General features: G+C 59.9%; 51 protein-coding genes (2 of these 51 cut by a window edge). 33 read left to right on the top strand and 18 right to left on the bottom strand.

What is annotated here, in order from left to right; translation table 11 throughout:
* The 7 genes from KGA85_RS19185 to KGA85_RS19155 all read left to right on the top strand — a co-directional run.
* A protein-coding gene (locus tag KGA85_RS19185) for a protein phosphatase 2C domain-containing protein (protein ID WP_223543311.1) crosses the window boundary here: on the top strand, nucleotides 1-271 show its 3' end. Its footprint begins 431 nt before the window's first position; only the last 271 of its 702 coding nucleotides appear in the window; its start codon lies beyond the left edge, outside the window; the stop codon is at nucleotides 269-271.
* Nucleotides 268-1,815 carry a class I SAM-dependent DNA methyltransferase gene (locus KGA85_RS19180; protein ID WP_223543310.1) on the top strand — a complete coding sequence of 516 codons (1,548 nt, stop codon included), beginning with the start codon at nucleotides 268-270 and terminating at the stop codon, nucleotides 1,813-1,815. Before KGA85_RS19185 ends, KGA85_RS19180 begins: the two co-directional genes overlap by 4 nt.
* Nucleotides 1,808-3,181, top strand: a complete 1,374-nt coding sequence (locus KGA85_RS19175; RefSeq protein ID WP_223543309.1) for a restriction endonuclease subunit S — start codon at nucleotides 1,808-1,810, stop codon at nucleotides 3,179-3,181. The genes KGA85_RS19180 and KGA85_RS19175 overlap by 8 nt, the downstream gene beginning before the upstream one ends.
* 20 nt (nucleotides 3,182-3,201) lie before the next feature.
* Nucleotides 3,202-4,110, top strand: a complete 909-nt coding sequence (locus tag KGA85_RS19170) for a restriction endonuclease (RefSeq protein ID WP_223543308.1) — start codon at nucleotides 3,202-3,204, stop codon at nucleotides 4,108-4,110.
* Between the two features lie 365 nt (nucleotides 4,111-4,475).
* On the top strand, nucleotides 4,476-4,796 hold the full coding sequence (locus tag KGA85_RS19165; RefSeq protein ID WP_223543307.1) for a DUF3077 domain-containing protein: 321 nt from the start codon (nucleotides 4,476-4,478) through the stop codon (nucleotides 4,794-4,796).
* Nucleotides 4,797-4,864: 68 nt separating this feature from the next.
* A complete protein-coding gene (locus KGA85_RS19160) occupies nucleotides 4,865-5,467 on the top strand; it encodes a nucleotidyltransferase domain-containing protein (RefSeq protein WP_223460340.1) in 603 nt (200 codons plus the stop codon).
* On the top strand, nucleotides 5,457-5,885 hold the full coding sequence (locus KGA85_RS19155; RefSeq protein WP_057713048.1) for a hypothetical protein: 429 nt from the start codon (nucleotides 5,457-5,459) through the stop codon (nucleotides 5,883-5,885). Before KGA85_RS19160 ends, KGA85_RS19155 begins: the two co-directional genes overlap by 11 nt.
* 15 nt (nucleotides 5,886-5,900) lie before the next feature.
* Here KGA85_RS19155 and KGA85_RS19150 read toward each other — a convergent pair whose 3' ends face one another.
* Both KGA85_RS19150 and KGA85_RS19145 read right to left on the bottom strand, forming a co-directional pair.
* On the bottom strand, nucleotides 5,901-6,581 hold the full coding sequence (locus KGA85_RS19150) for a peptidase M41 (protein WP_223543306.1): 681 nt from the start codon (nucleotides 6,579-6,581) through the stop codon (nucleotides 5,901-5,903).
* 113 nt (nucleotides 6,582-6,694) lie between these two features.
* A complete protein-coding gene (locus tag KGA85_RS19145) occupies nucleotides 6,695-9,049 on the bottom strand; it encodes a glucose/quinate/shikimate family membrane-bound PQQ-dependent dehydrogenase (RefSeq protein ID WP_223460344.1) in 2,355 nt (784 codons plus the stop codon).
* 185 nt (nucleotides 9,050-9,234) lie between these two features.
* On the opposite strand from KGA85_RS19145, the gene KGA85_RS19140 reads away from it, so the two are divergent.
* The 10 genes from KGA85_RS19140 to KGA85_RS19095 all read left to right on the top strand — a co-directional run bounded on the left by KGA85_RS19140 (nucleotide 9,235) and on the right by KGA85_RS19095 (nucleotide 20,157).
* Nucleotides 9,235-9,696, top strand: coding sequence for an Lrp/AsnC family transcriptional regulator (locus KGA85_RS19140; RefSeq protein WP_046039454.1), 462 nt, complete (start codon nucleotides 9,235-9,237; stop codon nucleotides 9,694-9,696).
* Nucleotides 9,697-9,919: 223 nt separating this feature from the next.
* On the top strand, nucleotides 9,920-11,602 hold the full coding sequence (locus KGA85_RS19135) for a flavin monoamine oxidase family protein (RefSeq protein ID WP_223460346.1): 1,683 nt from the start codon (nucleotides 9,920-9,922) through the stop codon (nucleotides 11,600-11,602).
* Between the two features lie 12 nt (nucleotides 11,603-11,614).
* A complete protein-coding gene (locus tag KGA85_RS19130) occupies nucleotides 11,615-12,409 on the top strand; it encodes a carbon-nitrogen hydrolase family protein (protein ID WP_223543305.1) in 795 nt (264 codons plus the stop codon).
* A 48-nt stretch (nucleotides 12,410-12,457) separates the two neighbouring features.
* Nucleotides 12,458-14,887 carry a pyrroloquinoline quinone biosynthesis protein PqqF gene (pqqF, locus tag KGA85_RS19125; RefSeq protein WP_223460350.1) on the top strand — a complete coding sequence of 810 codons (2,430 nt, stop codon included), beginning with the start codon at nucleotides 12,458-12,460 and terminating at the stop codon, nucleotides 14,885-14,887.
* A gap of 158 nt (nucleotides 14,888-15,045) precedes the next feature.
* A complete protein-coding gene (gene pqqA / locus KGA85_RS19120; RefSeq protein WP_003444522.1) occupies nucleotides 15,046-15,120 on the top strand; it encodes a pyrroloquinoline quinone precursor peptide PqqA in 75 nt (24 codons plus the stop codon).
* Between the two features lie 81 nt (nucleotides 15,121-15,201).
* Entirely contained in the window at nucleotides 15,202-16,113 is a 912-nt protein-coding gene (gene pqqB, locus KGA85_RS19115; RefSeq protein ID WP_223460352.1) for a pyrroloquinoline quinone biosynthesis protein PqqB, read from the top strand.
* A gap of 83 nt (nucleotides 16,114-16,196) precedes the next feature.
* Complete coding sequence (pqqC, locus tag KGA85_RS19110) at nucleotides 16,197-16,949, top strand: pyrroloquinoline-quinone synthase PqqC (protein ID WP_007993179.1); 753 nt, start codon at nucleotides 16,197-16,199, stop codon at nucleotides 16,947-16,949.
* Nucleotides 16,946-17,221 carry a pyrroloquinoline quinone biosynthesis peptide chaperone PqqD gene (gene pqqD, locus KGA85_RS19105; RefSeq protein ID WP_090451769.1) on the top strand — a complete coding sequence of 92 codons (276 nt, stop codon included), beginning with the start codon at nucleotides 16,946-16,948 and terminating at the stop codon, nucleotides 17,219-17,221. The genes pqqC and pqqD overlap by 4 nt, the downstream gene beginning before the upstream one ends.
* 7 nt (nucleotides 17,222-17,228) lie before the next feature.
* Nucleotides 17,229-18,365, top strand: coding sequence for a pyrroloquinoline quinone biosynthesis protein PqqE (pqqE, locus tag KGA85_RS19100; RefSeq protein WP_411741747.1), 1,137 nt, complete (start codon nucleotides 17,229-17,231; stop codon nucleotides 18,363-18,365).
* Complete coding sequence (locus KGA85_RS19095) at nucleotides 18,331-20,157, top strand: alpha/beta hydrolase family protein (protein WP_223543303.1); 1,827 nt, start codon at nucleotides 18,331-18,333, stop codon at nucleotides 20,155-20,157. The genes pqqE and KGA85_RS19095 overlap by 35 nt, the downstream gene beginning before the upstream one ends.
* Nucleotides 20,158-20,302: 145 nt before the next feature.
* Here KGA85_RS19095 and KGA85_RS19090 read toward each other — a convergent pair whose 3' ends face one another.
* Both KGA85_RS19090 and KGA85_RS19085 read right to left on the bottom strand, forming a co-directional pair.
* On the bottom strand, nucleotides 20,303-20,461 hold the full coding sequence (locus tag KGA85_RS19090; RefSeq protein ID WP_003228885.1) for a YqaE/Pmp3 family membrane protein: 159 nt from the start codon (nucleotides 20,459-20,461) through the stop codon (nucleotides 20,303-20,305).
* 205 nt (nucleotides 20,462-20,666) lie between these two features.
* Nucleotides 20,667-21,950 carry an aspartate aminotransferase family protein gene (locus KGA85_RS19085; RefSeq protein WP_223460358.1) on the bottom strand — a complete coding sequence of 428 codons (1,284 nt, stop codon included), beginning with the start codon at nucleotides 21,948-21,950 and terminating at the stop codon, nucleotides 20,667-20,669.
* A gap of 169 nt (nucleotides 21,951-22,119) precedes the next feature.
* Here KGA85_RS19085 and KGA85_RS19080 point away from each other — a divergent pair, with 169 nt between their 5' ends.
* Nucleotides 22,120-23,049, top strand: a complete 930-nt coding sequence (locus KGA85_RS19080) for a LysR family transcriptional regulator (protein WP_223460360.1) — start codon at nucleotides 22,120-22,122, stop codon at nucleotides 23,047-23,049.
* 227 nt (nucleotides 23,050-23,276) lie between these two features.
* On the opposite strand, the gene KGA85_RS19075 is transcribed toward KGA85_RS19080, so the two are convergent.
* From KGA85_RS19075 to bioB, 10 genes are all read right to left on the bottom strand, one after another.
* Nucleotides 23,277-25,055 (bottom strand): acyl-CoA dehydrogenase C-terminal domain-containing protein, encoded by a 1,779-nt coding sequence (locus tag KGA85_RS19075; RefSeq protein WP_223460362.1) that lies wholly within the window; start codon nucleotides 25,053-25,055, stop codon nucleotides 23,277-23,279.
* 175 nt (nucleotides 25,056-25,230) lie between these two features.
* Nucleotides 25,231-27,027, bottom strand: a complete 1,797-nt coding sequence (locus tag KGA85_RS19070) for an acyl-CoA dehydrogenase C-terminal domain-containing protein (protein WP_223460364.1) — start codon at nucleotides 27,025-27,027, stop codon at nucleotides 25,231-25,233.
* Nucleotides 27,028-27,112: 85 nt separating this feature from the next.
* A complete protein-coding gene (locus tag KGA85_RS19065; RefSeq protein WP_223460366.1) occupies nucleotides 27,113-28,405 on the bottom strand; it encodes a GGDEF domain-containing protein in 1,293 nt (430 codons plus the stop codon).
* 196 nt (nucleotides 28,406-28,601) lie between these two features.
* Nucleotides 28,602-30,407: a phenylacyl-CoA dehydrogenase gene (locus KGA85_RS19060; protein WP_223460368.1), complete on the bottom strand. Its 1,806-nt coding sequence runs from the start codon at nucleotides 30,405-30,407 to the stop codon at nucleotides 28,602-28,604.
* A gap of 278 nt (nucleotides 30,408-30,685) precedes the next feature.
* Nucleotides 30,686-30,982, bottom strand: coding sequence for a pyrroloquinoline quinone biosynthesis protein PqqE (locus KGA85_RS19055; protein WP_223460370.1), 297 nt, complete (start codon nucleotides 30,980-30,982; stop codon nucleotides 30,686-30,688).
* 123 nt (nucleotides 30,983-31,105) lie between these two features.
* Nucleotides 31,106-31,786, bottom strand: coding sequence for a dethiobiotin synthase (gene bioD / locus KGA85_RS19050; RefSeq protein WP_223460372.1), 681 nt, complete (start codon nucleotides 31,784-31,786; stop codon nucleotides 31,106-31,108).
* Nucleotides 31,783-32,595 carry a malonyl-ACP O-methyltransferase BioC gene (gene bioC / locus KGA85_RS19045; protein ID WP_223460373.1) on the bottom strand — a complete coding sequence of 271 codons (813 nt, stop codon included), beginning with the start codon at nucleotides 32,593-32,595 and terminating at the stop codon, nucleotides 31,783-31,785. Before bioC ends, bioD begins: the two co-directional genes overlap by 4 nt.
* Nucleotides 32,588-33,319, bottom strand: coding sequence for an alpha/beta fold hydrolase (locus KGA85_RS19040; protein ID WP_223460375.1), 732 nt, complete (start codon nucleotides 33,317-33,319; stop codon nucleotides 32,588-32,590). The genes bioC and KGA85_RS19040 overlap by 8 nt, the downstream gene beginning before the upstream one ends.
* The gene (bioF, locus tag KGA85_RS19035) at nucleotides 33,312-34,490 is read right to left on the bottom strand and encodes an 8-amino-7-oxononanoate synthase (protein WP_223460377.1); all 1,179 of its coding nucleotides are present in this window, start codon (nucleotides 34,488-34,490) and stop codon (nucleotides 33,312-33,314) included. Before bioF ends, KGA85_RS19040 begins: the two co-directional genes overlap by 8 nt.
* Nucleotides 34,491-34,679: 189 nt before the next feature.
* On the bottom strand, nucleotides 34,680-35,735 hold the full coding sequence (bioB, locus tag KGA85_RS19030; protein ID WP_223460379.1) for a biotin synthase BioB: 1,056 nt from the start codon (nucleotides 35,733-35,735) through the stop codon (nucleotides 34,680-34,682).
* A 93-nt stretch (nucleotides 35,736-35,828) separates the two neighbouring features.
* Here bioB and KGA85_RS19025 point away from each other — a divergent pair, with 93 nt between their 5' ends.
* The 5 genes from KGA85_RS19025 (at nucleotide 35,829) to rarD (ending at nucleotide 41,641) form a co-directional block, all read left to right on the top strand.
* Nucleotides 35,829-36,569, top strand: a complete 741-nt coding sequence (locus KGA85_RS19025) for a ComF family protein (RefSeq protein ID WP_223460381.1) — start codon at nucleotides 35,829-35,831, stop codon at nucleotides 36,567-36,569.
* Between the two features lie 63 nt (nucleotides 36,570-36,632).
* Nucleotides 36,633-37,397, top strand: a complete 765-nt coding sequence (locus KGA85_RS19020) for a TOBE domain-containing protein (RefSeq protein ID WP_223460383.1) — start codon at nucleotides 36,633-36,635, stop codon at nucleotides 37,395-37,397.
* Nucleotides 37,398-37,464: 67 nt separating this feature from the next.
* Nucleotides 37,465-39,366 carry a PhoX family protein gene (locus tag KGA85_RS19015; protein ID WP_223460385.1) on the top strand — a complete coding sequence of 634 codons (1,902 nt, stop codon included), beginning with the start codon at nucleotides 37,465-37,467 and terminating at the stop codon, nucleotides 39,364-39,366.
* A gap of 208 nt (nucleotides 39,367-39,574) precedes the next feature.
* On the top strand, nucleotides 39,575-40,549 hold the full coding sequence (locus KGA85_RS19010; protein WP_008048240.1) for a serine/threonine protein kinase: 975 nt from the start codon (nucleotides 39,575-39,577) through the stop codon (nucleotides 40,547-40,549).
* Nucleotides 40,550-40,753: 204 nt separating this feature from the next.
* Nucleotides 40,754-41,641, top strand: a complete 888-nt coding sequence (rarD, locus tag KGA85_RS19005) for an EamA family transporter RarD (protein ID WP_223460387.1) — start codon at nucleotides 40,754-40,756, stop codon at nucleotides 41,639-41,641.
* A gap of 215 nt (nucleotides 41,642-41,856) precedes the next feature.
* On the opposite strand, the gene KGA85_RS19000 is transcribed toward rarD, so the two are convergent.
* Entirely contained in the window at nucleotides 41,857-42,375 is a 519-nt protein-coding gene (locus KGA85_RS19000) for a glycine cleavage system protein R (RefSeq protein WP_223460390.1), read from the bottom strand.
* Between the two features lie 583 nt (nucleotides 42,376-42,958).
* Here KGA85_RS19000 and KGA85_RS18995 point away from each other — a divergent pair.
* The gene (locus tag KGA85_RS18995) at nucleotides 42,959-45,148 is read left to right on the top strand and encodes a malate synthase G (RefSeq protein WP_223460391.1); all 2,190 of its coding nucleotides are present in this window, start codon (nucleotides 42,959-42,961) and stop codon (nucleotides 45,146-45,148) included.
* 74 nt (nucleotides 45,149-45,222) lie between these two features.
* Here the strand turns inward: KGA85_RS18995 and KGA85_RS18990 are convergent, their stop codons facing one another.
* Nucleotides 45,223-46,134 (bottom strand): EamA family transporter, encoded by a 912-nt coding sequence (locus tag KGA85_RS18990; RefSeq protein ID WP_223460393.1) that lies wholly within the window; start codon nucleotides 46,132-46,134, stop codon nucleotides 45,223-45,225.
* 361 nt (nucleotides 46,135-46,495) lie between these two features.
* A complete protein-coding gene (locus tag KGA85_RS18985; protein ID WP_223460395.1) occupies nucleotides 46,496-46,954 on the bottom strand; it encodes a response regulator in 459 nt (152 codons plus the stop codon).
* A 253-nt stretch (nucleotides 46,955-47,207) separates the two neighbouring features.
* On the opposite strand from KGA85_RS18985, the gene KGA85_RS18980 reads away from it, so the two are divergent.
* The 8 genes from KGA85_RS18980 (at nucleotide 47,208) to KGA85_RS18945 (ending at nucleotide 56,429) form a co-directional block, all read left to right on the top strand.
* Nucleotides 47,208-49,148: a putative nucleotidyltransferase substrate binding domain-containing protein gene (locus KGA85_RS18980; protein ID WP_223460396.1), complete on the top strand. Its 1,941-nt coding sequence runs from the start codon at nucleotides 47,208-47,210 to the stop codon at nucleotides 49,146-49,148.
* The gene (locus KGA85_RS18975) at nucleotides 49,145-49,852 is read left to right on the top strand and encodes a PolC-type DNA polymerase III (RefSeq protein WP_223532940.1); all 708 of its coding nucleotides are present in this window, start codon (nucleotides 49,145-49,147) and stop codon (nucleotides 49,850-49,852) included. The genes KGA85_RS18980 and KGA85_RS18975 overlap by 4 nt, the downstream gene beginning before the upstream one ends.
* A 225-nt stretch (nucleotides 49,853-50,077) precedes the next feature.
* A complete protein-coding gene (locus KGA85_RS18970; protein ID WP_223460400.1) occupies nucleotides 50,078-50,596 on the top strand; it encodes an RNA polymerase sigma factor in 519 nt (172 codons plus the stop codon).
* The gene (locus KGA85_RS18965) at nucleotides 50,593-51,567 is read left to right on the top strand and encodes a FecR domain-containing protein (RefSeq protein WP_223460402.1); all 975 of its coding nucleotides are present in this window, start codon (nucleotides 50,593-50,595) and stop codon (nucleotides 51,565-51,567) included. Before KGA85_RS18970 ends, KGA85_RS18965 begins: the two co-directional genes overlap by 4 nt.
* 241 nt (nucleotides 51,568-51,808) lie before the next feature.
* Nucleotides 51,809-54,253: a TonB-dependent siderophore receptor gene (locus KGA85_RS18960; RefSeq protein WP_223532938.1), complete on the top strand. Its 2,445-nt coding sequence runs from the start codon at nucleotides 51,809-51,811 to the stop codon at nucleotides 54,251-54,253.
* A gap of 72 nt (nucleotides 54,254-54,325) precedes the next feature.
* A complete protein-coding gene (locus tag KGA85_RS18955; protein ID WP_223460406.1) occupies nucleotides 54,326-55,456 on the top strand; it encodes a PepSY-associated TM helix domain-containing protein in 1,131 nt (376 codons plus the stop codon).
* Nucleotides 55,453-55,632, top strand: a complete 180-nt coding sequence (locus KGA85_RS18950) for a hypothetical protein (protein ID WP_223460408.1) — start codon at nucleotides 55,453-55,455, stop codon at nucleotides 55,630-55,632. The genes KGA85_RS18955 and KGA85_RS18950 overlap by 4 nt, the downstream gene beginning before the upstream one ends.
* Before the next feature lie 167 nt (nucleotides 55,633-55,799).
* Nucleotides 55,800-56,429, top strand: a complete 630-nt coding sequence (locus KGA85_RS18945; protein WP_223460410.1) for a glutathione S-transferase family protein — start codon at nucleotides 55,800-55,802, stop codon at nucleotides 56,427-56,429.
* 12 nt (nucleotides 56,430-56,441) lie between these two features.
* Here KGA85_RS18945 and KGA85_RS18940 read toward each other — a convergent pair whose 3' ends face one another.
* Complete coding sequence (locus KGA85_RS18940) at nucleotides 56,442-56,948, bottom strand: ATP-dependent zinc protease (RefSeq protein WP_223460412.1); 507 nt, start codon at nucleotides 56,946-56,948, stop codon at nucleotides 56,442-56,444.
* Between the two features lie 164 nt (nucleotides 56,949-57,112).
* Between KGA85_RS18940 and KGA85_RS18935 the strand changes: the two genes are divergently transcribed.
* On the top strand, nucleotides 57,113-57,671 hold the 5' portion of the coding sequence (locus tag KGA85_RS18935) for an acyltransferase (protein WP_223460414.1). 329 nt of this gene lie beyond the right edge of the window; only the first 559 of its 888 coding nucleotides appear in the window; its start codon is at nucleotides 57,113-57,115; the stop codon falls past the right edge of the window.

Below are 57,671 nucleotides of genomic sequence, written 5' to 3'. Positions count from 1 at the left end.
CACCCCTGCACAGATTGCCCAGAACTCATCACGCCACTGCCTGACCCGCTGCTTCAGCGCCCGGCGAACAAGCAACCCTGACATCAATTTTTGGCCTGCCCACCCGAACCAACACTGGTTACTGGCGAGCGATGGCTTCTGGGCCGGCTTATGTGCTCAGACCCAACAGATTTTTTTGCGGGACGGCCAATTGCCCGCCCCGCCCACCGATGACGACATCAGTTGCCTGAGCGTCATCCCCAGCCCCATTTTTTTAGAGCGCGCCCCATGACCAACAGCGACATCGTCCAGAAACTCTGGAACCTTTGCGACGTCCTCCGCGACGACGGCATCAACTACAGCGACTACGTCACCGAACTGGTGCTGCTGCTGTTCATCAAGATGGAATTCGAACAGGTTCAGAACAACGACAAGTTCAACCACAAGCTGCCCGAAGGCGCGCGCTGGCCGGACCTGAATGGCAAGTCCGGCCTGAACCTGCTCAACCACTACCGGCAGATGCTGCTCGACCTGGGCCAAAACGCTGATCCGTTGATCGCCGCCATCTACGCCGATGCCCAGACCCGCCTGAAAGAGCCGCGCCACCTGGAACAACTGATTAAAAGCCTCGACGGCATCGACTGGTTCAGCGCCCGCCGCGATGGCCTCGGTGACCTGTATGAAGGCCTGCTGGAAAAGAACGCCAGCGAAACCAAATCCGGCGCCGGCCAGTACTTCACCCCGCGCCCGTTGATCGACAGCATCATCAACTGCATCAAGCCCCAGCCGAGAGAAGTCATTCAGGATCCGGCTGCTGGCACTGCGGGCTTCCTGATTGCTGCTGATGCCTACATCAAAAGCAAAACCGATGACCATTACGACCTTGATGAAAAGGATCGGAGTTTCCAACGCAACTGCGCCTTTGTCGGCGTAGAACTGGTGCCCGGCACTCGTCGCCTGGCATTGATGAACACCTTGCTGCACGGCATGGAAGGTGACGAAGAAGGCGTGGTGCACTTGGGCAACGCTCTCGGCCAAACCGGCGCCAACCTGCCGAAAGTCGAAGTAATTCTCTCCAACCCTCCGTTCGGCACCGCCAAGGGCGGCGGCGGTCCGACCCGTGACGACCTGACCTACAAGACCAGCAACAAGCAACTGGCCTTCTTGCAGCACATCTATCGCGGCCTCAAACCCGGTGGCCGTGCCGCCGTTGTGCTGCCGGACAACGTGCTGTTCGAAGCCGGCGTCGGCACCGACGTACGCCGCGACCTGATGGACAAATGCAACCTGCACACCATTTTGCGATTGCCTACGGGGATTTTTTACGCTCAAGGCGTGAAGACCAACGTGCTGTTTTTCCAGAAAGGCACGATCGAAAACCCGCGTCAGGATCAAGGTTGTACGCAGCGTGTGTGGGTTTATGACTTGCGTAGCAACATGCCTAGTTTTGGGAAGCGCACGCCGTTTGGCGCGGCGCACCTCAAGCCTTTCGAAGATGCATACGGGCAGGATGCCAATGGCAATAGTCCGCGTGCGGAGAATGTCGAGGGGATTGCTGAGCTGAGCCGCTTCCGGGTGTTTACTCGCGAGCAGATTGAACAACGTGGTGATTCGCTCGATATCACTTGGCTCAAGGATGCTGACAGTTTGGATGCTAATGACTTGGCAGCGCCGGAAGTGTTGGCGGGTGAGGCTATGGCGGAACTGACTGAGGCGTTGCATGAGTTGGAAGAGTTGATGAAAGCGCTGGGGGCTGGGGATGAAGTGGCGGCGCAGAAGCAGTTGATGGCGGAAGTGATGGGGTTGGTGGTGGCTCAGGAGAATGGGGATGAGTGAGCTGCCGAAGGGATGGGCAACTGCTTGTATAAACGATCTTGCTGACATAAACCCCAAGCAGGTCTTCGACGATCACTTGGCAGCAGGTTTTGTGCCCATGTCCCACGCGCCGACCAACTTCCGGGACAAGCTGCGCTTTGAGGATCGCAACTGGGGCGACATCCAAAAGGCCTATACGAATTTTAAAAATGGCGACGTAATTTTTGCCAAGGTCACGCCTTGCTTTGAAAACGGCAAAGCGGCATTTGTTGAGGGACTGCCCAACGGTATAGGTGCGGGAAGTAGCGAATTTTTTGTACTGCGCCCATTTAGTGAAGAGGTATCTGCCAAATATCTGCTGGCGTTAGTTAAAAGCCGTGGATTCATGCGTGAAGGCGCTTCGAATATGACCGGAGCAGTAGGCCTACGCCGGGTTCCAAGACAATTTGTTGAGAGTTACCCTGTGTTGGTTCCACCAGCATCAGAACAGACCCGCATATCTCAAAAACTCGATGAACTACTCGCTCAGGTCGACACCCTCAAAACCCGCATCGACGCCATCCCTGCTCTACTCAAACGCTTTCGCCAATCCGCACTCAAATCGGCAGTTTCTGGGCAATTGACGGCGGAGTGGCGGTCAATGCGTCCAGATAGATCACCTTTGCCCCTTGAGCAACTCGTAGGATGCATCAAAAAATCTGGTTTCAAATCAAAAGCTAAAGGAATTGAACCGGCACAAGTTAGTGACGTACCTGGCTGGCTGAAAACCCCTTTAGGGGCAGTGTTTTCTGTCAAATCAGGAGACGGCTTAACTGCTAAAGAAATGGATGAGAATGGGACCATTCCAGTGTACGGTGGAAACGGAGTCACCGGCCTCCATACGGAGCATAACGTCACAACTCGTACTGTTGTTATCGGGAGAGTTGGCTATTATTGTGGCTCCGTTCATTTCACACCGCCCAAAGCTTGGATAACAGACAATGCTCTTATTGTTAAATATCCAGCTCCCCTCTTCAATCTCAGCTACATCTACTGGCTATTACTGGGTACAGATCTTCGTAAAAATACATCTTCGTCTGCGCAACCAGTAATCTCCGGAGAGAAGATCTACCCTATTGAGCTGAACATTGCACCGTTGGAAGAACAAATCGAAATCGTCCGCCGAGTCGAACAACTCTTCGCCTTCGCCGACCAGCTGGAAGCCAAAGTCGCCTCAGCTAAAACCCGTATCGACCATCTGACCCAAAGCATCCTGGCCAAGGCCTTCCGCGGTGAGCTGGTGCCCCAAGACCCAAACGACGAACCTGCCGGCGTTTTACTGGAACGCATCAAGGCCCAACGCGCCGCAGCGCCCAAGGCAAAACGCACCCGCAAGACATCGACCTGAATTAACGAAAGGAAGCGATCATGGCCATTCCCGATTTCCAGTCTGTCATGCGTCCGGTATTGGCCGTGGTCGCCGATGGCCTGCCCATCAGCCTCAAGGCTTTGCGCGAGCAGGTCATCGAGCAGTTTCAGCTGAGCGAAGTCGAGCGCCATGAAATGCTTCCGTCCGGGCGGCAGACCGTGATCAACAACCGTATCGGTTGGGCGCGCACCTATCTGAACAAGGCCGGTTTGCTGAGCATTCCGAGCAAAGGCCTGGTGCAAATCACAGAGCGTGGCCGCGAAGCGCTGCAATCCGGGCCGCAGCGGATCACCGTCGGTTGGCTCAAACGCTATCCGGAGTTCAGTGCGTTTCATGGTGCGCGGCCGGACAACGATGCGCCTTCCGTGCTAGCCGAACCCGTGGACGACATCACCCCGGACGAGCAACTGGCCCAGGCGCATCAGGCCTTGTTGCAGTCACTGGCCGACGAATTGCTCGCGCAGGTGCGCGGTGCTTCGCCGACATTTTTTGAGCAGTTGGTGGTCGATCTGATGATTGCCATGGGCTATGGCGGCTCCCGCAAGGAGGCCGGTCGCGCTACCCAGCAGACCAACGACGATGGCATCGACGGCATCATCAAGGAAGACAAGCTCGGCCTCGATGTGATTTACCTGCAAGCCAAGCGCTGGAGTAACACGGTGCATCGCCCGGAGATCGACAAGTTCATCGGCGCCCTCACTCGTCAACGTGCGCGCAAGGGTGTGTTCATCACCACGTCGGAGTTCTCCGCCGGTGCACGTGAAGCGGCGCTGGGCCTGGATATCAAAGTGGTGTTGATCGACGGCGTGGAACTGGCGCGCCTGATGGTCGAAAACAATTTGGGTTGTAGCGTGAAGCAGGTTTACGAGATCAAACACATCGATTCGGATTACTTCACCGAAGACTGATGTTTAATTGCGTTTACTTAAGGTGTCGAAATATCGGATGACGCCTTAGGACCTTGTAGGCAAACTCCGAATCTTGCTTTTGGGCACTTTGCCGCCTTGTTGCGCTTTTCTTTGACGGGATAGTCTCCGGACGTCGCTGACCATTCAGCGATCGGGCTTGGAAACCCGTGGGATCAAAGCGCAACAGTACCCCTGCCACAATTCCAGTCGTTTTTTCGACTTCGAAATATGTGTTATGGCAGCTGTGCGTGGGACGCTTTCGGGCGTGCCGGTTTCCTTGATCCCCGGTTTTCCAACCTGCGTACAGCTGCCACCCATTCGCTTGGAAACGAACGTGGCGGCTCCTTGGATTAAGGAGTTACATCATGACCAAACCCATCTCGTCCGATCCTTCAGAACTAAAAACCGTCGGTTTCACCCCATTCCACTATATCTCTAATCAACCGCTATTCCACGTCTGCCGCGACGTCCCCATCGCCGACGCCCTGACCCAAGCCTCCGACCTGCTGTTCCTCGCCAAGTCCCTCACCGTGGACGCCGCCTACGCCCAAGACTCCGACCGCCACGCCTGGGCCGCGCATTACCTGACGACGATGAGCAAAGCGGTGATTGATGATGTGGTGAAGGTGCTGACGCGGCGGTCTGTTCAAACAAGAAAGGAAGCAGCCCCATCGAAAAACACATAATCGCGGCAGAGTTGAAAATTCCCAAAAAGGGACCTATCGTTCCCTTTTTGGGACTTATAGAGTCAACCATGCCTGCCATCCCGCTCAGCGATGCTCTCTTTACTGCCACTCAGCAAAAAGTGCTGGGCATGTTGTATGGCAAACCGGATCAGAGCTTCTATGCCAATGAAATATCCCGCTGGGCGCAGGTCGGCAAGGGCAGCCTGATGCGAGAGCTGGAGCGATTGCATGGCGCAGGCATTCTCACCATGAGTCGACGGGGTAATCAGACGCACTACCAAGCCAACCCTGAATGCCCCATCTATGCAGAACTGCTTGGGATAGTGCGTAAGACTTTTGGCATTGCAGAGCAGCTGCGTGCGGCCTTGATTCCACTGAATGATCAGTTGGTATGGGCGTTCATCTATGGCTCCATTGCCAAGGGTAACGAGCATGCAGGCAGTGACATTGACCTGATGCTGATTGGCGAAAATCTCAGTTACAGCGACTTGATGGAACGGGTACTGCCCGTAGAGGAACAGCTTGGCCGCACCATTAACCCAACGCTCTACACCCTGGCCGACTGGCAAGCCAAGAAGGCCGCCGGCAACAGCTTTGTAGTGCGGGTTGAACAACAGGACAAAATTGATTTGATTGGCCGCAATCCAGCAGAGGTAGCCGATGGGCAGTAACGAAAATCTGGAAAACCTGGTGCGTAGCGGCGGCCTCAAAGCCGAACCGCCAGATCGTAAGGAATGTGAAGGGCTGCTGAGATCGGCCACGGACCGTTTGAAGGATGCTCACAGTTCGGCTCTGTCCTTCGCCAGTCGCTTCGACCTCGCCTACAACGCCGCCCATGCTCTGGCACTGACTGCCATGCGTTTGCAGGGTTTTCGCTCCGACCGCCGCTATCTGGTATTTCAGTGCCTTGTACATACTCTCGGTCTGAACAAAATTCAGGTACGCCTGTTCGCTCTTTGTCACGAGCGCCGCAATCTGGCTGAATACGAAGGTTATATGGATGTGGACGAAACCCTTCTTGCCGAACTGTTGGCGGCGACTGATGCACTGTTGCCACTGGTGCAAGACGCTATGCTCGCGAGCAAATAACGCTTCGACCCTTCGTTATTTCCAGTGCTGAACGACATCACCGCAATTGTCAGTCCAAACACGTAACGAAGGGATGGCCTGCACCGCCCGCAATCGTTCCAGCATCGGCCCCGTCAACACGACCTCATACGTATCCGCCACCCGCCCCCATTGCTCCACAAGAGCCATACCGTCCACCAGCACCACAGCCAATTCGGCAATCGTTTCGGCCTGATCCTCAATGATTTTTTGAGTCTGAATCCACACCCGATCAGTCATCGCTTTAAGCTCCGCCGTTACTCGCTCACCCGACGCTGGATCAGTATCCGGGCAGGCGATGTTGCGCAGCAGGTGCTGAAGCTCCCTGATTTTTGCGTAATCCTGTTCCGCCCCCTGCTCGCCTTTGAGGATGGCGGTGGCTTTGGGCTTATCGACGCGTTTTGCAGCTGAAGGTTTTGAAGGCAGTGTCTGCGCCATCGCGCCAGCCAGGAGCACCATCATTCGGGCTTCCAGATGTTCCTTCATGGCTTCTATCGACGAAATGGGGCGCACCAAGGTAATGGAGGCCCCTCCCTGGTGCCGCAGATCCTTGGTCACTGTCAGGGTCACACCGCCCGTTTCAAATCCCAGGGCGCGGGCCACCACGTAGTGCCCCATTTCGTGATGGGCGATCTGCAATGCACGGTCCCGTACAGCAGCAGGCAGCTTCGTTGTCATGTTCTTCGCCTCGCGCCCTCTACTGCCTCAATCCTAGCCGATTTCCATACACGCCCTTTCGCCCAACAAAAAGCCGCGCAATGGCGCGGCTTTTCTGACTCAAGCTTCAGCCGTTATTTGGGCAAGGCGTAGGCAATCACATAATCCCCACGATCCGTCGACTGACGCGCACCGCCCACCGTCAGCAGGATGTACTGCCTGCCGGTTTTCGGTGAAACGTAGGTCATCGGCCCGGACTGGCTGCCCACCGGCAAGCGCGACTTCCAGATTTCGTTGCCGTTGCCGGTATCGAAGGCGCGCAGGTAGAAGTCCTGGGTGCCGGCGAAGAACAGCAGGCCCGACTGGGTGGCCAGCGAAGCGCCGAGGGTCGGCATGCCGATCGGGATCGGCAGGTGCATGCGGATGCCCAGCGGGCCGGTGTCCTGCACGGTGCCGACCGGAACTTGCCACATCAGCTTGTGGGTTTTGAGGTCGATGGCCGACATGGTGCCGAACGGTGGTTTCTGGCACGGAATGCCGACCGCCGAGAGGAAGCGTTCGCGCATGGCGCCGAACGGTGTGCCTTCCTGCGGTACCACGCCCATTTCGATACCGCTGGCCCCGGCTTTGATCTTGTCGCGCGGGATCATGTAGTTGGCCAGGCCCAGGCGCATGTCGTTGACGAACATGTAGTGGGTGTTCGGATCAACCGAGACGCTGCCCCAGTTCATGCCGCCCAGCGAGCCCGGGAATTGCAGGGCGCGGTCCATGCCCGGCGGGGTGTAGACGCCTTCGTGGCGCATGCCTTTGAACTGGATGCGGCACATCAACTGATCAAACGGCGTGGCGCCCCACATGTCGGCTTCGCTCAGGGTCTTGTTGCCGATTGACGGCATGTCCACCGAGAACGGCTGGGTTGGCGAGTAACGTTCGCCGGGCACCTTGCCTTGCGGCACCGGGCGCTCTTCGACGCGGGCAATCGGCACGCCGGTTTCGCGGTTGAGCAGGAAGATCTCGCCCTGCTTGGTGACTTGCGCCAGGGCTGGCTGGGTGCCGCCCTTGTCGTCCGGCACGTCGTACAGCAGCGGTTGCGCCGGCAGGTCGAAGTCCCACAGGTCGTGGTGAGTGGTCTGGAAGTGCCAGCGCACCTGGCCGGTCTTCACATCGATGGCGACGATGGACGAGTTCCACTTGTCGTCGAACTCGGTGCGTTGACCGCCGAAGAAGTCAGGGGTGGCGTTGCCGGTTGGCAAGTAAACCAGACCGAGCTTGGCGTCGTAGGACATGGCCGACCAGACGTTCGGCGTACCACGGGTGTAAGTTTCACCGGCCGGCGGACGTTTGGTGGTGTTCGGGTTGCCCGGATCCCATGCCCATACCAGTTCACCGCTGCGCACGTCGTAGGCACGCACCACGCCCGGCGGTTCGCCGGTGGAGTAGTTATCGGCCACGCGGCCGCCGACGATCACCACGTCCCCTGCGACCAATGGGGTCGAGGTTTGCTGGTAGTAACCGGGCTTCACTTCTCCCATATCAGTGGTCAGGTCAACGGTGCCCTTGTTGCCGAATTCTTCGCAAGGCTTGCCGGTGTCGGCGTTGATGGCGATCAGACGCGCATCGCCGGTCGGCAGAAACAGGCGTTTCGTACAGGCGGTTGGCTGACTGTCCGAAGACACCGGGGTTTCGGAGTAGCCCAGGCCACGGCAGCGCTGCCAGTTGGGCGCGGTGCCTTGCGGGTCGAACTTCCAGCGCTGGGCGCCGGTGTCAGCATCCAGGGCGAAGACTTTGCCGTAGGCGGTGCAGGTGTAGACCGTGTCACCGATTTGCAGCGGGGTGTTCTGGTCTTCGGCACCGGCGCCGGTGCTTTGCGGGATGTCGCCGGTGCGGAAGGTCCAGGCGACCTGCAACTTGTCGATGTTGCCCTTGGTGATCTGATCCAGCGCAGCAAAGCGGTTGCCGGCCGTGGTGTTGCCCCAGTGGGCCCAGTCTTTCTGTTCGGTGCCTGGAGTGACCGGCGTTACCGCAGGTTCGGTAGTGGCCTTGACCACGTGGGTCGGCACGAACATGTAGGCCATCGTCGCAACGACTCCCACGCTCAGAATGCCAGCCAGACCGTAGGCACCACGCCCTCCGGTCGTGCCCGAAGCGCGGACCAGGGTCGGATAGATCAACGCCACCACCAGACCGATCACGGCGAAGGTCAGTACCCGCGAGACCAGCGGCCAGTATTCGAAACCCGCATCCCAAACGGCCCAGATCGCAGTGAGGACCAACGCCACACCATACAGCCAGGCGCCGCGCGGCTTGCGCCGGGCAATCATCAATCCGGACGCCAGCATCGCCAGGCCCATCAGCAGGAAATACCAGCTGCCACCCAACGCGATCAGATAACCACCGCCACCGGCCAGGCCGAGCCCGATCAGTGCAATCAGCACACCCAGCCCCGCCAGCAACCATTTGCTGCCGGCGGCAGCCCCAGAATTGTTCATGTCGGACATTTTCCCCATTTGTGACAAGGGCGGAATAATGTACTACCTAGTTACTTATGGCAATTTGTCGCAGGCAAAAATGTCATGAACGGTATTGAGGCTAGATCAAATTTCCGTCGCGAGCGTCCTGCAGGAACTGCCTGTAACATGCTTGCGCACTGATCCATGCCGCTGGAGATAACCCTTTGCCTGACACTCGCACGCCCGTTCTCGATGAAATCGACCGCCAATTGATTGCCGCCCTGCAGATCAACGCCCGCGAGAGCGTGGCCATGCTCGCCCGGCAACTGGGCATCGCCCGTACCACCGTCACTTCGCGCCTGGCGCGGCTGGAAAAGGCCAAGGTGATCACCGGTTACGGCGTGCGCCTCGGCCAGCGGGTGGTGGATGGCGGGTTGCAGGCATATGTGGGGATAACCGTGCAACCGCGTTCCGGCAAGGAGGTGCTGCGACGCCTGAGCGCGATGGCGCAGGTGCAGCAGTTGTGTGCGGTGAGTGGCGAATTTGATTATGTGGCGTGGTTGCGCACCGATTCGCCGGAGCAGCTGGATCAGTTGCTGGATCAGATTGGTAGTGTGGATGGGGTGGAGAAGACCACGACCTCGATCATCTTGAGTAGCAAGATTGATCGGGGGCAGCCGGTTTGAGTTTCTGCCTGTAGTTTTTTTGGCGCCTGAGCTGACGCCTTCGCGAGCAAGCTCGCTCCCACAGGGGGACAGTGTGCATCACAAGATCGTCATATTGACCAATAAAATGGCAAAATGACGACACTTTGCGTCTTATTAACGTGCTCTGTGCTCTCTAGAATGGCTGGCATCTTTTCCTATACTCAGATGCGCATTCCGCGTCGGGTCGCCAGCAAGGTCAACCATGAACAAGAACAATCGCCATCCTGCAGACGGTAAAAAGCCAGTCACCATTTTCGGCCCGGACTTTCCTTTCGCCTTCGACGACTGGATCGAACATCCGGCCGGCCTGGGCAGCATTCCCGAGCACAATCACGGTGCCGAAGTGGCGATTGTCGGCGGCGGGATCGCCGGCCTGGTGGCGGCGTATGAGCTGATGAAGCTGGGCCTGAAACCGGTCGTCTACGAAGCCTCGAAAATGGGCGGCCGCCTGCGCTCCCAGGCGTTCAACGGCGCTGAAGGCATCATTGCCGAGCTGGGTGGCATGCGTTTTCCGGTGTCGTCCACCGCGTTCTATCACTACGTCGACAAACTCGGTCTGGAAACCAAACCTTTCCCTAACCCGCTGACGCCCGCATCGGGCAGCACGGTGATCGACCTCGAAGGCCAGACCCATTACGCACAGAAGCTGTCGGATCTTCCTGCACTGTTCCAGGAAGTGGCTGACGCCTGGGCCGATGCCCTGGAAGCCGGTTCGCAGTTCGCCGATATCCAGCAAGCCATCCGCGACCGTGATGTGCCACGTCTGAAAGAGCTGTGGAACACCCTCGTGCCGCTGTGGGATGACCGCACCTTCTACGATTTCGTCGCCACCTCCAAGGCCTTCGCCAAGCTCTCGTTCCATCATCGCGAAGTGTTCGGCCAGGTCGGTTTCGGTACCGGCGGCTGGGACTCGGACTTCCCGAACTCGATGCTGGAAATCTTCCGCGTCGTCATGACCAACTGCGACGATCACCAGCACCTGGTGGTCGGCGGCGTGGAACAGGTGCCACAAGGCATCTGGCGCCATGTGCCGGAGCGTTGCGCGCACTGGCCGGCCGGCACCAGCCTCAGCTCGCTGCACAACGGCGCACCGCGTACCGGCGTGAAAAAAATTGCCCACGCGCCGAACGGCCGTTTCGCCGTCACCGACAACTGGGGCGACACCCGCGAATACGCCGCGGTGCTGACCACCTGCCAGAGCTGGCTGCTGACCACCCAGATCGAATGTGACGAAACCCTGTTCTCGCAAAAAATGTGGATGGCTTTGGACCGCACCCGCTACATGCAGTCGTCGAAAACTTTCGTGATGGTCGACCGCCCGTTCTGGAAGGACAAGGATCCGGAAACCGGCCGCGACCTGATGAGCATGACCCTCACCGACCGCCTGACCCGTGGCACCTATCTGTTCGACAACGGCGACGACAAGCCGGGGGTGATTTGCCTGTCGTACTCGTGGATGAGCGACGCGCTGAAAATGCTGCCGCAACCGGTGGAAAAACGCGTGAAGCTGGCGCTGGATGCGCTGAAGAAGATCTATCCGAAAGTCGATATCGCCGCGCGGATCATCGGCGATCCGATCACCGTTTCGTGGGAGGCCGACCCGCATTTCCTCGGCGCGTTCAAAGGGGCCCTGCCCGGCCACTACCGCTACAACCAGCGCATGTACGCGCACTTCATGCAGGACGACATGCCAGCCGAACAGCGCGGGATCTTCATCGCCGGCGACGACGTTTCGTGGACCCCGGCCTGGGTTGAGGGCGCGGTACAGACCTCGCTCAACGCGGTATGGGGCATCATGAAACACTTCGGCGGTGCAACTCACGCCGAGAATCCGGGTCCAGGAGATGTATTCAACGAGATCGGACCGATCGCCCTGCCCGAGTAAGAGGAATCCGAAATGCGCGTAGCCCTTTACCAATGTCCGCCGCTGCCCCTGGATGTCGCCGGCAACCTGCAACGCTTGCAGCAGCTTGCGCTGGAGGCAAAAGGTGCCGATCTGCTGGTGCTGCCGGAGATGTTCCTGACCGGCTACAACATCGGTGTCGATGCCGTCAGCGTGCTGGCGGAGGTGCATAACGGTGAGTCGGCGCAGCAGATTGCGCGCATTGCCAAGGCTACCGGGATCGCCATTTTGTATGGCTATCCCGAGCGCACCGAGGACGGGCAGATCTACAACGCCGTGCAGTTGATCGACGCTAACGGCGAGCGCATCTGCAACTACCGCAAGACCCATCTGTTCGGCGATCTGGATCACTCGATGTTCAGCACAGGTTCCGACGAGTTTCCCATCGTTGAGCTCAACGGCTGGAAGCTCGGTTTCCTGATCTGCTACGACCTGGAGTTTCCGGAAAACGCCCGACGCCTGGCCCTGGCCGGTGCCGAGCTGATCCTGGTGCCGACCGCGAACATGATTCCGTTCGATTTCGTCGCCGATGTCACCGTGCGCTCCCGCGCCTTCGAAAACCAATGCTATGTGGCTTACGCCAACTACTGCGGCCATGAAGGCGACATCCATTATTGCGGCCAGAGCAGCATCGCCGCACCGGATGGCAGCCGTATCGCCCAGGCCGGGCTGGATGAAGCACTGATCGTCGGCGAGCTGGATCGGCAGTTGATGCTCGACTCCCGCGCCGCCAATCGCTACCTGATCGATCGTCGTCCCGAGCTTTACAGCGACCTGAACAAGCGCTAGTCCACTGTAATCCGCTAGCATTGGCACTTCACTGTTCTGGAAGTGCCCATGCCCGCGCTGAATCACCCTCGCCCCCCTACTGAAACCCTGGCCAATGGTCTGCGGGTGACGCTGCGTCATGCCCCGAATTTGAAGCGCTGCGCAGCAGCGTTGCGGGTGGCTGCCGGCAGCCATGATGTGCCGCTGGCCTGGCCCGGTCTGGCGCATTTTCTTGAGCATTTGTTGTTTCTGGGGACTGAGCGTTTTCCTGCGGACCAAGGGCTGATGGCCTACGTCCAGGGCCATGGCGGGCAAGTGAATGCGCGGACCAGCGAGCGCACCACCGATTACTTTTTCGAATTGCCGATCCAGGCATTTGCCGGTGGGCTGGAGCGTCTGTCAGACATGCTCGCCCATCCGCGTATGAATCCGGACGATCAACAGCGGGAACGGGAAGTGCTGCACGCGGAATTTATCGCGTGGTCGCAGGATCCGGTGGCGCAACAACAGCAGGCATTGTTCGATGGGCTTTCTGAAACTCATCCGCTGCGCGGTTTCCATGCCGGCAATCGCGACAGCCTCCCAGTGTCGCAACCCGAATTTCAACAGGCATTGCAGGATTTTTATCAGCGGTTCTATCAGACAGGACAAATGACCTTGAGCCTGGTCGGGCCGCAGAGCCTCGATGAGTTGGGGATGATGGCCAAGACATTTGGTCGTGTCCTTGGTGGGGGTGAAAAAGTCCCACAACAGTCCCCCGCGCCGCTGATGACGACTTCAGACCTAAGTTATCAACAGGCTGGCGAACGCCGGCTGGATCTGCTGTTTGCCCTCGAAGCGTTACCCGAATCCTCCACCGAAGCACTGCTGTTCCTGTGTCATTGGCTGAACACCGGGAAGCCGGGAGGATTGCTGGCGGATTTGCGTGAGCGTGGATTGGCCGAAAAACTGAAGGCCGAGTCGCTGTATCAATTCGCCGGGCAAGCCTTGCTGCACTTCGAGCTCACATTGCCCGCCAATTCTCCGGTAACCGGGATTCGCGAACGCCTGATGGACTGGCTCGGTTTCTTTGCCGGGCAAGACTGGAACCGATTGCGCGAAGAGTACGCCACCCTGCTCCAGCGCCAGCAGCAAGTCAGCAGTGCCTTGCAACTGTCTCGACTGGACAGCGAACAACGCGAAGTCGGGTTAACCGAGCAGGGCGTTTCAGCCCTCAAGCAAATCCTCCAACAAATCGGCGCTGTGGATAACTTCAGCGGCCCATGGCAATTGCCGACTCCCAACCCTTTTCTGCGCGCCGAAGCACCGGCATCGAACGCCGGACTGATTCGTGGCCAAACCAGCGCCCACCGTGGCCTGCGCACGTTTGCCCAGGATCGCTCGCGCAGCCGTCGTGAACGCTCGCCGATGCAGTTCAGCCAGGCATGGCCGGACAACGGTGCTGAAGGTGCGATTTATCTGCGCTGGCGTCTGGGCTCGGCTCCCGGCAGCCACCTTCAATCACGGCTGGAAAACCACCTGCAACCATTACGCGAAGACGCGCGTCAGGCCGGTGTGGATTTTTCCTTCAGTGCGTCGGGCAACGAATGGCTGCTCAAACTGAACGGGCTACAGGAGTCGATGCCCTGCGTCCTGGAACATGTGCTGAAAGAACTGACAAAACCCGATGCCGCTGTCTCACAAGCCGAATCGACCAGCGTTGCGTTGATACCGATTCGACAACTGCTCAAGGCATTGCCCGATCACTGCCTCGGGCACACCGCGAACTCGGACGACATGCAGCCACTCTGGTCGAGTGCGCGCTGGGATGGGCTGGCCATCGGGTTATCGACTCAGACTCAAGCGGCCATGGGCCTGGCCTTGAGCCGCATACCCGGCACGCCGGACAATCAACTGACGCCGCCCTCTTCGATCCTTGCACAGCATCTGTGGAGCACTGTCGATACCGCCTCCAGCGAGCACGCGTTGCTGCTGTTCTGTCCGACAGCCACCCAGGAAATGGCCGACGAAGCCGCGTGGCGTTTGCTCGCGCATGTCTGCCAGACACCGTTCTACCAACGACTGCGGGTGGAGCTGCAACTCGGCTATGCGGTGTTCAGCGCCCTGCGCCAGATTCACGGGCAAACCGGGTTGCTGTTCGGCGTGCAATCGCCAAGCGTTGCGCCGGTGGAGTTGCTGCAACACATCGAGCAATTCCTGAATCGATTGCCGGAGCTGATCCACTCGCTCGACGACACCACCTTCAACGCTCAACGCCAGGCCCTGGCGGATCAGTTTTCCAGCGCTGCGCTCACCACGGGTCAAGCGGCCGAATTGCTCTGGCAGGGCAAGCTGGCCGGCCGCTCGTCGGATTATCTGACGCAATTGCCCGAGGCCATTGTGCGCATTGACCGGACCGCTTTACTGGCTGCGGCCCGACGCCTGAATCAGGCCGAAGGCGGCTGGCTGTGCCTTGCCAACAGCGCTGCACCAGACGCGCCATGGCAAGCGGCAAAATGATCTTTACCGGGGCTGCAAGGAGCTTTCTCAAAGTTTCACGGGCAATTTCTTTGAAATTTTGAGTAACATCGCAACCTAACTATTTGGAACATCTCTGACTTGAGGTGGACTATACCTATAGATAGCGCTATCCCACCCTACCTGAAGGAGTTCAATTTATGGCCTGGACCAAACCTGCCTACACCGACCTGCGTATTGGCTTTGAAGTCACCATGTACTTCGCAAGCCGCTAATCTCAGCTTTGACAGAGATGCAGCACAACGCCTCGGTTATCCGAGGCGTTTTATTTTCAGCGTTGAAATGATGGAGCGTCCATGTTTGTCCAGATTCTAGGTTCCGCTGCCGGCGGAGGCTTCCCCCAGTGGAACTGCAACTGCGTGAACTGCGCGGGCTTTCGCAGCGGCAGCCTGCGGGCCAAGGCGCGGACGCAATCGTCCATCGCGATTTCCGATGACGGCGTGAACTGGGTGCTGTGCAACACCTCCCCGGACATCCGCGCCCAACTCCAGGGCTTCGCCCCGATGCAGCCGGGCCGCGCCCTGCGCGATACCGGGATCGGCGCGATCATCCTGATGGACAGCCAGATCGACCACACCACCGGCCTGCTCATGCTGCGTGAGGGCTGCCCGCATCAGGTCTGGTGCACCGACATGGTCCATGAAGACCTGAGCACCGGTTTTCCGCTGTTCACCATGCTGAACCATTGGAATGGCGGGCTGACCTGGAATCGCATCGAGCTCGACCAGAGCTTCAGCGTACCGGCCTGCCCGAACCTGCGCTTCACCCCGCTGCCACTGCGCAGTGCTGCGCCGCCCTACTCACCGCATCGCTTCGACCCGCATCCGGGCGACAACATCGGCCTGATCGTCGAAGACCTCAACACCGGTGGCAAACTGTTCTACGCACCGGGCTTGGGCAAGGTTGATGCGCCGTTGCTGGAAATCATGGCCGGCAGCGATTGCCTGTTGGTCGACGGCACGCTGTGGGATGACAATGAAATGCAGCGTCGTGGCGTGGGTACCCGCACCGGTCGGGAGATGGGCCATCTGGCACAAAACGGCCCCGGCGGCATGCTCGAAGTGCTTGAACAACTGCCCAAGCAACGCAAAGTGCTTATCCACATCAACAATACCAACCCGATTCTTGATGAGGATTCGCTGGAGCGCGCAGAGCTGGATCGGCGCCAGGTTGAAGTGGCGTATGACGGCATGAGTATTGTGTTGTAGCTGAGGGCCCCTTCGCGGGCAAGCCCGCGAAAGCGTCCGACCAGACACCCAAGATTTCAACGGTTGCACACCGGAGAACCGCAATGACCGACACCCCAATGTCCCCCGCCGAATTCGAAGCGGCCCTGCGCGCCAAGGGCGCCTATTACCACATCCATCACCCCTATCACGTGGCGATGTACGAAGGCCGGGCCACTCGCGAACAGATCCAGGGCTGGGTCGCCAACCGTTTCTACTATCAAGTGAACATTCCCCTGAAGGACGCGGCGATCCTCGCTAACTGCCCTGACCGCGAGATCCGCCGCGAATGGATTCAGCGCCTGCTCGACCACGACGGTGCGCCCGGTGAAGACGGCGGCATCGAAGCCTGGCTGCGCCTGGGCCAGGCCGTGGGCCTCGACCCGGACCAGCTGCGCTCCCAGGAGCTGGTGCTGCCCGGCGTACGCTTCGCCGTGGACGCCTATGTCAATTTCGCCCGCCGCGCCAGTTGGCAGGAAGCCGCGAGCAGCTCGCTGACCGAGCTGTTCGCCCCGCAGATCCACCAGTCGCGCCTGGACAGTTGGCCCCAGCATTACCCGTGGATCGACCCGGCCGGCTACGAGTATTTCCGCACGCGCCTGGGCCAGGCCCGGCGTGATGTCGAGCATGGTCTGGCGATCACGCTGCAGCACTACACCACCCGTGAAGGCCAGGAGCGCATGCTGGAAATTCTCCAGTTCAAACTGGACATTCTTTGGAGCATGCTCGATGCCATGAGCATGGCCTACGAACTGAAACGCCCGCCGTATCACAGCGTGACCGGGGAACGGGTCTGGCACAAAGGAATCACCTTATGAGTTTCGATCGCAGCAAGACCCCGACCTGGCGCCCCGGCTACCGCTTCCAGTACGAACCGGCGCAAAAAGGCCATGTGCTGCTGTACCCGGAAGGCATGATCAAGCTCAATGAAAGCGCCGCGTTGATTGGCGGTTTGATTGACGGTGAACGGGATGTCGCGGCCATCATCAATGAGCTCGACCGACAGTTCCCCGGCGTGCCCGAGCTCGGTGACGACATCGAGCAATTCATGGAGGTTGCCCGTGCGCAGCACTGGATCGAACTTGCCTGATTCATCGGTGCAAGTACCACCCAAACCCGAGATCGGCCTGCCGCTGTGGCTGCTCGCCGAGCTGACCTATCGCTGCCCGCTGCAATGCCCATACTGCTCCAATCCGCTGGATTTCGCCGAGCAAGGCAAAGAGCTGAGTACCGAACAGTGGCTCAAAGTGTTTCGCGAAGCGCGGGAAATGGGCGCCGCGCAACTGGGCTTTTCCGGTGGCGAACCGCTGGTGCGCCAGGACCTCGCCGAGCTGATTGCCGAAGCCCGCAAACTGGGTTTCTACACCAACCTGATCACCTCCGGCATCGGCCTGACCGAGCAGAAAATCAGCGATTTCAAGAAGGCCGGACTCGATCACATCCAGATCAGTTTCCAGGCCAGCGACGAGCAGGTGAACAATCTGCTGGCCGGCTCGAAAAAGGCCTTCGCGCAGAAACTGGAAATGGCCCGGGCGGTCAAGGCCCACGGTTATCCGATGGTGCTGAACTTCGTCACCCATCGGCACAATATCGACCAGATCGACCGCATCATCGAGCTGTGCATCGCCCTGGAAGCGGACTTTGTCGAACTCGCCACGTGCCAGTTCTACGGCTGGGCGCAACTCAATCGCGTTGGGTTATTGCCGACCAAAGAGCAGCTGGTGCGCGCCGAACGCATCACCAACGAATACCGCGCCAAACTGGAAGCCGAAGGGCATCCGTGCAAGCTGATTTTTGTCACGCCGGACTATTACGAAGAACGCCCGAAAGCCTGCATGAATGGCTGGGGCAGTATTTTTCTGACGGTCACGCCAGACGGAACCGCCCTGCCCTGTCACGGTGCCCGACAGATGCCGGTGCAGTTTCCCAACGTGCGCGATCACAGCATGCAGCACATCTGGTACGACTCGTTCGGCTTCAACCGCTTTCGCGGTTATGACTGGATGCCCGAACCGTGCCGCTCCTGTGACGAGAAAGAAAAAGACTTCGGCGGCTGCCGCTGCCAGGCGTTCATGCTCACCGGTGATGCCAGCAACGCCGACCCGGTGTGCAGCAAGTCGCCACAACACGGCGTGATCCTCAAGGCCCGCGAAGAAGCCGAGAACGCCACTCAGACCATCGACCAACTGGCCTTTCGCAATGAACGAAACTCACGCCTCATCGCCAAAAGCTGAACCATTCAGCGCTGCCAAAGCCGTGGCCGCCGGTATCGACTTTGCCGAACTGCAAGTCGGGCGGCAGGGCCTGTTCTGGAACGAGTACCGCCCCGAAGACGCGGCCTGCCGGATCTGGCGTTGGCGCGACGGTGCAGCGAAATGTCTGACGCCACCGGGGTTCAGCGTGCGCAGTCGGGTGTACGAATATGGCGGTGGCGCGTTTTGTCTGACGGACGACGGCCTCGTTTTCGTCAACGAGGCCGACCAGCAGTTGTATCGGCAATCACCGCAACACGAAGCGCCCGAAAGGCTGACGTCCGGGGCGTGCCGTTATGGCGATTTACAGTTCGCCAACGGCCAGGTGCTGGCGGTCGAGGAGCATCGCGACCAACACCGACTGGTGGCAATCGATCTGTTCGATGGCGCACGTCACCTGCTGGCCGAAGGTGCTGATTTCTACGCGGCGCCGACACTGAGCCCTGATGCCCGGCGTCTGGCCTGGATCGAGTGGAGTCGCCCGGATCAGCCATGGACAGCGACCCGCTTGATGGTTGCCGAACGCCTCGCCACTGGCGGGTTTGCCGAGGCTCGTTGTGTGGCGGGCGACGGCGTTCAAGAGTCTGTGCAACAACCGCGGTTTGATGCCGGCGGTCGCTTGTATTGCCTGACGGATCGCGCAGGTTACTGGCAACCATGGGCGGAATCTGAAAATGGCTTGAGCCCATTGCCAAGTGCCAGCGCCGACCATGGCCCCGCGCCCTGGCAACTTGGCGGCAGCACCTGGTTGCCGCTGAGCGACGACAGTTATCTGGCCAGTTGGACCGAGGGCGGGTTTGGCCGATTGGGCATAGGCGGCGATTCCAGCGCCGACTTCACCGGCGACTACAGCCGCTTCCGCCATCTCGCCGTGGATGAGCAGTTCATCTATTGCATCGCGGCGTCGCCCGTCAGCTCAACCGCCGTCATCGCCATCGACCGCCAGAGCCGGCAAGTGCAAGTACTGGCCGGCGGTATCGCACCGCTTGCTCCCGAACAAATCAGCCACCCGCAAACCTTGTGCTACCCAAGTGGCTCAGGCGAAGCACACGGCTTCTTCTACCCGGCGATGACCGGTGAGGCGAAACCGCCATTGGTGGTGTTCATCCATGGCGGCCCGACCTCGGCGTGCTACCCGATGCTCGATCCGCGTATCCAGTACTGGGCACAGCGGGGCTTCGCCGTGGCCGACCTCAACTATCGCGGCAGCAGCGGTTATGGCCGGGCCTATCGCCAGGCTCTGTACCTGAGTTGGGGCGACGTGGATGTGCAAGACGCCTGCGCCGTGGTCAGTTACCTCAACGACCGCGGCCTGATCGACGGCAACAAGGCGTTCATTCGTGGCGGCAGCGCCGGAGGCTACACCACCCTTTGCGCCCTGGCCTTTCACAACGTGTTCCGTGCCGGCGCCAGCCTGTATGGGGTCAGCGACCCGGTGGCGCTGGGGCGCGCGACCCACAAATTCGAAAGCGACTATCTGGATTGGCTGATCGGCGATCCGCAACTGGATGCCGAACGCTACGCCGCCCGCACGCCGCTGCTGCATGCCGGCAACATCCGCGTGCCGATGATCTTCTTTCAAGGAGAACTGGATGCCGTGGTCGTCCCGCAGCAGACCCGCGACATGGTCACGGCGCTGCAAGACAACGGCATCCTGGTCGAAGCGCATTACTACGCGGACGAACGTCATGGCTTTCGCAAGGCCGGCAATCAGGCCCATGCGCTGGAGCAGGAGTGGTTGTTTTATCGGCGGGTGATGGATTCAGTGGACTGAAGCCTGCGCTTAATGCCGAAACGGTGGTGTCCCTTTCGCGGGCAAGTCGGATCGCCGCACCGCCGCTCCCACAGGTTCTGTAGCGCGCACAAATCCTGTGGGAGCGGGCTTGCTCGCGAAGGCGGTCTACCTGCCGACACTCAGCTCAGCGCTTGGCGATGATGTACACCGCATGCACGATCCCCGGAATGTAACCGCACAACGTCAGCAGAATATTCAGCCAGAACGCCCCGCCGAATCCTACTTGCAGAAACACACCCAGTGGCGGCAACAGGATGGCGATGATGATGCGAATAAAGTCCATGGGACAGCTCCTGATTGGGGTGGACTCGTTCGAGCCCTACAGCTAATCGACCTGTGCCGTTTGTCAGGGTTCAGTCCCTCTATTCCCAAGCTCCGCCCCTTCGTTGAGTTTCGCAGACAAAAAAACGCCCCACGCCAAAAGTGCCAGGCGTGGGGCGTGCGTATTACCGCGAGACGGTTCTGGAATGTGTGCAGGGCGCGTCTGATCAGACGGCAATCCCTTTGCGGCACTGCAATTGCGCGGTGCGTACTCGGGAGAAGGCCCGCGCCAGGCGCAGGAGCATTTCATCGATGTTAGCGTTGCTGACATTAAGCGCAGGGGTAAAGCGCAGGCAGTCGGGTTGCGGGGCATTGAGCAGCAGGCCTTCGTACAGCGCGGCCTTGACCACCGCGTCAGCGGAGTCGTCCGACAGCGTCAGCCCCCAAAGCAGCCCTTGTCCGCGCAACTCGCCGTGATCGTAACGATGGGCCAGACGCTCCAACCCTTCACGCAGGTGCTGACCGGTTTGTGCGACGTGCTTGAGGAAAGCCTTGTCCTGCACCGTATCGAGTACCGAGAGTCCCGCCGCGGTTATCAACGCATTACCGTGATGAGTGCCTGTCACCTCGCCAATGTCGAAACAGCAAGCCTTGCCCCGCGCCAGCAGCGCGGCCAATGGCACACCGCCGCCCAAGCCTTTGCCGAGTACGACGATATCCGCCGTGACGCCGCAGGACTGTTCCGCGAGCAAGGTGCCACAACGGCCGATGCCGGTTTGCACTTCGTCAAGGATCAGCAAAATGCCGAGTTCTCGGCACAGGCATTCGACGCCCTTTAGGTAGTGCGCGGTGGCCGGGATCACGCCGGCTTCGCTCTGGATCGGCTCGAGCATGATCGCTACGGTCCGTTCATCCACGGCCGCATGTAACGCTGGCAGGTCATTGAACGGAACACGACTGAAGCCTGGCAGTTGCGGCTCGAAACGGTTGACCAATGTCGAACTGTCCGACGCTGAAATCGTCGCCAGGCTCCGGCCATGGCATCCGTTGTTGGCCACAATGATTCGCGACGCACCGCCGCGATGCTGTTGACCCCATTTGCGCGCCAGTTTGATCGCCGCCTCGCAGGCTTCGCTGCCGGTATTGAGCAGGTAGGCCTGATCACTGCCGGTGCTGGCACACAGATGTTCGGCGAGGCTGAGCATGCCGCGGTTATGCAGGCCGAAGCCCGGATTGATCAGCGACTGAGCCTGGGCAGTGATTGCGTTGATAAGTACCGAAGGGCTATGACCGAGACTGTTGGCCCCGCCGCCCTGGGAAAAATCCAGGTACGCACGGTCATCGCTGTCCCACAACCATGAACCCTGGCCACGCACAAACACTTGCTTCGGCCGCTCGACACTGGGCATCAAGTACTCGCTGGAAAGATTAACGCCTTGGGATGGCAGGGAGGCGTTCATGACCAGATCATCAAGACTGGGAGGACTACGGCGCAGACTGAACAGGTTCATCTGAAAAAAAACCTTTTGAGGTTTTTTGCCTTACCTATGTAAACACCATCGAAGCAAAGGGTATTCATCGCGCTCTGTGGCCCTGTAAGCCCTGTGAATACGGTTAGACTAGGCTCAGGCGAGGCATTCAGCCATTTCGATTTCCCAGCATTTTCGATAAGTAATACTTATGGATTTCAAGCAACTGCGTTATTTCGTCGCGGTCTATGAAGAAGGCCACGTGGGCCGGGCCGCCGAGCGCCTGTCCATCTCCCAGCCGGCGCTGTCCCAGCAAATCCGCCATCTCGAACAAAACCTCGATGTGAGCCTGTTCGAGCGCAGCAGCAAACGCCTGTTGCCGACCCTCGCGGCCCACACGCTGTACAACCACGCCCTGCCTTTGCTCGATGGCCTGCAACGGGCACGGGAAGCGCTCGGCAACTTCAAGGGTCAGGCGCTGCGCACCCTGGCCATTGGTGTATTGCAGACCGTGCATACCAGCCTCGTTCCGCAAATGCTCGAGCGGGTGCGCAAGGCGCAGCCGCATCTAGTGGTGCAGATCTACGAACTGACCGGCCTGGAAATCGAGCGGCGACTGCTCAACGGTTCTCTGGACATCGGCATCGGCTACCTGCCGCCCCGCCAGCCTGGCTTACATGGCGTGATGCTGTACGAAGATGAACTGACCCTGGTCATCCCGGCGGAGCATCCGCTGCGTGAATTCAAGAAAGTGTCCATGAGTCAGGCCGCCGAACTGCCGATGTTGCTGCTGGGCGAGGAATTTCAGATCAGGCAGATCTGGCAGGCACAGCTGACAAGCCTCGGACGTCGCCCACAGGTGCAAGCCGAACTGAACAACATGGCCGGCATCCTCGACAGCCTGCCGCACACGCGCCTGGCGACGGTGCTGCCCGGACGCTCGCAAAAGACCCATGGCAACCACGAACTGCTGTGGAAACCTCTGAGCGAACCACGAGTGCCGCTGAAAGTCGGTTTGGTGTGTCGGGATGTGCAACGGCAGCAGGCCTCGCTGGCCTTGCTGCGGACATTGCTGGAAGAGGTGATAAACGGCCCGGATGGGCGCTTGAACAGCGCGCAGGCTCTGGATGGGACAAGCTGAAAACTTTTCTTCAGGCAAAAGAAAACCCCGCCGAAGCGGGGCTTTGCAGACTGTTTCCCTGACATCCATTTCACTCCACCGTCCTGGCAGAATCCTACGTGTCCCTGTTGTTGCTTTGCGCTTCCTGCGCTACGTCCATGAGAAGTAGATTAGCCGTGGATCCAATTTGCATCTATGGGAGAACAGCAGCACGTTATGTAAGAGAATGCTTACATAACGTTACTTCATCAGAATTGTCCTGCATCCAGCAGGAACAACGATTCGCTACCGGCCTTCACCGACGCGCTCAACGAGTGGATGCGCGGCAGCAAGCGGGCAAAATAGAACCGCGCCGTGCCCAGTTTGCTGGCATAGAAATCGTCTTGCGCTTCCTTTCCGAAAGCAGCCTTGGCCATCAGGGCCCACATGTAGGCGTACGCCACGTAACCGAACACCTGCAGATACTCGACCGACGCCGCGCCGATTTCGTTCGGATTGCTCTTCGCTCGGTCAAGCAACCACGCAGTCAGTTCATCGAGGGTGGTCACCGCGTCGTTCAGCGGCTTGGTGAACTCGGCGAGGTCCGCGCTGGCGGTCGCCGTGAAGTGACGAATCTCGTCGGCGAACAGGTTGTAGAACGCCCCGCCGCTGCCCACGATCTTGCGCCCGACCAGGTCCAGCGCCTGAATGCCGTTGGTGCCTTCGTAGATCTGCGTGATGCGCACGTCACGCACCAGTTGCTCCTGGCCCCATTCACGGATGTAACCGTGGCCGCCAAAGACTTGCTGGCCGTGTACAGTGGTTTCCAGGCCGAGGTCGGTCAGGAACGCCTTGGCCACCGGGGTCAGCAACGCCACCAGGTCTTCCGCACGCTTGCGGGTGGTTGCATCTTCGCTGAACTTGGCGGTGTCCAGTTGCATCGCCACGTAGGTGGAGAACGCACGGCCACCTTCGTTCGAGGCTTTCATGGTCAGCAGCATGCGACGCACGTCCGGGTGGACGATGATCGGGTCAGCCACTTTGTCCTTGTTCTGCGCGCCGGTCGGCGAACGGCTTTGCAGACGGTCGCGGGCGTATTCCACGGCGTTCTGGTACGAGCGCTCGCCAGTGGCCAGGCCCTGGATACCGACGCCCAGACGCTCGTAGTTCATCATGGTGAACATCGCCGCCAGGCCCTTGTTCGGCTCACCGACCAGGTAACCCACGGCTTCATCGAAGTTCATCACGCAGGTCGCGGACGCCTGGATGCCCATCTTGTGCTCGATCGAACCGCAGTTCGCCGGGTTGCGCGTGCCCAGGCTGCCATCGGCATTGACCATGAACTTGGGCACCAGGAACAGCGAAATGCCTTTCGGCCCCGCCGGTGCATCCGGCAGCTTGGCCAGCACCAGGTGGATAATGTTTTCGGTCAGGTCGTGTTCGCCACCGGTGATGAAGATCTTGGTGCCGCTGACCTTGTAGGAACCGTCGGCCTGAGGCTCGGCCTTGGTACGGATGATCCCCAGGTCTGTACCGGCGTGTGGCTCGGTCAGGCACATGGAACCGGCCCAGATACCGGCGTACATGTTCGGCAGGTACGCGGCTTTCAGCTCTTCGCTGGCGTGGGCATTGATCGACAGGCAAGCGCCGGCGGTCAGCATCGGGTACAAGCCGAACGACAGGCTGGCGGAGTTGACCATTTCTTCGACTTGGGCCGAAACGGCTTTGGGCATGCCCATGCCGCCGTAGGACGGATCGCCACCGACACCGACCCAGCCGCCTTCAGCGTAAGTCTGATAGGCCTGTGGGAAACCTGCCGGCGTGGTGACGGCACCGTCCGCCCAATGGCAACCTTCTTCGTCAGCGGCACGGCTCAGCGGTGCGATGCTTTTGCTGGTGACTTTGCCGGCTTCTTCCAGGATGGCTTCGACCGTTTCTGCATCCACAGTCTCGGCCAGTGCAGGCAATTCGGCCCAGAGTTTGGCGACCTCGAAAACTTCATTGAGGACGAAGCGCATATCGCGCAGGGGCGCTTTGTAGTCAGCCATGGCAAACCTCGCAAGATCTATACAGGTGATTCACAGGAAGAGTGTTTTCGTTGGGTCGGAGTGTAACCCAACAACTTTTGCGACACATAGGGTCAACTCATGACCATTTTGTTATTTTTAGTCACCGACAAAAAAGCCCGCGCAAGGCGAGCTTCTTTGTAACGGATTTATATGACTAAAGCGCAAACAACTCTGCCGGCAGTTGCATCAGGCAATCGCTCCCGGCTTCGATGGCCGCCCGATGAGCAGCTGTACGTGGTAACAGACGCTTGAAGTAAAACTCATTGGTCGCCAGTTTGCCCCGGCAGAAATCGCCATCATCGCTTCCAGCATCGAGTTGCGCCTGAGCCACCAGCGCCATGCGCAACCACAGGTAGCCGAGGATGATGTAACCGCTGTACATCAGGTAATCCACCGACGCGGCACCGACTTCGTCAGGGTTTTTCATCGCCGCCATGCCGACCTTGGTGGTCAACTCACCCCACTGCTGGTTCAGTTGATTGAGCTGCGCCACATACCCGGCCAATTGTGGATGCTCGGCGTTCGCCGCGCAGAACTTGTGAACGATTTTGGTGAAGCCGCGCAGCAGCTTGCCCTGACTGCCGAGTACCTTGCGCCCGAGCAGGTCCAGCGCCTGAATGCCGTTGGTGCCCTCATAGATCGGCGCGATCCGGCAGTCGCGTACCAGTTGCTCCATTCCCCATTCGCGAATGAACCCGTGGCCGCCAAACACCTGCATGCCATGGTTGGTCACTTCCAGCCCGGTGTCAGTCATGAAGGCTTTGCAGATCGGTGTGAGGAACGCCAACAGGTCTTCGGCGTCCTGGCGCGCCGTTTCATCCGGGCTCAGGTGTGCAACGTCGAGCAACTGTGCGGTGAAGTAGGTCAGCGCGCGGTTGCCTTCGTTGAAGGCTTTCATGGTCAGCAACATCCGCCGCACATCAGGGTGCACGATGATCGGGTCGGCAGCTTTTTCCGGCGCTTTCGGGCCCGTCAGCGAGCGCATCTGCAAACGGTCATTGGCGTATTTGATCGCGCCCTGGAAGCTCGCCTCCCCCAGACACAGCCCTTGCATGCCGGTGCCCAGCCGCGCGTGGTTCATCATGGTGAACATGCAGTTGAGGCCCTTGTTCGGCTCGCCGATCAGGAAGCCCTTGGCCCCGTCGAAATTCAGTACGCAGGTGGCCGAGGCCTTGATGCCCATTTTGTGTTCGATCGAGCCGCAGGACACGCCGTTGCGCTCGCCCGCTTCGCCCGTCGCATCGGGCAGGAACTTGGGCACGATGAACAGCGAAATGCCCTTGGTCCCGGCCGGTGCGTCCGGCAATTTGGCCAGCACCAGGTGAATGATGTTGGCGCTCATGTCGTGCTCGCCAGCGGAGATGAAGATCTTGCTGCCGGAGATCGCATAGCTGCCATCGGCCGCAGGGACGGCGCGGGTCTTGATGATGCCCAGGTCGGTGCCGCAATGGGCTTCGGTCAGGCACATGGTGCCGGTCCATTGGCCAGCGGTGAGCTTCTTCAAATAGGTCTGCTTTTGCGCCTCGGTGCCATGGGCGTGGATCGCCGACATCGCACCGTGGGTCAGGCCGGGGTACATGCCCCATGAGGTGTTGCTGGAACCCACCATCTCGCTGATCACCAGGCCCAGAGAGATCGGCAACCCTTGACCGCCGTAAAGCGGATCCGCCGCCAAGCCATGCCAGCCAGCTTCGACATATTGGGCGAAGGCCTGCTTGAAGCCCGCGGGGGTGGTGACCACGCCATTGTCGAAATGGCAGCCCTCTTCATCGCCACTGCGGTTGAGCGGCGACAGTACGTTTTCGCAGAACTTCGCCCCTTCTTCGAGGATTGCATTGACCATGTCCGGGCTAGCATCGGTGGCCCCCAGCGCAGCGTAGTTGCTGTGAAAGTCGAAGACTTGGTCGATCAGAAAGCGCATGTCGCGCAAGGGAGCTTTGTACTCGGGCATGGTCATTCTCCGTCGGCAGATTTCTCCAACCTACTGCTGCCGACCACGCCTCACAATCACTTTGCGCTCGCTGAATGCGCCATCATCACTCAACCGTAGCAGCGTCCATGCGCACGGCGCCACGGCGGTTCTGCCCGAACGCCATCACGCAATTGCGCCCGGCACCCTTGGCGCTGTAGAGCGCCTGGTCAGCAGACTTGAGCACCTCTTCGGTGGTGCGTTGATCGATCCGTTCGGCAACGCCGATACTGACTGTCACCGATACACTCGACGCACCAGAACCGGCACGCCGCTGGCGCCCCTGATTATCGTCCTGCGGGCGATTTTCCTGGTTTCGCAATTGAATGTTGTAAGTGGCGATGGACTCGCGGATGACTTCCAGGTGCGGCATGCATTCTTCGAGGGTCTTGCCTGCAAACACCAGGGCAAATTCCTCGCCGCCATAGCGATACGCCTTACCGCCACCGCCGATTTTCGACAGCTTGCTGGCCACCAGCCGTAGCACCTGGTCACCGACGTCGTGGCCGTGGGTGTCGTTGAATTTCTTGAAGTGGTCGACGTCGCTCATGGCCAACACGTAGTTGCGCCCCAACCGTTGCATGCGTTCATTCAGCGCACGACGGCCCGGCAGTCCGGTCAGTTCGTCGCGGAAGGCCATTTGATAGGCTTCGTGGGCAACGGCGGCGGCGATCATCAGCATCACCTGGCTGCACATGATGTTCAGCGTGAACGGCAGGATGAAAGTTTTCGGCAACATCCAGAACAACCCGAGCAGCCCCACCAATTGCGCAGCATGCAGCGGTCGCGGGTTGCGCCAGTATTGCCAGGCCAGCAGCAGGAACGCAGCCATGAACACCGGATAGGACAACTGGATCAGGCTCATCCAGGCGCCATGCAAGGCAGGCCAGCGAATCTCCGACAGCCAGATCAGCAGCGCATGTGGATAACTTTGCTCAAGCCCCAGCGCCACGCTGCCGACCGCGAGCAAGACCGCGAAGCGCGCCACCATGTCCTGGAACAGATGGGTGCGCTCCTGCCACGCCGCGAACACGCCAAACAGCAGCGGCAGCAGCAGGCAACACAAATGAAAGACCACGGCGGCATCGTCACGCACCTTGCCGTTGTCGCGGTAATAGTCGATCTGGGTGTCGAGCAGGAAGTAGGCGATGTACACCGTGACCATCAGAAACAGTTCACGCTGGCGTCGGTACACCGCGCAATAGGCGCCACCGAGCAACAACACCAGGGTGGGCAGCACGTTGAACAGCGACGTGAAGAAGACGTTCAGATCCTTGATGTATGCAGCCGCAAGCCCCGCCAACAACAGCAGTAATGACGGCAGGAAATGGCTGAAACGCAAAGCGGAAGAACGCAGCAAGGGTAAAGCTCCGACCCGTCAGTTCAATAGATGGCAATGTGCCAACTACTGTAACGGCAGAAAGTCCGAGTTGCTGAGTGAATTACTGAGGTATTTTTCAAAGGGCGTTACAAACATTTTTCCACCGGCAACCTTAAAGCAAAAAAAGCCGCTGTCCCCGAAGGAGCAGCGGCTTTTTCAAGTGCTTCGTTAAGGCTTAGTAGCCCAGGTCGAAGTTCTCTTCTTTCATGTCCATCAGGTTGTTGGCGCCCGACAGCATGGTTGCGACGTGAGTACGAGTACGCGGCAGGATGCGCTGGAAGTAGAAACGCGCAGTCTGCAGCTTGGCGGTGTAGAACGCCTCTTCGGAAGTGCCGGCAGCCAGTTTCTCGGCAGCCAGGCGCGCCATGTCAGCCCAGAAGTAGGCCAGGCAGGCGTAACCGGAGTACATCAGGTAGTCCACGGAGGCCGCGCCGACTTCTTCGCGATCTTTCATGGCGGCCATACCGACCTTCATGGTCAGCTCGCCCCATTCCTTGTTCAGTGCAGCCAGCGGAGCGACGAACTCTTGGACCGCTTCGTTGCCTTCGTTGGTCTGGCAGAACTTGTGGACGATCTTGGTGAAGCCCTTCAGAGCCTCGCCTTGGGTCATCAGCACTTTACGGCCCAGCAGGTCGAGTGCCTGGATACCGGTGGTGCCTTCGTACAGCATCGAGATGCGGCTGTCGCGGACGTTCTGCTCCATGCCCCACTCGGCGATGAAGCCGTGGCCGCCGTAGATCTGCACGCCATGGTTGGCCGATTCAAAACCGACTTCGGTCATGAAGGCCTTGGCGATTGGCGTCATGAAAGCCAGCAATGCGTCGGCGTTCTTCTTCGCCTCGGAGTCCACGCCGTACTTGACGATGTCGACCTGCTTGGCGGTGAAGTAAACCATCGCACGGTTGCCTTCGGCGAATGCCTTCATGGTCAACAGCATGCGGCGTACGTCAGGGTGCACGATGATCGGGTCAGCGGCTTTGTCCGGTGCTTTCGGGCCAGTCAGCGAGCGCATTTGCAGACGGTCGCGAGCGTATTTCAGGCCGCCCTGGAAACCGACTTCAGCGTGGGCCAGGCCTTGCAGCGCGGTACCCAGACGTGCGGTGTTCATGAAGGTGAACATGCAGTTCAGGCCTTTGTTCGCCGGGCCGATCAGGAAACCGGTAGCGCCGTCGAAGTTCATCACGCAGGTAGCGTTGCCGTGGATGCCCATCTTGTGTTCCAGGGAACCGCAAGACACGGCGTTACGCGCGCCAACCGAACCATCAGCGTTCGGCATGAACTTCGGCACGATGAACAGGGAGATGCCTTTAGTGCCAGCCGGTGCATCCGGCAGGCGGGCCAGTACGATGTGGACGATGTTGTCGGCCATGTCGTGTTCACCGGCCGAGATGAAGATCTTTGTGCCGGAGACTTTGTAGGAACCGTCGGCCTGAGGCTCGGCCTTGGTGCGCAGCATGCCAAGGTCGGTGCCACAGTGCGGTTCGGTCAGGCACATGGTGCCGGTCCACTCGCCGGAAACCAGCTTGGTCAGGTAAGCCTCTTGCTGCTCAGGGGTGCCATGCTCGGAGATGGTGTTCATCGCACCGTGCGACAGGCCTGGGTACATGCCCCACGACCAGTTGGACTCGCCAACCATTTCGCTGATGGCCAGACCCAGGGACTCCGGCAGGCCTTGGCCACCGTGCTCTACGTCGTGAGCCAGGCTTGGCCAGCCGCCTTCAACGAATTGCTTGTAGGCTTCCTTGAAGCCAGTCGGGGTCTTGACGCCGGACTCGCTCCAGGTGCAACCCTCGATGTCGCCCACGCGGTTCAGCGGAGCCAGTACCTGCTCACAAAACTTGGCGCCTTCCTCAAGAATGGCGTCAACCATGTCCGGAGTTGCGTCGGCACAAGCCGGAAGGCTCTGATAGTGCGCTTCGTAGCCGAGCAGTTCGTCACGAACGAAGCGAATATCACGCAAGGGGGCCTTGTAGTCAGGCATAGCGATAAACCTCTGCTGATGTAACCGGGAATGAACGACCGCGTTGATTTGTTGTTGCGATCAAACAGCTGTTTGAAACATACGTTTACGCCGAAATCTTGTCAAGCGTCGATCTTTTGCCGTTCGTCATCGCAGGCTTGGACACACAGGCACACGGCAACGCAGCCGCGCTTTCAAAGCAGCCCGCCACACTGAAAAGATTAGTTGAGCAAGAAAGACTTACGCAGAAAAACGCCGCGAACAAGCGCGGCGCTGGAGGGTGCGGATTCTTTAAAGAATCAAGCGTAGGTATCGATCAACGTCCCGAGCACTTCGTCGGCTGCCTTGGCGACTTTCACGCCCAGTTCCGCCTGAATCTTGCCTTGGGCCATGTCGACCACGTTGCTGGCCAGGTCCGATTGCTGGCTGCGATCAACCGATCGCAGACGATCGGCCTGCGCCTCGGAGGACTGGCTGGTGACCGAACGCTCGATCGTCGTGTTGGCGATCTGCCCGGCGGCTTGATCGACGCGGTTCTGCCCTGTCTGAAGGGTGCTCAGACCGGCATAAAAAGCGGTGCTTCCTGAGATTTCCATGGGAGAACTCGTCCTTTCAAAGGATCAACAGCGGCCATTGAAGCAGAGTGGCTGGCAAAACACTCGTCAAAAACACTAATGGCACAGTGCCTTATCATAGGTAAAGCCCGCATTGCAAAAACGTCAGTCCAACAGGTCCAGTTGCAAGTGCTCGGCCACTGCCTCGGCCGTAACGGACTTGAGTTTAGGCACACGCCCCAAGCACGGCGCCGGGATGCGCTCGGCAAGGGTAGCCAGGTTTTCTTCCAGCCGCGAGGTCTTGGGGTCGATGATATTGGCCACCCATCCCGCCAGTTGCAAACCGTCTCGGGCAATCGCTTCGGCGGTCAACAAGGCATGGCTGATGCACCCCAGCCGCACGCCGACCACCAGGATCACCGGCAGCTTCAATGCGATGGCAAGGTCCGACAGATTGTCCTGATCCGCCAAGGGTACGCGCCAGCCGCCGGCGCCTTCGATCAGGGTGAAGTCCGCCTGCATGCTCAAAATCTGTCGCATCGGCGCCAGCAACGACTGCACCGTCAACGCCACGCCCGCCTCTCGCGCCGCCAGATGCGGGGCAATGGCCGGTTCGAAGGCCACCGGATTGACCTGTGCATAAGTCAGCGGCAGCGAACACTCCGCCAGCAAGGCCAGCGCATCGGCGTTGCGCAGGCCTTTGGGCGTCACATCACAACCGGACGCGACCGGCTTGCCCGCCGCTGTGCTCAAACCCGCCGAACGCGCCGCATGCAGCAGCCCCGCAGCGACCGTGGTTTTACCGACATCGGTATCCGTGCCGGCGATGAAATAGGCTGCGCTCATAAGGGTTTCTCCAAAACGGCGTACACCACTTGATAAGTCGCCGGCAGTCCCTGGGCCTGACGAAACTGCTCGTAAGCCTCAATCAGACCCAGAATCCGCGCCCGGCCGGTCAAGCCACCCGGCCGCCCGGGATTGAGATTGTGCGCACCCAACGCCTTGAGTTCATGGGTCAGGCTGCGCACATCCGGGTAATGCAGCACGTGCGCGAGGTTTTGCAGACTGACCGTCCTCAAGCCGCTGGCCGCACACAATTGCTGATAAACACCAAACGCCCGGAAGCGATTGACGTGCACCATGCCGTCGACCTGCCGCCAGCTGTCGCGCAATTCGAACAACGTCCCTACACACAGACTAGCAAACGCGAAGATGCCACCCGGTTTCAGCACCCGAAAGGCTTCACCGAGCACCGAGTCGAAGTCCGCGCACCACTGCACCGCCAGGCTGGAGAAGATCAGGTCGCAGGAGGAATCCTGCAGTGGCAATCGCTCGGCATCGCCGGCCACGAAGTGCGTGGCACCGCCCAATGGCCGGGCGTGGTTGAGCATGCCCTCGGCGATGTCCAGCGCCAACCCGTGACTGCCTGGAAATTGCTCACCCAAGGCACGACTGAAATGCCCGGTGCCGCAGCCCAGATCCAGCCAGCGCTGCGGTACAAAATCCTGCGGCAAGCGCCTGAGCAATTGGCTGCCGACATCACGCTGCAACTCGGCCACGCTGTCATAGCTGGCCGCCGCGCGGGAGAATGATGCTGCTACCTGGCGTTTGTCAGGCAAGGCGCCGGGCAGGTTGGGTAAGGATAAATCAGTCATCGCCGGACTCATGCAAAAAGGCCTGGATCGCCCCCGCCACACCGTGGGGATCCTCCAGAAGAAACGCGTGGCTGGCCTGTTCAATCAGACCGATTTCGACATCCGGCAGCAATGCCAACAACTCGCCCGCCGCTTCCGCCGGCACCAGCCCGTCGAGGCCGGCGAACAGATGCAGTTGCGGACCGCGGAACGATTGCAACGCCTGCCGGGTATCCAGTTGCGCGAGCACTTGCAGACCACTGAGCAGCACCGGCGCGGCGGTGTTCGGTGCGCCACCGAGCAACAACCGCGACAAGCCGCGCGGGTCTTCGGCGCCTTGGGCACAGAGCAGTGAAAAGCGTTTCAAGGTCGCGCGCGGATCGGCTGCACATCCCACCAGAAACGCATCGAAGGTTTCCCCGGGCATGGCGCTTGACCATTGATCATGGGCGACAAAAGAAGCGTTGCTGGCCAGGGTGAACACACCACAACAGCGATCGCCGCGCCGGGCCGCCAACTCGCAGGCGAGCATGCCGCCCAATGACCAACCGCCAAGCCAGGCGTCTTGCGGCAAGGTCGAATCAAGCTCATCGAGCCACTCTTCAAGATCGCTCGACTCCAGCTCCGGCAACGGCTCTATCTCGACGTGCAGGTGCTCATCCAGGCCGCGCAAGGCTGCCGCCAGAGGCTCCAGCGGTGAAACGCCAAGACCCCAGCCGGGCAGCAGAATCAGACGATCACGCATGGCTTGGCTCCGGCTTCAGCTGCTGAAAACAATCGGCCAGTCCATTTAACAATAGCTGTACCTGGGCCTCGCTGTGGGCAGCCGTCAGCGTGACCCGCAGTCGGGCGCTGCCGGCGGGTACGGTCGGCGGGCGAATCGCGGTCACCATCAACCCGCGTTCGCGCAGCATCTGCGAAAGGCGCACCGCGCGCCCGGCGTCGCCGATCATGATCGGCTGGATCGGCGTGAAGCTGTCCATGAGTTCCAGGCCAATCTGTTCGGCACCGTGGCGGAACTGGCGGATCAGCGTCTGCAAATGCTCGCGACGCCAGTGTTCGCTGCGCAGCAGTTCCAGGCTTTTCAACGTGGCGCAGGCCAGCGCGGGTGGTTGGCTGGTGGTGTAGATGTAGGGACGGGCGAACTGGATCAGGCTTTCGATCAGCTCTTCGCTGCCAGCCACAAAGGCACCCGCCGTACCGAACGCCTTGCCGAGGGTGCCGACCAGTACCGGAACGTCATCCTGGCTTAAGCCGAAGTGTTCGACGATGCCGCCACCGTTGGCACCCAGCGGTCCAAAACCGTGGGCATCGTCGACCATCAACCAGGCGCCTTTGGCCTTGGCTTCTCGGGCCAGCGCAGGCAAGTCGGCGATATCACCGTCCATGCTGAACACGCCGTCGGTGACCACCAGCGTATTGCCGGTGGCTTTTTCCAGGCGCTTGGCAAGGCTCACCGGGTCGTTGTGCAGATAGCGATTGAATCGCGCACCGGACAACAGCCCTGCGTCGAGCAGCGACGCATGGTTGAGCCGGTCTTCGAGCACCGTATCACCCTGCCCCACCAGCGCCGTGACCGCGCCGAGGTTGGCCATGTAGCCGGTGGTGAACAGCAACGCGCGCGGGCGACCGGTCAGGTCGGCCAATGCCTCTTCCAGGGCATGGTGCGGGGAGCTATGGCCGATGACCAGATGTGATGCCCCTCCACCCACACCCCACTTCGACGCGCCGGCACGCCAGGCTTCGATCACTTGCGGATGATTGGCCAGGCCCAGGTAGTCGTTGTTACAGAACGCCAGCAACGGCTGGCCATCGACCACCACTTGCGGCCCCTGCGGGCTTTCGAGCAGCGGGCGCTGGCGGTAGAGGTTTTCGGCACGACGGGCAGCAAGGCGTGCGGCGAGATCGAAAGACATGCAGGCCTCGACTATCAAATGACACATGTCCCCTGTGGGAGCGGGCTTGCTCCGGGCGGCGATCCGACGAATGCGGTCTGACATTCAACATTGATGTCGACTGACACGACGCCTTCGTCGGATCGCCGCCCGGAGCAAGCCCGCTCCCACAGGGGGTTTTGCATTCCTTCAGAGGAATAAATGCTGAATTTAAACCGCCGCGTTATAGAACTGCTCGCTGCTCTTCTGCTCCACCAGCGCCTGCTCGATAGCTGCCTGATGCACCTCGTCGGCGTGCTCTTCGCTGGCTTCCGGCAGGATACCCAGACGCGAGAACAGTTGCATGTCCTTGTCGGCCTGCGGGTTGGCGGTGGTCAGCAGTTTGTCGCCGTAGAAAATCGAGTTGGCACCGGCGAAGAACGCCAGGGCCTGCATCTGCTCGTTCATGGCTTCGCGGCCAGCGGACAGGCGCACGTGGGATTGCGGCATCAGGATGCGCGCGACGGCGAGCATGCGGATGAAGTCGAACGGGTCGACGTCGTCAGCATTTTCCAGCGGTGTACCGGCGACTTTCACCAGCATGTTGATCGGCACCGACTCCGGATGCTCCGGCAGGTTGGCCAGCTGGATCAGCAGGTTGGCGCGGTCGTCCAGCGACTCGCCCATGCCAAGAATGCCGCCGGAGCAGATCTTCATCCCCGATTCACGCACATACGCCAGGGTTTGCAGGCGCTCGCTGTAGGTGCGGGTGGTGATGATGCTGCCGTAGAACTCCGGCGACGTATCGAGGTTGTGGTTGTAGTAGTCGAGGCCGGCCTTGGCCAGCGCTTCGGTCTGCTCCTGATCCAGGCGACCGAGGGTCATGCAGGTTTCCAGGCCCATGGCCTTCACGCCTTCGACCATCTTCAACACGTACGGCATGTCCTTGGCCGACGGGTGCTTCCACGCCGCGCCCATGCAGAAGCGGGTTGAGCCGATGGCCTTGGCACGAGCGGCCTCTTCGAGGACCTTCTGCACCTCCATCAGTTTTTCTTTTTCCAGGCCGGTGTTGTAGTGACCGGACTGCGGACAATATTTGCAATCTTCCGGGCAGGCGCCGGTTTTGATCGACAACAGGGTCGACACCTGGACGCGGTTGGCGTCGAAATGCGCACGGTGCACCGTCTGCGCCTGGAACAGCAGGTCATTGAATGGCTGAACGAAGAGTGCTTTGACTTCGGCCAAAGTCCAGTCATGACGCAGGGTTGCAGTGGTGCTGGCACTCATGGGCGTTTCCTTTGAATTATGCTTTGGCATGCGGCTGGGTAATGGAATGTCACAGCCGCCTCACAGTTGTTTCGGCATATTTAAGGAAGAGCGATGCGCTGTCAACCACGATACGAAGGACAGGTTTACATCTGGTTAAAAAACAAACAATCATGTCTCTTGTGCGATGAAACGGCCGACGGCACCCCTCCTGTCTGCACGGCCTGCGAAACCGAGTTGCCTTGGCTCGGCGATCATTGCATGACCTGCGCCCTGCCGCTCCCGGCCGCGGGCCTGACCTGCGGCCATTGCTTGAAGCAGCCACCGGCCTTCGAACAAGTGATTGTCCCCTGGACCTACAGCTTCCCGGTAGACAGCCTGATTACCCGCTTCAAACACAACGCCAAGTGGCCGTTTGGCCGCCTGCTCGCCGAACTTCTCGTTCAATACCTGCAACATCGCTTCGAAGACGATCTGCAGCGCCCCGATGCGCTGATCCCGGTGCCGCTGGCCAACCGACGCCTGCGCCAGCGCGGGTTCAATCAGGCGGCGATGCTGGCTCGCTGGTTGAGTGCGAGTCTCGATATCCCTTGCGACGAACGGTTGCTGCTACGCACCCAAGACACCGACGCCCAACAGGCCTTGAACGCCGAAGCCCGCCGAAAAAACCTGTGCAACGCTTTCGCCCTGGCACCCGGCGCCGTCGTCAAAGGCCTGCACCTGGCCCTGGTCGACGACGTACTGACCACCGGTGCCACGGCCCAGGCCCTGGCTCGCCTGCTGATGGACGCCGGTGCGGCGAGGGTCGACGTCTATTGCCTGGCCCGTACGCCCAAACCCGGCGAGACACCCTGACTTGACTCACGCGGCCCAAGCGGCCAACGTCCTCACCATCGTCACCACCCAAAGCGACTTGTCATGTCTTTGCCAACCTTGTTGTCCCAGCACATTGTCCGCCGTCCGCAGCGCATCGCCCTGCTGCAGCACATCGCCGAACAAGGCTCGATCACCCGCGCGGCAAAAAGCGCGGGCCTGAGCTACAAGGCCGCCTGGGATGCGATTGATGAGCTGAACAACCTGGCGCAGAAGCCGCTGGTGGAGCGGATCGTCGGCGGCAAGGGCGGCGGCGGTGCGCGCCTGTCCAACGAGGGGGAGCGAGTATTGCGGCTGTACCAGAAGCTGCAAGCCTTGCAGGCCCAGGTGCTGGAAGCCGCTGAAGACGCGAGTGACCTCGACCTGCTAGGGCGTCTGATGCTGCGCACCAGCGCGCGCAACCAGTTGCACGGCAAGGTGGTGGCGATTGAAACTCAGGGGCGCAACGACCTGATTCGCCTGAAAGTCGCCGAAGGCGTGATCGTCGACGCGCAGATCACCCACGACAGCACCGAGCGCCTGGAGCTGCAAATCGGCAGCGAAGTCGTGGCATTGATCAAGGCCGGCTGGCTCGACGTGCTGGAAATCAACTCCGTCGAAACCCCTGGACACAATTGCCTCAGGGGCATCATCGAAAAAATTCTCGACGCCGACGATGGCCCCTGCGAAGTGCGCATCACCCTGCCCAACGGCCTGATGCTGTGCGCATTGGCCGAACCGAGGCATCTGCAGGCATTGGGGCTGACGTCCGGCAAACCGGTGCGCGTGGAGTTTTCGCCGTCCAGGGTTCTGCTGGGCACGCCGCTTTAAACAAAACTGCAACAAAAGGTTCATTACTCTTCATTAAGGTGTCTGCACAAACCGCAGGGAGCCTGAAATGAGCCTATTAGAAGAAAACCAGTCCACCGATCTCGAAAACATGGTCGGCCTCAGCCGTCGCGGCTTCATCAGCGCAGGTGCCCTGTGCGGCGCGGCGATGTTCCTCGGCGGCAACCTGCTGAGCCGCAGCGTGATGGCCGCCAGCGTCAGCGCCGGCAACAGCCAGTTGCTGGGCTTCGACAGCATTGCCGCCGCCACCAGCGATTCCATCACCCTGCCAGCTGGCTACAAGTCCTCGGTGCTGATCAGCTGGGGTCAGCCTCTGCACAAGGACGGCCCGGCGTTCGACCCGAGCGGCAACGGCAGCGCCGAACATCAGGAAGCCCAGTTCGGCGACAACAACGACGGCATGAGCCTGTTCGAATTTCCCGGCGAAAAAGACCGGGCGCTGATGGCGATCAACAACGAATACACCAACTACCGCTACCTCTACGCCCACGGCGGCATGCCGCAGTCAGCGGAAGAAGTGCGCAAGGCGCTGGCCTGCGAAGGTGTGTCGGTGATTGAAGTGCAGCGCAAGAACGGCCAATGGCAATTCGTCCAGGGCTCGCGCTACAACCGCCGCATTCACGGCAACGCACCCATCACCCTGAGCGGCCCGGCCGCCGGACATGCCCTGCTGAAAACCAGCGCAGATCCGCACGGCAAGAACGTCCTCGGCACCTTCCAGAACTGCGCCAACGGCAAGACGCCGTGGGGCACCTATCTGACCTGTGAAGAAAACTTCACCGACTGCTTCGGCAGCAGCAACGCCGAGCAGAAATTCGACCCGGCGCAAAAACGCTACGGCGTGGTGGCCACCAGCAAAGAGATCAACTGGCACCCGCACGACGAGCGCTTCGACTTGGCGAAGACCCCCAACGAACTCAACCGTCACGGCTGGGTGGTGGAGATCGATCCGTTCGATCCGAAGTCGACGCCGGTCAAACGCACGGCCCTTGGCCGCTTCAAACACGAAAACGCCGCCTTGGCCGAAACCGGCGACGGTCATGCCGTGGTGTACATGGGCGACGATGAGCGCGGGGAGTTCATCTACAAATTCGTCAGCCGCGACAAGATCGACCACAAGAACCCCAAGGCCAACCGCGACATTCTCGACCACGGCACCCTGTACGTGGCGCGTTTCGATGCGGGCGACGGCAGCACCGATCACCCGAAAGGCCAGGGTGAATGGATCGAACTGACCCACGGTAAGAACGGCATCGACGCCAGCAGCGGTTTTGCCGATCAGGCCGAAGTTTTGATTCACGCGCGTCTCGCCGCCAGCGTGGTGAAAGCCACGCGCATGGACCGCCCGGAGTGGATCGTGGTCAGCCCCAAGGATGGTCAGGTTTACTGCACGCTGACCAACAACGCCAAACGCGGCGAAGACGGGCAACCGGTGGGCGGGCCGAACCCGCGCGAGAAGAACGTCTACGGCCAGATCCTGCGCTGGCGCACCGAGCGTGACGATCACGGCTCGAAAACATTTGCCTGGGACCTGTTCGTCGTCGCCGGTAATCCGGGGGTTCACGCCGGCACACCAAAAGGCGGATCGTCGAATATCACGCTGCAAAACATGTTCAACAGCCCGGACGGTTTGGGCTTCGACAAGGCCGGACGCTTGTGGATTCTCACCGACGGCGATTCGAGCAACGCCGGAGACTTTGCCGGCATGGGCAACAACCAGATGCTCTGTGCCGACCCGGTAACCGGCGAGATTCGCCGCTTCATGGTTGGCCCGGTAGGTTGTGAAGTGACGGGGATCAGCTTCTCGCCTGATCAGAAAACCCTGTTTGTCGGGATTCAGCATCCGGGTGAAAACGGCGGTTCGACCTTTCCCGAGCACCTGCCCAATGGCAAGCCGCGGTCTTCGGTGATGGCGATTACCCGGGAAGATGGCGGGGTCGTCGGCGCCTGATTAATCGCCATCGCGAGCAGGCTCGCTCCCACATGGGGTTTTCCGAGTGAACACGATCTGTGACACACAGGAGATCACTTGTGGGAGCGAGCCTGCTCGCGAAGGCGCCAGCCCGAGCAACACATCTCGCAACCCTGCCCCTAAAGAGCGCCCGTCTGCGCTACCATGCCTGGCCGGACGCAGCAGCCTGCTGCGCGCAGGAGTCAGCATGGCCCACCCGTTTGAAACCCTCACACCAGACCTCGTGCTCGATGCCGTAGAAAGCATCGGCTTTCTCAGCGACGCACGCATCCTGGCCCTCAACAGCTACGAGAACCGCGTCTATCAGGTCGGTATCGAAGACGCCGAGCCGCTGATCGCCAAGTTCTACCGGCCACAACGCTGGAGCAACGAGGCGATTCTGGAAGAGCACCAATTCACCGCCGAACTCGCCGACTGCGAGGTGCCGGTCGTGGCGCCGTTGATCCACAACGGTGAAACCCTGCACGAACACAACGGTTTCCGTTTCACCCTGTTCCCCCGCCGTGGCGGCCGCGCGCCGGAGCCGGGCAACCTCGACCAGCTGTATCGCCTGGGCCAGTTACTTGGACGCCTGCATGCGGTCGGCTCGACCCGGCCGTTCGAGCACCGTGAAGCGCTGGCGGTGAAAAATTTCGGCCATGACTCGCTGGCCACGTTGCTCGACGGCAACTTCATTCCCCGCAGCCTGCTGCCGGCCTACGAATCGGTGGCCCGCGATCTGCTCAAGCGCGTGGAAGATGCCTACAGCAACACGCCGCACCAGAACATTCGCATGCACGGTGACTGCCACCCCGGCAACATGATGTGCCGCGACGAGATGTTCCATATCGTCGACCTCGACGACTGCCGCATGGGCCCGGCGGTGCAGGACATCTGGATGATGCTCGCCGGCGATCGTCAGGATTGTCTGAGCCAGTTGTCGGAACTGATGGACGGCTACAACGAATTCCACGACTTCGACCCGCGTGAACTGGCGCTGATCGAACCGTTGCGCGCCTTGCGCCTGATGCACTACAGCGCCTGGCTCGCCCGCCGCTGGGACGATCCTGCATTCCCCCGCAGTTTCCCGTGGTTCGGCACCGAGCGTTACTGGGGTGATCAGGTGCTGGCGTTGCGCGAACAACTGGCGGCGCTCAACGAAGAGCCACTGAAGCTCTTCTGACCCACCCTGAATCCTGTGGGAGCGGGCTTGCTCGCGAAAGCGGACTGACATTCAACCCTTGTGCTGACTGACACTATGCTTTCGCGAGCAAGCCCGCTCCCACAGGTACTGTGTTCACAAATACCCAACCTATTCAGTCAGGACATTCGCAGACAAATCTCCTTACAATCCCTTCTTTGTTAGCTGCCTAAGCAAGGATTCTGCATGCAAGCCGCCAACCCGCGTCGCGGGTACATTCTAGGCCTGAGTGCCTACATCATCTGGGGGCTTTTCCCCCTCTACTTCAAAGCCATCGCCAGTGTGCCCGCCGTGGAAATCATCATCCACCGGGTACTGTGGTCGGCGCTGTTCGGCGCCTTGTTGCTGATGGTCTGGAAGCATCCCGGCTGGTGGCGCGAACTGCGGGAAAACCCTCGGCGGCTGGCGATCCTGGCCCTGAGCGGTGCGCTGATCGCGGCCAACTGGCTGACCTACGTCTGGTCGGTGAACAACGGCCGCATGCTGGAGGCCAGCCTCGGTTACTACATCAACCCGTTGGTGAACGTATTGCTGGGCATGCTGATTCTTGGCGAACGGCTGCGGCGCATGCAATGGATTGCCGTCGGTCTGGCGGCTGTCGGTGTGGCGCAACAGGTCTGGCAAGTCGGCAGCCTGCCGTGGGTTTCACTGGTGCTGGCACTGACCTTCGGTTTCTATGGCCTGATTCGCAAGCAGGCGCCAGTCAAGGCGCTGCCGGGGCTGGTGGTGGAAACCTGGATGCTGGTGCCGATTGCCCTCGGCTGGTTACTGCTCAATCCGACGGCCAGTAGCGCCCAGGCCGAATTCTGGACCACTTCCCAAGCCTGGTGGCTGGTCGCCGCCGGCCCGATCACACTGGTGCCGCTGGTCTGCTTCAACGCTGCTGCACGGCATATGCCCTACACGACACTGGGGTTTCTCCAGTACCTGGCACCGACACTGGTGCTGCTGCAAGCGGTCCTGCTGTTTGGCGAGCACCTGTCGTCCAGCACCTTGGTAGCGTTCATGTTTATCTGGGCCGGCCTGGCGGTTTACAGCGTCGATGCGTGGATAAGTTTGCGCCGCCGCAGCTGATCAAAAAACGCACAAAACTCTACAGGCCACGCCCCCCGTGGCCTGCATCGATCCTTCCCAAGGTTATCCACAGCGTGATCCCCGCCGTTTGTGCGCAAGTATCTGAAACTGCTGGTTTTTTGATCAGATCCTGGAGAACCGCGGTCGGCGTGGCCTGGCGGGGTGTCTCTACAGGTTATCCACAGGCCGGTGCACGTTTAACTTGGATAACCTGATCAGGGTTCACTGCGCAGCACCAATTCGACCATAAGGTCGTCAGCCAGGGTTTCCAGGCGCGACTGCAGCACGTCCAGCGACAGGGTCAGCGGGACCGCAAGAATCGCTTCGGCATGGAACAACGGCTCGCTGCTCATCGGTGCCGGACGCACTTCGGTGACCAGCCGCTCCAGATTCACCCCCTGCTCGCTCAACAAGCGCGTGATATCACGCACGATCCCCGGACGATCATTGCCCACCAGTTCCATGGCAATCGGTTTCCAGGTGCAGGATTGTTCAATGCCGCTTTCAGCGATCAACACGCGAATGCCCTGGGTAGACAAGCCCTGCAGGGCATCGACCAATTCGTCGTAGGCCTCGGCCGGCACCCCCACTCGAAGAATCCCGGCGAACTGTCCCGCCATGCGCGACATGCGGCTTTCCAGCCAGTTGCCGCCGTGCTCGGCAATGCATTGGGCAATGCGCTCGACTTGCCCTGGCTTGTCCGGAGCAAAAACAGTGAGTACGAGGTGGTCCATGGCGCAGCCCTCTAGTCATGACTTTTGTTATAGAGAACCAAGTATAGGCAAGGGGAACATTGTGGCGAGGGGGCTTGCCCCCGTTCGGCTGCGCAGCAGTCGCAAAATGAGCGGATGTAATTTTTCGTAGTACATGCACGGGAGCGGCTTCGCCACTCAACGGGGGCAAGCCCCCTCGCCACAAAAACAGACGCTCCATAGCAGAGCGCCAAAGACAATGTGTACAACTTTTTATATTTAACTGGAACAATCCAATGGTTTTTTGAGAACATCACACTCCCCGACGTGACCGCAATGCGTCATGGGGTCGCAGAACGACGTAATTAGTCTAATTTTCACAACCGCAATTCATCATGTAGTATGCCGCAGCGCGCACTACATAACGTTGGATCGATGTCTGCCGCAGGCACGTTCGCAACCCTGAAAGCCCTGTCAGCAAGGCCCCAAGCCGTTGATTGGTCCCAACCCAGCCGCCTGTCATGGGCATGTACTGGTAGACGGGTTTGTGGTTTAAATGGCCAACGGCTTCATTGTTAATTTGAAGAGCTGAAAAGCGAAATAGCTGAGCAGAGTGAGGCAAGCAATGACTGAACACGTTCAAGTCGGTGGCCTGCAGGTCGCCAAAGTCCTGTTCGACTTCGTGAACAACGAAGCCATTCCCGGTACCGGCCTCACCGCCGATAAGTTCTGGGCCGGTGCCGACAAGGTCATCCATGACCTGGCGCCGAAGAACAAAGCCCTACTCGCCAAACGCGATGATTTCCAGGCTCGTATCGATGGCTGGCACCAATCCCGCCAAGCTCTTGGGTCAACCCAGGCGCACGACCCGAAGGCCTATAAAGCCTTCCTGCAAGAGATCGGTTATCTGCTGCCAGAAGCGGCCGATTTCCAGGCAACGACACAAAACGTCGATGACGAAATCGCCCGCATGGCCGGCCCACAGCTCGTGGTACCGGTCATGAACGCGCGCTTCGCGCTCAATGCCTCGAACGCCCGCTGGGGCTCGCTGTACGACGCGCTCTACGGCACCGACGCCATCAGCGAAGCCGACGGCGCGGAAAAAGGCAAAGGCTACAACAAGGTTCGCGGCGACAAAGTCATCGCCTTCGCCCGTGCCTTCCTCGACGAAGCGGCGCCTTTGGCGGCCGGCTCCCACGTCGACTCCACCGGCTACAAGATCGTCGACGGCAAACTGGTGGTCGCCCTTAAAGGTGGCAGCAACACCGGCCTGCGCAACGATGCGCAATTGATCGGCTTCCAAGGCGATGTCGCTGCACCGACCGCGATCCTGCTGAAAAACAACGGCCTGCATTTCGAAATCCAGGTCGACGCCAGCACCCCGGTCGGCCAGACCGACGCGGCCGGCGTCAAAGACATCCTGATGGAAGCCGCGCTGACCACCATCATGGACTGCGAAGACTCGGTCGCCGCCGTCGATGCCGATGACAAAGTGGTGATCTACCGCAACTGGCTCGGCCTGATGAAGGGCGATCTGTCGGAAGACGTCGCCAAGGGCGGTCAGACCTTTACCCGCACCATGAACGCCGACCGCACCTACACCGCTGTCAATGGCAGTGAACTGAGCCTGCACGGTCGTTCGTTGCTGTTCGTGCGTAACGTCGGTCACCTGATGACCATCGACGCGATCCTTGACAGTCAAGGCAACGAAGTGCCGGAAGGCATTCTCGATGGCCTGGTCACTTGCCTGGCATCGATGCACAACCTGAACGGCAACACGTCGCGCAAAAACACCCGCACCGGCTCTATCTACATCGTGAAGCCGAAGATGCACGGCCCGGAAGAAGCGGCGTTCACCAACGAGCTGTTCGGTCGCATCGAAGACGTGCTGGGCCTACCACGCAACACCCTCAAAGTCGGGATCATGGACGAGGAGCGTCGTACCACGATCAACCTCAAGGCCTGCATCAAGGCAGCGAGTGAGCGTGTAGTGTTCATCAACACCGGTTTCCTCGACCGCACTGGCGATGAAATCCACACCTCCATGGAAGCCGGCCCGATGGTGCGCAAGGCGGACATGAAGGCGGAAAAATGGATCGGCGCCTACGAGAACTCCAACGTCGATATCGGCCTGAGCACCGGCCTGCAAGGTCGCGCACAGATCGGTAAAGGCATGTGGGCCATGCCTGACCTGATGGCAGCGATGCTCGAACAAAAAATCGCTCACCCGATGGCTGGTGCCAACACCGCCTGGGTACCATCGCCGACCGCTGCTGCCCTGCACGCGCTGCACTACCACAAGGTTGACGTGTTCGCCCGTCAGGCCGAACTGGCCAAACGTGCCCACGCTTCGGTGGACGACATCCTGACCATCCCGCTGGCGGTGAACCCGCAGTGGACCGCCGAACAGATCAAGAACGAACTGGACAACAACTCACAGGGCATTCTTGGTTATGTTGTGCGCTGGATCGACCAGGGCGTTGGTTGTTCGAAAGTGCCTGACATCAACGACGTCGGCCTGATGGAAGACCGTGCAACGCTGCGTATTTCCAGCCAGCACATCGCCAACTGGCTGCGTCACGGTATCGTCACCGAAGACCAGGTCATGGAAAGCCTCAAGCGCATGGCGCCGGTGGTTGACCGGCAGAACGCCGGCGACGCGCTGTACCGTCCTCTGGCCCCGAACTTCGACAGTAACATCGCCTTCCAGGCGGCGGTCGAACTGGTGGTTGAAGGCACGAAGCAGCCGAATGGCTACACCGAGCCGGTCCTGCACCGTCGTCGTCGCGAGTTCAAGGCGAAGAACGGGTTGTAAACCAGCTCCCTCCACAGCAATCCCTCGGTTGAAAAGCCGGGGGATTTTTGTTTCTGCGTCCTGCAAATGCAGAACTATCTCCTGAAACGCAACGCGTTTGCAGCGATGTGGCGGCCTATTCTCGATGCATTCATGAACAAGGCAATTCCAAGGACCGTGATGATGAGCGCAAACAGCTTTTCGCCACTAATGGGTTCGTCGAGTACATACCACGAGGTCAAGATACCCGATATCGGAACAATTACTGACAACGGTGCAACCTGGCTCGCCGGATACTTCTCAATCATTCGGTTCCACACCCAATACCCGAATACCGTCGCCACATAGGCCTGGAACAGGACAGATGCCAGCACTGGAGCAGTTATGTCCGTTAGCAACGACTGGAAAGGGGCTGCGCCCTTGACCCAGTAAGTCATCAGATATAGAGGCGGTGTTGCATACAGACTCGACCAAACGACAAAGGAAAATATATCAGCCACTTTGCTTCTCTTGACCAGCACATTGCAAAGACTCCAGAACAATGCGCCGAGCAGTACCAGAAAAAGCCCAAAGCTTTCGGCATCACCGTGTGTTACATGAGTAATGAACATCAGCCCCACCAACGCCATGAGAATGCCGGCCACTTGTATTGCCGTCATTTTCTCGCCAAACAGCAGTACTCCCCAGATGACCGTGAAAAAAGCACTGAACTGCAAGAGCAAAGATGTCACGCCGGCACTGACGCCAAGAAACATGCCGTAGTTCATCAGCCAACACATTCCGATACCAAACAACAAACCGTAGACGATAGTTACAAAAGTACTGACACCTTTTGGTTTCGGGATGAAGAACACCAGTGGTAATGCACAGAAAGTAAAGCGCAACGCTGTCAGTATGAACGGATCGATACCGTCAAGACTGATATCAATGACCGTAAAATTGCTGCCCCACATGACTGTCACACCGATAATAAGTACAAGATCGCGAAATTCAATTTTCTTTATCATATCGTCCTCATTGCGACACACAACCACACAATCCAGGAAGAGTAATGACCTTTGTCGGTATTTTATCCGCAGGAACTAGCCGCAGACTGAATACACGACGACCATCGGCATACTCAAGCCACTAAAAAGCGGAGTGCCAAACTGGTAACCTGGATAGTGCTACGACAGATTTTATTAAACCAAGTACAACATCAAATAGATGCCTGCGTTGGTTTTCAAGAACCGAACGATATCTGATTAATCGAAAGAAGAAACAAGCTATTTGTGAGTAGCTTTTTCGCAGACCAACTAGATAAACTTAATTACAAGTTAAATTCACAAAAACAACTCGAACCTGCAACTAACAATTACAGGAGTCCAGTTATTTAATGCCCAATTCACGTTTTACCAGTGTCAGCAGATGACTGGCATCGATCGGCTTGAGCAGAAAGTCCACCACGCTCAAATGCATTGCGGCGATCGCATCCTTCACGTCGGCGTCACCCGAGACAATGATGATCGGCAATGCCGCCCTTACCGATTCGCGTACCTGACGGATCAGTTCCAAACCGTCAACGCCGCCCATCCGCAGATCGGTGATAAGTAAACCGATCGAGGGCTTTTTGATCTCTGCCTCGGTCACCAGGATCTTGAGTGCCGCTTCGCCACTGGCCGCCGTCAGGCAGCGAATGCCCTCTAACGCAAGGATCTCTGACAGCAGCTTCCGGGCGCCTTTATCGTCGTCGACGATCAGCACCCGTTGCAGCGGCAGGTCAGGCTCCAGCATGACGGCACTGAGCGCTTCGCGCTCGGCGTCACTCAAAATATCGTGGTCGGACATGGCTTTCCCTATAGGTTCAATTCATTTCCCTTGCACAGTGCTGAGACATCGCTGAGCAGACCACCAATGTGCACTTCGTCGGATATTTTTCCAATAGCAGAATAGAGCGGTTTTTCTCGCAGTTGCGTAAGGTTTTTCCGACATTCCATCACCCTGATTGCCTACCTAGACTTACGTCCAATGGGCACCCCGGCCACAGGGGTCGACCATGTCTGGGTCATCCGACTACAACAATTCAAAAAAGACTGCGGTAATGGTTATGAGTAAAGCGGACGCCTTCACACAGGCAGGGAAAACCGCGGTGTTGCAGAACATCCAGGGCACGTTGCAATTCCTTCAGCGCTTCCCGCCCTTCAACCAAATGGAACACGCTCACCTGGCGTATCTGGTTGAGCAATGTCAGCTGCGTTTTTACGCCCCCGGCGAGAGCATCATCAAACCCGCCGACGGCCCGGTCGAGCACTTCTATATCGTCAAGCAAGGCCGAGTCGTGGGCGAGCGTCCGCACACGGCAAAAGGTGGCACCGAAACGGTCTTCGAGATCACCACCGGCGAGTGTTTCCCCCTCGCGGCGTTGCTGGGTGAACGGGCGACCCGCACCGAGCACCTGGCCGGCGAGGACACCTTCTGCCTGCAACTGAACAAGCCGGCGTTCATCCGCCTGTTTTCGCTATCGGACACCTTCCGCAACTTCGCCCTGCGCTGCGTCAGCAGCCTGCTGGATCAGGTCAACCAGCAAGTGCAGCAAAAAGCCGTGGAAACCCTGGGCACCCAATATTCGCTCAATACCCGACTGGGCGAATTGGCCATGCGCCACCCGGTAACGTGCGGCCCGCAGACGCCGTTGCGCGAAGCCGTGACGTTGATGCATGACCAGCAAGTCGGCAGCATCGTGGTGGTCGACGAACACAAGGCGCCACTGGGGATTTTCACCCTGCGCGACCTGCGTCAGACCGTGGCCAACGGCAGCAGTGATTTCAACGAAGCCATCGAAGGGCACATGACCCGGGCACCGTTTTTCCTGTCGCCGGATCACAGTGCATTCGACGCGGCGATTGCCATGACCGAGCGTCACATCGCCCATGTCTGTCTGGTCAAGGACCAACGCTTGTGCGGCGTGGTTTCCGAGCGCGATCTGTTTTCCCTGCAACGGGTCGACCTGGTGCACCTGGCGCGCACTATCCGCAATGCCCAGAAAGTGGAAAACCTGGTGGCGCTGCGGGGCGAAATCGGTCAACTGGTCGAGCGCATGCTGGCCCACGGCGCGTCTTCGACGCAGATCACCCACATCATCACCTTGCTCAACGACCACACTGTGTGCCGGGTGATCGAACTGACCCTCGCCGAAAAAGGCGACCCCGGCGTGCCGTTCAGTTGGCTGTGTTTCGGCAGTGAAGGCCGTCGCGAGCAGACCCTGCACACCGATCAGGACAACGGCATTTTGTTCGAAGCCAGGGACGCGGCCCATGCCGCCGAGATTCGCGGCAAGCTGCTGCCCATTGCCCAGCAGATCAACCAGAGCCTGGCGCTGTGCGGCTTCACCTTGTGCAAGGGCAATATCATGGCCGGCAACCCCGAGCTGTGCCTGTCCCGGGCCGAATGGGCGCGGCGCTTTGCGGCGTTTATCCGCGAGGCAACCCCGGAGAACCTGCTGGGTTCGAGCATCTATTTCGATTTGCGCGTGGTCTGGGGCAGCGACCAAGGCTGCGAGCAGTTGCGTCGGGGCATTCTCGATCAGGTCGGCGACAACCGTTTGTTCCAGCGCATGATGGCCGAGAATGCGCTGCGCAATCGCCCGCCCGTAGGGCGTTTCCGCGAGTTCGTGCTGGCGCGCAAAAATGGTGAGAAGGCCACCCTGGACTTGAAGATTCAGGGCCTGGCACCCTTTGTCGACGGCGCCCGGTTGCTGGCCCTGGTCCACGGTATCGAAGCGAACAACACGCTGGAGCGTTTTCGCCAGTTGGTCGACAAGGAGGTCATCGACCCCCTGGACGGCGCCGCGTACGAAGAGGCCTATCACTTCATCCAGCAAACCCGCATGCAGCAACATCAACTGCAGACCCGGGAGAATTTTCCTTACTCAAATCGGGTCGATCCCGACAGCCTCAATCATCTGGACCGGCGCATCCTGCGTGAGTCCCTGCGCCAGGCACAACGCCTGCAAAGCAGCCTGACTTTGCGGTATCAGTTATGAGCCTGTTTTCGTGGCTGCGCCCGGCGAGCCCCACCCTGCCAGCCCACCTGCAACATCGGCTGGAGCAATTACCGACGGCTGCCGACCTGGCTGATTGCAGCCTGCGCGAGCAGCGCTGGGTAGTGCTCGATCTGGAAACCACCGGCTTGAACCTGAACAAGGACCACGTGTTGTCCATCGGCGCGGTAGTGATCGAGGACGGGGCCATCGACTTTCGCCAGCAGTTCGAACGCACCCTGCAATATCCGCAAGTGAAACTCGGCCCCAGCGTGCTGATCCATGGCATTGGCCCCAGCGCCATTGCGGCGGGCAGCGACCCGGCAGAAGCACTGCTCGACCTGATGGAGTACATCGGGGACAGTCCGGTGCTGGCCTTCCACGCGCCGTTTGACCAGCACATGCTCGGCCGTGCGCTGAAAGATCACCTGGGTTTCAAATTGCAGCATCCGCTTCTGGACGTGGCGGACATTGCGCCGCTGCTATGCCCCCAGGCGCACATTCGCGAGGCCGGGCTGGACGACTGGATCGACTGGTTCAAGCTCGAAGTCTTCGAGCGCCACCACGCCAGCGCCGACGCCCTGGCCACCGCCGAACTGATGCTGATCCTGTTCAGCCGTGCGCGGCAGCAGCAGATTCATAGCCCGTTGAATCTGCAACAGCGCTTGAATCAGTGGAAACGCCGGCAGCAGGCGCCGTCCTTCTGACCTATACGCACCCCTGTAGGAGCGAGCCTGCTCGCGAAAAATCATCTGACACCTCGGTCTTGCCAGAAAAACGTGTCACCGTTGACGATTTTCGCGAGCAGGCTCGCTCCTACAGGGGCCGTCACCAAATTCCCACCCGACCAACGCCAATTGCTTACCTCCCTCGCCTCTGCCACAATCGCGAACAATTCTCGTTAGTTAATATTTCCCAATCGGTGATGCGGCGTGTTGTCAGTTCCAAGCCCTCAAAGTGAGCTCGTCGATGCGTTGTATCGTGACCATCGCGGTTGGCTATTGGCCTGGCTTCGACGCAACGTCGCCTGCCCACAACGGGCCGAAGACCTGAGCCAGGACACTTTCGTGCGCTTGCTGGGCCGTGAGGAACTGAAGGTCCCGCGCGAGCCGCGGGCGTTCCTGGTGGCGATCGCCAAGGGCCTGCTCTTCGATTATTTCCGTCGCGCCGCGCTGGAACAGGCTTACCTCACCGAGCTGATGCTGATTCCCGAAGCCGAGCAACCGTCGGCGGAAGAACAGCAAATGATCCTCGAAGACCTGAAAAACATCGACCGCTTGCTCGGTAAGCTTTCCAGCAAGGCCCGGGCGGCGTTCCTCTACAACCGCCTCGACGGCCTCGGCCACGCAGAAATCGCCGAGCGCCTCGGTGTGTCGGTGCCGCGGGTGCGCCAGTACCTGGCCCAAGGCATTCGCCAGTGCTACATCGCGCTGTATGGTGAGCCGACATGAATCCGCTCAGTTCCAAACCGGTATCGGCCAACGTGCTGGACGCGGCGATTGCCTGGCAGTTGTCCATGGACTCCGCCAACCCGGTAGAGCGCGAAGAGTTCGCCAAGTGGCACGCGGCCCACGAAGAGCACGCCCGCGCCTGGCGCCAGTTGGGCATGCTCGACCAGCGTTTCAGCGTGGCCAGCGGCCCGGCCCGCACGGCCCTGCTGCAATCGCGCGAAGGCATTCGTCGGCGCGTGCGTAAGCTTGGCAACGGTGTCGCCAGTATCGTTGCCGTGATCGGCCTGGCCCTGTTCGCCGGGGATCGTTACCTGCCGATCGACTATTGGCTGGCCGACCAGCGCACCGCCGTTGGCGAGCAACGCACCCTGCGCCTGGCTGACGGCACGCTGATCAATCTCAACACCCACAGCGCCCTGGATGTGCGCTTCGATGAAAAGCAGCGGCGCATCGTGCTTCAGGAAGGCGAAATCCTGGTCGAAACCGGCCATGGCGATCCCCGGCCGTTCATCGTCGAAACCCGCGAAGGCAGCATGCGTGCTCTGGGTACGCGGTTTCTGGTCAAGCGCGAGGAAGACGGAACGCGTTTGAGCGTCTTGCAGTCGGCGGTGGCGGTTCACCCTGAGTCCAACCTTGACGAACAGATTCTGCGCGAAGGCCAGCAGGTACTGATCCGCAACAACGGCCTGGGCCCGGTTCTGGCCGTCAACCTCGGCGCGGATGCCTGGACCCGCGGCATGCTGGTGGTGGACAACACGCGGCTGGAAGATCTGGTGCATGAAATCGGCCGCTATCGAAACGGTTACGTCGGCGTCGCACCGGAAGTGGCCGACCTGCGCATCACCGGCAGCTTCCCGCTGCGCGACACCGACCTGGCACTCAATGCCCTGCTGCCAACCCTGCCGGTGCAGATCGAACAGCACACGCAATGGTGGGTGAAGGTGGTGGCCAAGGCCGATACCAAGCCCTGAAATGCTTTGTGTCTGATCAACCGCCATCGCGAGCAAGCTCGCTCCCACATTGGAATGCATTTCAAAATGTGTGCGAGCTTGCTCGCGATGACGGCGTTCGACTCCCCGCAAAAACCGTTTTGACCCAATACCAGCCGCAACCAACTTCTAAATCGAAATTATTTTCATCCAGCCCTATCACTTTTTGATTTTCGTCCGGCACACAGGCAATTGAGAAATGTTTCCATTCAGGAGCCGCTGTATGCCTCGTTCGCTAGACTCCCTGTTGCGCCGCAGTTTGCTGGCAGTCGCCATTGCCCTTTGCACCCCTTTGGCCAGCAGCCAACTGGTCGCCGCTGAACAGATGTCCAGCGTCCGCGCCTACAACCTGCCGGCCGCGCCGTTGGCCAGCACCCTGAACCAGATCGCCAGCCAGGCGGGATTGGCCCTGTCGTTGAATCCATCCCTGGCGGCGGGCAAGACCTCGGCGCCGGTCAAAGGCCAGTTCGATGCAACCGGCGCCCTGCGCGAAGCCCTGCGTGGCACCGGGCTGCAACTGGAGCTGAGCAGTGCGGGCACCTATAGCCTGGTGGCCGTGCCCGAGGGTGTGATGGACCTGCCGGCCACCAGCGTGATCGGTGTGGAAGACTCTGAAAGCGCTTGGGGCCCGGCACAGGGCTACCTGGCCAAGCGCACGGCCGCCGGCACCAAGACCGACACCGCGCTGGTCGAGGCGCCGCGTTCGATTTCGGTCGTCACTCGTGAGCAGATGGACGACCGCAACGCGCACACCCTCGATGATGCCGTGCGCTACTTGCCGGGCATCACCGCCAGCAGTTTCGGCAGCGACACCCGCTCCGACTGGTTGCGCGTGCGGGGTTTCGAACCGACTCAATTCCTCGACGGCCTGCCACTGCCAAAAGGTGTGTACTCCAACCCGAAACAGGAAACCTGGAACCTCGACCGACTGGCGCTGCTGCGCGGCCCAGCCTCCTCGGTGTACGGCCAGACCCCGCCGGGCGGCCTGCTGGACATGGTCAGCCGTCGCCCAAGCGCTGAGGCCAGCAGCGAGATCCAACTGCAATACGGCAGCGACAATCATCGCCAGATCAACTTCGCCAGCACCGGCAAGATCGACGACGAAGGCCAGTTCCTGTACAGCCTCAGCGGCGTGCTGCGCGACGGCGGCACGCCCATCGACCACATCGATGACAAGCGCTACAACATTGCGCCAAGCCTGACCTGGAACATCGACGAAGACACCAGGTTCACCCTGCTCACGCAATTCACCCGTGACGATACCGGTATCACCAGTCAGTTCTATCCGATCCAGGGCACCAAGATCGACATGCCGTTCGGCGAGATCTCCCACCACAAGAACCTGGGTGATCCGAACTACGACTTCTACGACCGCACCTACTACGCGCTGGGTTATGCCTTCGAACACCGCCTGAACGATGTCTGGCAGTTCCGGCAGAACCTGCGCTACACCAAGTCGGAGCTGTCGTTCCAGGCCGTGACCGTCAACAGCTACAACCCTGACTTTGCCGAGTTCGGGTTTGTCGTCGACGATCAAGGCAACACCGGCCGTGGCACCACCAATGTCGACGAAGACATCGCCCAGTTCGCCGTGGACAACAACTTCCAGGGCGACTTCGTCACCGGCGACGTCATTCACACCTTGCTGATCGGCCTGGACCACCAGCGCAACACCACCAACTACCTCTCGATCTTCGGCACCGCGCCGGGCATCAACGTCAACGACCCGATCTATGGCTTGCCGATCGAACGTCCGGCACGCTCCACGGCGTTCTACGACTACGAGCAGAAGACCCAGCAGACCGGCCTGTACATCCAGGACCAGATGGCCCTCGACCAATGGCGCCTGACCCTCGGCGGCCGTGAAGACTGGGTCCATACCGGTACCACGTTCTTCAACAAGGGCGATGCCACCAACACCGAACGCGACAAGAACTTCAGCGGCAACGCGGCGATCAGCTACGTGTTCGACTCGGGCTTCGTGCCCTACCTGTCCTACGCCGAATCGTTCCAGCCGACCAGCAATGCCGTCGCCTCGCCAACCGAGTCGTTCAAGCCGACCGAAGGCAAGCAATGGGAACTGGGGATCAAGTACCAGCCACCAGGCAGCAACACCCTGCTGACCGCGGCTGTGTATGACCTGACCCAGAAAAACGTTTCCGTCACCAACAACGTGGGCAACGTGACAGTCACCAGCCAGACAGGTGAAGTGAAAGTCAAAGGCCTGGAGCTGGAAGCCGTTTCCGTCGTGACTGAAAACCTCAAGGTCACCGCTGCCTACACCCTGGCCAAATCCGAAGTGCAAGAGGGCATTTACAAGGGCAATCGCCTGCAACTGATGCCTAACCAGCAAGCGTCGGTGTGGGGCGACTACACCTGGCACAACGGCGTGCTGGATGGCTTCGGCATCGGCGCCGGCGCGCGCTACACCGGCAACACCTACGGCGACCAGGCCAACACCTGGTTGGGCAAGGCCGGCGCCTACACGGTGTTCGACGCGGTGGTTCACTACGACCTCGGTCGCCTGGACAACAGCCTCAAAGGCGCTTCGCTGGCCGTTAACGCAACCAACCTGTTCGACAAGGACTACATCTCGACTTGCGACAGTTTCTACTGCTACTACGGCGACCAGCGCAGTGTCGTCGCAAGTGCAACCTACAAGTGGTAACGCTCTGAGCTGGCGCGCCCAATAACCAGGCCGTCCTTTGTGGACGGCTTTGGTTTTTCTGAAGGCTATGAAATGAAAAGTAAAACAATTCGCCGCTGGTCCGCTGTTCATACCTGGACCAGCCTGATTTGTACGGTGTTCCTGTTGCTGCTGGCACTGACCGGCCTGCCGCTGATCTTTCACCACGAGATCGACCACTTGCTGGGCGATGCGCCTGACGTGAAGGAAATGCCAGCGGACACCCCGCACCTGAATTTGCAGCAGTTGGTAAAAGCGGCCGAGAGACACCGTCCCGGTGAAGTCATGCAGTATTTCGGCTTCGAGGACGATGAGCCCAACGCGGTGCTGACCATCATGGCCGCGACCGCAGGCACCGAGCCGAACTCGTCCCACACCTTCATGCTCGACGCCCGTACCGGCGAAGCGCTGGAGACGCCATCGGCCAACGGCGGTTTCATGATGACCATGCTGCGCCTGCACGTGGACATGTTCGCCGGCTTGCCGGGCAAGTTGCTGCTGGCGTTCATGGGGATTCTGTTCGTGGTGGCGATCGTTTCCGGCACGGTGTTGTATTTGCCGTTCATGCGCCGCTTGAAATTCGCCACCGTGCGCCAGGACAAATCCATGCGCCTGCGCTGGCTCGACCTGCATAACCTGATCGGCGTCGTGACCTTGACCTGGGCTTTGGTGGTGGGCGTGACGGGCGTAATCAGTGCCTGCGCCGACCTGATCATTGCCGCCTGGCGCAACGACAGCCTGAGCGCGATGGTCGCGCCGTACCGCGATGCGCCACCGCTGACGCAACGAGCGCCCGCGCCCCCTTTGCTCGATATTGCCAAGGACGTCGCGCCAGGCATGCAGCCGGACTTCATCGCCTTCCCCGGCACGCGGTTTTCCAGCGAGCACCATTACGCGGTGTTCATGAAAGGCAGCACGCACCTGACCTCACATCTACTGACACCCGTGTTGATCGACGCCCGCACCCTGCAAGTCACCGCCGTGGCCGAACGACCGTGGTACATGGACGCCATGGGCATGTCGCAGCCACTGCACTTCGGTGACTACGGCGGCATGCCGATGAAGATCCTCTGGGCGACCCTCGATGTGCTGACCATCATCGTGCTCGGCAGCGGGGTCTACCTGTGGGTGGTACGGCGCAAGGCTGCCAGGCCGGTGCTGGAAAAAGCGGAGAGCGTGGCATGAAGCCCCGGCAATCGAATTACTGGAAAGTGTTTGCCATTCCGACCGTCATCGCGGTGCTCAGCGCGGCAGGGTTGTTTGCCGCGTTGCTCGGGGATGGTGTGTGGGATTCGTTGAGCTGGGTGGGGTTGGGCATCCCGGCTGTGCTAGCCCTACGCGGCCTCCTGCAACGCCGCTGACCCCTGTAGGAGCGAGCCTGCTCGCGATGGGGCCGTATCAGTCGATATTGAATTGACTGACACACCGCCATCGCGAGCAGGCTCACTCCTACAGGGGTGTTTGCCATCTTGAGCTATCGCTCCAACACGCTATGCTGCCCGACACTGCCACCGATCGAGACGCTGCCATGTCCGCCCCGAGCATGACCCTGTACCACAACCCGCTCTCCCCCTTCGTTCGCAAAGTCATGGTGCTGTTGCACGAAACCGGTCAACAGAACCGCGTGGCGTTGCAGACCAGTGTGCTCACCCCGGTCAACCCGGACTTGACTCTGATCGAAGATAACCCGCTGAGCAAAATCCCGGCCCTGCGCCTGGCCGACGGCAACATCATCCACGACAGCCGGGTCATCCTCGACTACCTCGACCACCAGCACGTCGGCAACCCGCTGATCCCCCGCGAAGGTTCGGCCCGCTGGCGGCGCCTGACCCTGGCGTCGCTGGCCGACGGGATCATGGACGCGGCCGTGCTGGTGCGCTACGAAGTCGCCCTGCGCGCCCCGGAGAAACACTGGGACGAGTGGCTCGACGGCCAGCGCGACAAGATCCGTCGTGCCCTGGCATTGCTGGAAAAGGACGCGATTGCCGAGCTGACCTGCCACTTCGACGTGGCCGCGATCAGCGTGGCCTGCGCACTGGGTTACCTGGACCTGCGCCATCCGGATCTGGATTGGCGCACAGCGAATCCGCAACTTGCGGCGTGGTATTTCGAGGTGAGTCAGCGGCCTTCGATGATTGCGACGATGCCGAAGATTTAAGCCTTCAAAAGATCAGCAATCCGGCTTGTCGGCCGTAAACCGCCGAGCCGGATTCACCGCCGCGCCAAACTCACGCAGCGCCTTCGCGCCGATCAGCAACGGATAATTGAAGCTGCTGCGGTCAGTCAGGTTGACCTCGACCGTGCGCTTGACGTTACCCAGACACAGTTCCAGATCGACCACCGGACGCTTGGTGGGTGCGATCACTTCGCTGTCTTCCTCTTCCTCTTCGGAGCGGGTCTTGATCTTGCTGATGCGCGCGATCTTGTGTTCGTAGACCTGATTGCCCGCGTCCTTGGTGCCGAGGCGGAAACGCACCCAGTCTTCGCCGTCACGCTTGAAAGTTTCGATGTCCTTGGCCGACAGCGACGCAGTCAGGGCGCCGGTATCCATTTTGGCCTTGAGGACCTGCCCGCCGATTTCCGGCAGGGCGATGTATTCATAACGCCCGTACAGGGTCGGCTCGGCGGCCATGACCGGCAGGGCGATGAGGGAGAGCACTGCAAGGAGGGATTTCACGTGATGGGTTTCCATGAGAGTGAGCAGTCGGATTTTAGACCGTCGTTCGCTTGATCGTTCCCACAAGGTTACCGACCCAAAAGTGAAACATTCGTCAGCACCGATTTGGCCTGCCGCCCGAAGCTGCTTATCATGGCGCGCCCAAACGCTTCCACGAGTGACTTATGCGCCGCCTGCTCACCGGCTGTTTCGTGACCCTGCTGCTTGTGCTCAATACCCTGGTCCTGATCGGGCCGTTGATGGTGTTTGCCCTGCTCAAACTGGTCCTGCCCGGCCGTTTTCGCGATTACGCCTCATGGTCGGTGATGTGGATCGCCGAGACCTGGTCGGAAATCGACAAGCTGATTTTCCGCTGGTGTATCCCCACCCGATGGGACATCCGCGGCTGTGACGATCTGCGTCGTGATACCTCGTATCTGGTGATCAGCAACCATCAATCCTGGGTCGACATCCCGGCGCTGATCCAGACGCTGAACCGGCGCACGCCGTTCTTCAAATTTTTCCTCAAGAAAGAACTGATCTGGGTGCCCTTCCTGGGCCTGGCGTGGTGGGCGCTGGATTACCCGTTCATGAAACGCTACAGCAAGGCGTTCCTGGCCAGGCATCCGGAACTGGCCGGCAAGGATCTGGAAATCACCAGGCAAGCCTGCGAACTGTTCAAGCGCCAACCGGTGACGGTGGTCAATTACCTCGAAGGCACTCGCTTCACGGCAGCTAAATCTT

Origin of the sequence: Pseudomonas sp. GL-B-12, assembly GCF_019955895.1 — a bacterium.
GTDB lineage: Bacteria > Pseudomonadota > Gammaproteobacteria > Pseudomonadales > Pseudomonadaceae > Aquipseudomonas.
Note: the sequence above shows the minus strand (reverse complement) of the source record. Positions and strands in the feature narration are given on the sequence as shown.

Excerpts from the sequence above, each read along its gene's own strand:
- KGA85_RS19180 (WP_223543310.1), top strand. The coding sequence starts at position 268 with ATGACCAACAGCGACATCGTCCAGAAACTCTGGAACCTTTGCGACGTC.
- KGA85_RS19175 (WP_223543309.1), top strand. The coding sequence starts at position 1,808 with ATGAGTGAGCTGCCGAAGGGATGGGCAACTGCTTGTATAAACGATCTT.
- KGA85_RS19170 (WP_223543308.1), top strand. The coding sequence starts at position 3,202 with ATGGCCATTCCCGATTTCCAGTCTGTCATGCGTCCGGTATTGGCCGTG.
- KGA85_RS19165 (WP_223543307.1), top strand. The coding sequence starts at position 4,476 with ATGACCAAACCCATCTCGTCCGATCCTTCAGAACTAAAAACCGTCGGT.
- KGA85_RS19160 (WP_223460340.1), top strand. The coding sequence starts at position 4,865 with ATGCCTGCCATCCCGCTCAGCGATGCTCTCTTTACTGCCACTCAGCAA.
- KGA85_RS19155 (WP_057713048.1), top strand. The coding sequence starts at position 5,457 with ATGGGCAGTAACGAAAATCTGGAAAACCTGGTGCGTAGCGGCGGCCTC.
- KGA85_RS19150 (WP_223543306.1), bottom strand. The coding sequence starts at position 6,581 with ATGACAACGAAGCTGCCTGCTGCTGTACGGGACCGTGCATTGCAGATC.
- KGA85_RS19145 (WP_223460344.1), bottom strand. The coding sequence starts at position 9,049 with ATGAACAATTCTGGGGCTGCCGCCGGCAGCAAATGGTTGCTGGCGGGG.
- KGA85_RS19135 (WP_223460346.1), top strand. The coding sequence starts at position 9,920 with ATGAACAAGAACAATCGCCATCCTGCAGACGGTAAAAAGCCAGTCACC.
- KGA85_RS19130 (WP_223543305.1), top strand. The coding sequence starts at position 11,615 with ATGCGCGTAGCCCTTTACCAATGTCCGCCGCTGCCCCTGGATGTCGCC.
- pqqF (WP_223460350.1), top strand. The coding sequence starts at position 12,458 with ATGCCCGCGCTGAATCACCCTCGCCCCCCTACTGAAACCCTGGCCAAT.
- pqqB (WP_223460352.1), top strand. The coding sequence starts at position 15,202 with ATGTTTGTCCAGATTCTAGGTTCCGCTGCCGGCGGAGGCTTCCCCCAG.
- pqqC (WP_007993179.1), top strand. The coding sequence starts at position 16,197 with ATGACCGACACCCCAATGTCCCCCGCCGAATTCGAAGCGGCCCTGCGC.
- pqqD (WP_090451769.1), top strand. The coding sequence starts at position 16,946 with ATGAGTTTCGATCGCAGCAAGACCCCGACCTGGCGCCCCGGCTACCGC.
- KGA85_RS19095 (WP_223543303.1), top strand. The coding sequence starts at position 18,331 with ATGAACGAAACTCACGCCTCATCGCCAAAAGCTGAACCATTCAGCGCT.
- KGA85_RS19090 (WP_003228885.1), bottom strand. The coding sequence starts at position 20,461 with ATGGACTTTATTCGCATCATCATCGCCATCCTGTTGCCGCCACTGGGT.
- KGA85_RS19085 (WP_223460358.1), bottom strand. The coding sequence starts at position 21,950 with ATGAACCTGTTCAGTCTGCGCCGTAGTCCTCCCAGTCTTGATGATCTG.
- KGA85_RS19080 (WP_223460360.1), top strand. The coding sequence starts at position 22,120 with ATGGATTTCAAGCAACTGCGTTATTTCGTCGCGGTCTATGAAGAAGGC.
- KGA85_RS19075 (WP_223460362.1), bottom strand. The coding sequence starts at position 25,055 with ATGGCTGACTACAAAGCGCCCCTGCGCGATATGCGCTTCGTCCTCAAT.
- KGA85_RS19070 (WP_223460364.1), bottom strand. The coding sequence starts at position 27,027 with ATGCCCGAGTACAAAGCTCCCTTGCGCGACATGCGCTTTCTGATCGAC.
- KGA85_RS19060 (WP_223460368.1), bottom strand. The coding sequence starts at position 30,407 with ATGCCTGACTACAAGGCCCCCTTGCGTGATATTCGCTTCGTTCGTGAC.
- KGA85_RS19055 (WP_223460370.1), bottom strand. The coding sequence starts at position 30,982 with ATGGAAATCTCAGGAAGCACCGCTTTTTATGCCGGTCTGAGCACCCTT.
- bioD (WP_223460372.1), bottom strand. The coding sequence starts at position 31,786 with ATGAGCGCAGCCTATTTCATCGCCGGCACGGATACCGATGTCGGTAAA.
- bioC (WP_223460373.1), bottom strand. The coding sequence starts at position 32,595 with ATGACTGATTTATCCTTACCCAACCTGCCCGGCGCCTTGCCTGACAAA.
- KGA85_RS19040 (WP_223460375.1), bottom strand. The coding sequence starts at position 33,319 with ATGCGTGATCGTCTGATTCTGCTGCCCGGCTGGGGTCTTGGCGTTTCA.
- bioF (WP_223460377.1), bottom strand. The coding sequence starts at position 34,490 with ATGTCTTTCGATCTCGCCGCACGCCTTGCTGCCCGTCGTGCCGAAAAC.
- bioB (WP_223460379.1), bottom strand. The coding sequence starts at position 35,735 with ATGAGTGCCAGCACCACTGCAACCCTGCGTCATGACTGGACTTTGGCC.
- KGA85_RS19025 (WP_223460381.1), top strand. The coding sequence starts at position 35,829 with ATGCGCTGTCAACCACGATACGAAGGACAGGTTTACATCTGGTTAAAA.
- KGA85_RS19020 (WP_223460383.1), top strand. The coding sequence starts at position 36,633 with ATGTCTTTGCCAACCTTGTTGTCCCAGCACATTGTCCGCCGTCCGCAG.
- KGA85_RS19015 (WP_223460385.1), top strand. The coding sequence starts at position 37,465 with ATGAGCCTATTAGAAGAAAACCAGTCCACCGATCTCGAAAACATGGTC.
- KGA85_RS19010 (WP_008048240.1), top strand. The coding sequence starts at position 39,575 with ATGGCCCACCCGTTTGAAACCCTCACACCAGACCTCGTGCTCGATGCC.
- rarD (WP_223460387.1), top strand. The coding sequence starts at position 40,754 with ATGCAAGCCGCCAACCCGCGTCGCGGGTACATTCTAGGCCTGAGTGCC.
- KGA85_RS19000 (WP_223460390.1), bottom strand. The coding sequence starts at position 42,375 with ATGGACCACCTCGTACTCACTGTTTTTGCTCCGGACAAGCCAGGGCAA.
- KGA85_RS18995 (WP_223460391.1), top strand. The coding sequence starts at position 42,959 with ATGACTGAACACGTTCAAGTCGGTGGCCTGCAGGTCGCCAAAGTCCTG.
- KGA85_RS18990 (WP_223460393.1), bottom strand. The coding sequence starts at position 46,134 with ATGATAAAGAAAATTGAATTTCGCGATCTTGTACTTATTATCGGTGTG.
- KGA85_RS18985 (WP_223460395.1), bottom strand. The coding sequence starts at position 46,954 with ATGTCCGACCACGATATTTTGAGTGACGCCGAGCGCGAAGCGCTCAGT.
- KGA85_RS18980 (WP_223460396.1), top strand. The coding sequence starts at position 47,208 with ATGGTTATGAGTAAAGCGGACGCCTTCACACAGGCAGGGAAAACCGCG.
- KGA85_RS18975 (WP_223532940.1), top strand. The coding sequence starts at position 49,145 with ATGAGCCTGTTTTCGTGGCTGCGCCCGGCGAGCCCCACCCTGCCAGCC.
- KGA85_RS18965 (WP_223460402.1), top strand. The coding sequence starts at position 50,593 with ATGAATCCGCTCAGTTCCAAACCGGTATCGGCCAACGTGCTGGACGCG.
- KGA85_RS18960 (WP_223532938.1), top strand. The coding sequence starts at position 51,809 with ATGCCTCGTTCGCTAGACTCCCTGTTGCGCCGCAGTTTGCTGGCAGTC.
- KGA85_RS18955 (WP_223460406.1), top strand. The coding sequence starts at position 54,326 with ATGAAAAGTAAAACAATTCGCCGCTGGTCCGCTGTTCATACCTGGACC.
- KGA85_RS18950 (WP_223460408.1), top strand. The coding sequence starts at position 55,453 with ATGAAGCCCCGGCAATCGAATTACTGGAAAGTGTTTGCCATTCCGACC.
- KGA85_RS18945 (WP_223460410.1), top strand. The coding sequence starts at position 55,800 with ATGTCCGCCCCGAGCATGACCCTGTACCACAACCCGCTCTCCCCCTTC.